A 57671-nucleotide genomic window follows, 5' to 3' on the forward strand; every position below is an offset into this window, starting at 1 on the left:
ATCTGGCCAACGGAAACCCAACAAATGTTGAGCCAATTTATTGCACCAAACAATATTACCTTCGCTACGAAATACGACGACAGCATCGGGCAGCGATTCTGCACCATTGCGAAAACGGCGGATAAGGTTGGTGAGCTCTTTACGCTTTTTACGCTGACGCTGCTGCAGTCGGTAAATACCGTTGAACAGAGACTCCCAGTTACCACTGCCGGACGGCGGTGTGAGGCGTTTTTCATCCCATAACCACGTAGATAAACGCATTTGATTATGTAAATGCCAAACAAGCTGCAAAACCGTGGCTGCCAAAAGCAACCACGGCATATAACCAAAGATCCACCCAACAATAACCCATGGGGTGTAAAAAAAAGCCAGCTCCCAGGCTAGCTTTTTCCAAGTTAACCGCTCTACCACCTAGAACTCCGTTTTAGTCTCTCAACGTTCGCTTAGGCTTTAGTTGAGAAACGATAGCCTGCACCACGCACAGTTTGAATCAACTTGTCGTGACCTGCCGCTTCTAACGCTTTGCGTAAGCGACGAATATGAACATCAACGGTACGATCTTCAACGTAAACGTTAGTGCCCCATACATTGTTTAACAGCTGCTCACGACTGTATACACGCTCTTGGTGTGTCATGAAAAAGTGCAGCATCTTAAATTCAGTCGGTCCCATATCTAGTGGACCATCATTTGCTGTCACACGGTGTGATACCGGATCCAATTTTAAGCCTTGTACATCAATCACATCTTCCAGTGCCGTTGGAGTCACACGACGGATTACCGCTTTGAGACGAGCGACCAACTCTTTCGGTGAAAATGGTTTAGTAATGTAATCGTCCGCACCCACTTCTAAGCCGCGCACTTTATCTTCTTCTTCACCACGAGCAGTCAACATCACCACAGGAATATTTCGCGTCAGTTCTTCGCGCTTCATATGTTTAATGAAGTTGATACCACTACCACCGGGTAACATCCAATCTAGCAACACTAGATCTGGGAAGGGTTCAGCAAGTTTCGTCACTGCAGAATCGTAGTCTTCAGCTTCTACCGCTTGGTAACCTTTTTGTTCAAGAACAAAGCACAGCATTTCACGAATTGGTGCTTCATCTTCAACAACCAGAATCCTTCTCGACATAATTGAATAACCTTTGAGTTAATTGAATTATTTAGGGTCAATCCCCTAGCGCAACGCTAAGCATTATCACTAGCAATTATGACACTTTTGTGACCTTTGAAAACAAATTTTCATATAACTTTCATTCCACTATTGTGTGTATGCAATAAGACAAGACGATCAAAAGTCTTTATTATTGGCAACCAAACTTCAGGTATAGAGAAAGAGTATGTGGTTTAAAAACTGTCTGGTTTATCGCTTCAACCGTGAAATTGAATTCAACGCTGACCAACTAGAAAAACAACTGGCTGAGTTTCGTTTTACGCCATGTGGTAGCCAAGATAAGCAAAAATTCGGCTGGGTGACAGCAATGGGTAAGCATGGTGACATGATGACTCACGTGTCTGAAAACCGCATTCTAGTTTGTGCTAAGAAAGAAGAAAAAATGCTACCAGCATCAGTGATTAAAGACTCATTGAATGCCAAAATCGAAACGATGGAAGCGCAAGAAGGCCGTCCTCTGAAAAAGAAAGAGAAAGACAACCTAAAAGATGACATCGTGATGGATCTCTTACCACGTGCATTTAGCCGCAGCAGCCACACTTACGTGCTAATTTTGCCAAAAGAAGGCTTCATTTTAGTCGATGCCAGCAGCTCGAAAAAAGCTGAAGATGTACTAGCGCTACTACGTAAAACCATGGGTAGCCTACCGGTTGTGCCAGCGATTCCTGAAAAGCCAATTGAAACCACATTGACTGAGTGGGTTAAAACCGGTGAAACGCCAGTAGGTATTCAGATGCTTGATGAAGCTGAGCTAAAGTCAGTACTTGAAGAAGGCGGCGTGATCCGTTGTAAGAAGCAAGAGCTGACAGCCGATGAAATTCGCAGTCACATCGAAGCAGACAAGATGGTGACGAAGCTGGCAATTTGGTGGCAAGAACGCATCGAATGTATTCTGGCAGAAGATGGCAGCATCAAACGCCTGAAGTTTTCTGATGAGCTTAAAGATCAAAACGATGACATCCCACGTGAAGACCAAGCTGCTCGCTTTGACGCAGACTTCTCTTTAATGTGTGGTGAATTCAGCGCATTCTTACCTAATATTTATGAATGCCTAGGTGGTTTACCGCACCCTAACGCTTAATCAATTCTAACGCCCTCACTTGAGGGCGTTGTTTTTTGTCTCTTTCCTATCATCACTCCTCACTCGAAATTCAGCTTTTCCTAGTCATAGCTCACGTTTTGACGTAAAATTTGCGCCCCTTTACTTCCACTAGGTGGGAGTAACCTGACTTGAGATCAGACTAGAGAAAAAACAATGACTACTGAGAAAGCATTCGTACCAGAGCTACTGTCACCTGCAGGTAGCCTTAAAAACATGCGTTACGCATTTGCCTACGGCGCAGACGCGGTATACGCTGGCCAACCTCGTTACAGCCTTCGCGTACGTAACAACGAGTTCAACCACGAAAACCTACAAATTGGTATCAACGAAGCTCACGCCCTAGGCAAAAAGCTTTACGTGGTATGTAACATCCAACCGCACAACTCTAAGCTAAAAACCTTCATCCGCGACCTTAAGCCGGTTGTAGAGATGGGCCCTGACGCACTAATCATGTCTGACCCAGGTCTAATCATGATGGTTCGTGAAGCCTTCCCTGATATGGCGATTCACCTGTCAGTTCAAGCGAACGCAGTAAACTGGGCAACGGTTAAGTTCTGGGCAGCAAACGGCGTTGAGCGTGTGATTGTATCTCGTGAGCTTTCTCTAGAAGAAATCGAAGAAATTCGTGAGCACTGCCCTGAAACTGAACTCGAAGTGTTCGTTCACGGCGCTCTATGTATGGCTTACTCTGGCCGCTGCCTACTTTCTGGCTACATCAACAAGCGAGACCCTAACCAAGGTACATGTACTAACGCATGTCGCTGGGAATACAAAGTTGAAGAAGGCAAAGAGAACGACACTGGCGACATCGTAGAGAAGTTTGACCCTGCAGAAGCGCAAGCGGTTGAAGTTCAGGATGAGCGCCCTGAAACAACTATCGGTCGTGGCAAACCAACAGATGAAGTAGTTCTGCTTTCTGAAGCGCACCGTCCAGAAGAGAAGATGGCGGCTTACGAAGATGAGCACGGCACTTACATCATGAACTCGAAAGACCTACGCGCTATCCAGCACGTTGAGCGTCTGACTAAGATGGGTGTTCACTCACTTAAGATTGAAGGTCGTACTAAGTCTTTCTACTACTGTGCTCGTACTGCTCAAGTTTACCGTAAAGCGATTGATGACGCTGTTGCAGGCAAACCATTTGATGAGAGCCTAATGGGTACACTAGAGAGCCTAGCGCACCGCGGTTACACAGAAGGCTTCCTACGTCGTCACACGCACGATGCTTACCAAAACTACGACTACGGCTACTCTGTATCTGACGCTCAGCAATTTGTTGGTGAATTCACTGGCAAACGCCGTGGTGACCTAGCGGAAGTTGAAGTGAAGAACAAATTCGTTGTGGGTGATAGCCTTGAGCTAATGACGCCAAAAGGCAACGTAATCTTCACGCTTGAAGCAATGGAAAACCGTAAGTCAGAAGTTATTGATGACGCAAAAGGAAACGGCCACTTCGTATTCATCCCAGTTCCACAAGATATGGACCTAGACTACGGCCTGTTAATGCGTAACCTAAATGACGGTCAGGATACCCGTAACCCTACAGGCAAATAAGCATGGCGTTACTGATTACCGATAAGTGCATCAACTGTGATATGTGTGACCCTGAATGTCCAAATGGGGCTATCACTATGGGTGACTCTATCTTCGAAATTGATCCAGCGCTTTGTACTGAGTGTAAAGGTCACTATGAAAAGCCAACGTGTCAGTCAGTATGTCCGATCACGAAGTGCATTATCACCGACCCAGACCATGTCGAGACTGAAGAAGAACTGCTAGAAAAGTTTGTCATCATTCAAGGCCTTGCTTAGTATCAGTCAATAAAAATGCCGCTCTCAATGAGCGGCATTTTTTATCAGAATCAAAAGCTTTTTAGCTGTTATCCAGTAATTGCTGGCACTGCACAGGCATCACTTTTACTTTTTTCTTTTTCGGTTTTACTGCAGCCACTTTCGGCGCGGCAGGCTTAGGTTGCGGCTTCCAACTCGCAAGTTCAGCTCCACATCCATCACCAATAGGCGGCGCGGCTTGTGGTTTACAATTTGTGCTCCCCTCTGGGCATTTCAAACGCACATGCATATGATAGTGATGCCCCCACCAAGGTCGAACCTTACGTAGCCACTCTCTATCTTGCTTTCCCTCGGTTGCACACAATTTCTCTTTAATCACTGGGTGCACAAAAATACGCGCAACTTGTTGATCATTAGCCGCCATCTTCACCAACTTAAAATGGCGAGCATCCCAGTTACGCTTTAGTAATTGATACTGTTTGAGGTCAACAACACTTAGCGGCGAAGGCTCAGCTAATTGCTGCTCTGACAATTCACTATCCGCAAGTTTTAACCAAATATCGATGTCTAAACCAGTTTGATGGCTAGAATGCCCTGAAGAGAATCGCCCACCTTGAGGCAAGGACATATCACCAATTAAAATACGAGTGTGAAGCTGTTTAGAAGAGAGTGAAGCAAGACGTTCAATAAAGCTTACCGCGTTTGGGTGCCCGTAATAACGCGCTCTTTGGCTACGCAGTACTTGATAGCCCTCCCCTTCTAATGGCAGAGACGCAGCACCCGTCAGGCAACCATTAGCATAACTACCAATGGCTTGAGGCATTTGATTGGACGGCTTTGTGACTTGTTCCCACGGGCTAGCAGAGACAGGCAAAACCATCACAGCAAGCGAGAAAACAACGCTAAAACCTAGCCATCCTTTGCAGTAGTTCATTCGTGTCTCCTCGTTTAGAAGCCTGTTTAGTAGTGCTCACCGTTATCATAGTAACCGGATGCACTTAAAGCGGTAAAAATCACCGCGACATCCACATCTTCACCAATGACACCACGCACCTGCTGAGTGATCACTTTAGCCACAGCATCTTGTTTCTCTTGGCCACGATCAAACCATAGCACTTCAACAAATGGGTAAGCCTGACTCACTTCACCCTCATGGAAAAAAGTCGTGTAGATATACTCAAACGTAAAGTCTTCTCGCGGACATTCCATGTACTGTTGAAGTTCATCAATCAATGGTTTAGACAGAGTTTGTACCGTTTGCGGTTCAACTGCACGAAAACGAAAATGTGGCATGCTTTGCTTCCTTTAATTATTTTATTTGCCCATCATACCAAGTTCCTAACACTTGTCTGTATCAGATTAAACATGGGTAGAAGAAGTGCAAATCAATGAGCAACCTCAGATTCAACGAACTCAATAGAAATCATCTCACCATCACTGATCAGTGTCGCTTTCCAACGCTCGCTAAACCACTCCATCACCCTTGGCGCGTGTTGTTGATAACGGTTGAGGAATAGCACTAATTGCTTATCAAGATCGTTTATCTCTGCCTGTGTTTCAGCTTCAGCCAACGCTTGTGCTACCTGAAAAGTATGTGTGTCTATCGTGACACACTCCAGTTGAAAGCCATCTCGGCGCAAGTTCAATTGAAACTCTGACAGAGCGTATTGCGAATAAGGTTCATACAACGTCAATGACATTCCATTAGAGTCATTGGTCAATTCGGCATAATAGCTCTGTTGATAATAGCTAAAGCCATCTCGACACCATTTAGGGTCATCATTTTCAGAGCAAGGATACCACTCTCCACCTTGTGCTTGAGCAAGTAATTGCGTGGAAGAAAGTTGAGAAAAAGAGTGAAGAGATGCGCTCGCAAAAAACGCATTGCTGAATAAAAAAACGCCTAAAAGTAAAATAAGCAGACGAAACATAATTTCCCTTTAAACAAAACAAAGCCGCTGACGAATCAGCGGCTTTCTATTTGACTTCAAATCAATGCACTATGGCATCTCATCGAACTCTGCACCTTCTTTCTCTACTTGAGGTGGCATTAGGTGTTCTTTAGTAATACCCAGTTTCAATGCTAGTGCTGATGCTACGTAGATTGAAGAGTAAGTACCCACCGTAATACCCAATAGAAGTGCGGTCGCGAAACCATGGATCATAGCACCCCCCTGTGTAAACAGTGCAATAACTACGAACAAGGTCGTACCAGATGTAATCAATGTACGGCTCAATGTTTGCGTAATTGAGCTGTTCATGATGTCTGCTGGTTCACCTTTACGCATCTTACGGAAGTTTTCACGAATCCGGTCAAATACAACAATGGTATCGTTGAGCGAGTAACCGACAACGGTTAGAAGTGCTGCAACAATCGTTAGATCCACTTCTATTTGCATCATAGAGAATACGCCGAGCGTGATGATAACGTCGTGGGCAAGTGCCATTACAGCACCAGCAGCAAGACGCCATTCAAATCGCACTGATACGTAAATCAAGATACAGATAAGAGACACAAGGATTGCAAGACCACCCGCTTCAGTTAACTCGTCACCTACGTTAGGGCCAACGAACTCAATACGGCGCATCTCAACGCTTTCGCCAGTACCGTCTTTGATTGCATTTAAGATCTGGTTACCCAAAGTCTCACCAGCAACGTCATCACGTGGACGTAAACGAACCATTACATCACGAGCACTACCGAAGTTCTGCACCGTTGCATCGCCAAAGCCTTCCGCTTCTAGCGCGCTACGGATGTCTTGTAGATTCGCTGGTTGCTCGAAACCCACTTCGATTAGCGTACCGCCTGTAAAATCTAGACCCCAGTTCAACCACTTGGTTGATAGAGTAAAGATTGAAGCACCAATCATCAGGATTGAGAAAACAAAGGCGAATTTTGACCAACGCATAAAGTCGATCATTTTGTCTGCTTTTAGAATCTGAAACATAATAATTCCTAGCCTTAGATCGACAATTTATTAATGCGTTTACCACCGTATGCGAGGTTCACGATACAACGTGTACCTACAATAGCAGTGAACATTGAAGTCAGAATACCGATAGACAGCGTTACCGCGAAGCCCTTAATCGCACCTGTACCGACAGCAAATAGAATAATTGCTGTGATAAGTGTGGTGATGTTCGCATCGGCGATAGTGCTGAATGCGTTTGCGTAACCTTGGTGAATCGCTTGCTGAGGACTGCGTCCATCACGTAGCTCTTCACGGATACGCTCGAAGATAAGCACGTTCGCATCGACTGCCATACCGACCGTCAAGACGATACCGGCAATACCAGGTAGCGTCATCGTCGCTCCTGGAATCATCGACATCACACCAATGATCAGTACGAGGTTCGCCATCAGTGCCATATTGGCAATCAGACCAAACTTACGGTAGTAAACAAGGGTAAATAGCATTACCGCAACCATACCCCAGATCATCGCTTGGATACCCATATCGATGTTCTGCTGCCCCATAGATGGACCAATAGTACGCTCTTCTACAATCGAGATAGGCGCAATAAGCGCACCCGCACGAAGTAGTAGCGCTAGGTTATGAGCTTCAGCCGCAGAATCGATACCCGTAATTCGGAAATTACGACCAAGAGCCGATTGAATCGTTGCTTGGTTGATCACTTCTTCATGCTTGTTCAAAATCACACGGCCTTCAGGAGTACGACGACCACTGTCTTTGTACTCAGCAAAAACCGTTGCCATCAACTTACCAATGTTCTGACGAGAGAATGCAGACATCTTGTTACCACCTTCACTATCTAGTGAGATGTTAACTTGAGGACGACCATATTCATCTACGCTTGAACTCGCATCAGTAATGCTTGAACCACCGAGAATAACGCGCTTCTTAAGAACAACAGGACGACCATCACGGTCTTGCTTGATTTCGCTACCTGGAGGCACTCTGCCCGCAGCCGCAGCTGCAAGATCAGCGCTCGCATCCACTTCACGGAATTCTAGCGTTGCTGTCGCACCTAAGATTTCTTTCGCACGAGCTGTGTCTTGAACACCTGGTAGCTCAACAACAATACGGCTTGCGCCTTGACGTTGAACAAGAGGCTCAGCAACACCCAGTTCGTTTACACGGTTACGCAGAATCGTGATGTTCTGTTCAACAGCGTAGTTACGAATTTCAGTCAGTCGTTGCTCAGTAAAGGAAGCGGTAAGCACGAAACGGCCATCAGAGTCCGAATCAACGAAGATCATGTCTGGGTGGTTTCTTTCAAGAATGCGCTGAGCATCAGCTAGCTGCTCTTCGTTACGCAGTAGAACTTCTACCGCATCCTTACCGGAAGGACGAATAGCACGATAACGGATTTTTTCTTCACGGAGTTCACTTCGGAAAGCTTCTTCCTGTTGGCCGACTAGTTTTTCCATCGCAGCGTCCATATCCACTTCCATCAAGAAGTGAACACCGCCACGAAGGTCAAGACCTAGCTTCATTGGCGCAGCGCCAATAGACTCTAGCCAATCGGGTGTTGCAGGAGCAAGGTTCAGAGCAACAATCTTGTCTTTGCCAAGCGATTCAGAAATAACATCACGTGCACTGATTTGAGTATCAGTATCATTGAAACGTACGAGAATAGACCCATTTTCTAGAGCAATGGATTTATGAGATAAGCCCTGTTTATCAAGAGCTTTAGTGACAGAATCCAGCGTTGACATATCTACAGAGGCGCCACGCGCCCCTGTAACTTGAATAGCCGGATCTTCACCGTAGATATTTGGAAGTGCGTACAAAGCTGCGATAGCGATGGTAAACACCACCATCAGATACTTCCATAATGGATAGCGGTTTAGCACAGCGAGGATCCTTTAGCTGTTTTATAGAGACTTCAGCGTACCTTTTGGTAGCACTGCAGTAATGAAGTCTTTCTTGATAACAACTTCATTATTCGTGTTTAGCTCGATAGAAATGTAGTCATTCTCTTCAGAGATTTTAGTGATTTTACCCACTAGACCACCACTCGTTAGAACTTCATCACCTTTGCCCATAGAAGCCATAAGGTTTTTGTGCTCTTTTACACGCTTAGCTTGTGGGCGGTAGATCATGAAGTAGAAGATCACCGCGAACATGCCTAGCATGATTAGCATTTCAAAACCGCCACCTGCTGGTGCGCCTTCTGCTGCTGCATGAGCTTGAGAAATAAACATTAAAACATCCTCTATTATTTTTTATTAATATCCAAGTTGGGCTTTCGCAATTTAGTTTCAAGTCTGAGAGTGACTAATAGAGATCACTCTCTCAAAAATAACGTGCGTTTGCCTACTTTATTAGCAAAAGCCTCTGGCAACATGCCAAAGGCTTCAATTCTTTATGCTTTGCTTAGTGGTGGCACTTCGCGGTCACGACGAGCGTAAAACTCTTGAACAAACTCATCGAAACGGTCTTCATCAATCGCCGTACGAATGCTTTCCATCAGACGCTGGTAGTAGCGTAAGTTGTGAATGGTATTCAGACGTGCGCCTAGAATTTCGTTACAACGCTCTAGGTGGTGAAGGTACGACTTCGAATAATTCTGACAAGTGTAACAGTCACAGTGTGGATCTAGTGGTGTTGTATCCGTTTTGTGTTTCGCATTACGGATCTTGATCACACCGCCAGTCACAAATAGGTGGCCATTACGTGCGTTACGCGTTGGCATCACACAGTCAAACATGTCGATACCACGACGAACACCTTCAACGAGATCTTCAGGTTTACCCACACCCATTAGGTAACGTGGCTTATCTTCAGGTAGCTGAGGACAAGTGTGCTCTAGGATGCGGTGCATGTCTTCTTTTGGCTCACCAACTGCTAGTCCACCAACAGCGTAGCCGTCAAAACCGATTTCCGTTAGGCCTTTAACCGACACATCACGCAAATCTTCGTACACACCACCTTGAACGATACCGAATAGGTTGTTCGGGTTTTCAAGTTTATCGAAGTGATCACGTGAACGCTGCGCCCAACGCAATGACATTTCCATCGATTTCTTCGCTTCATCGTGCGTCGCTGGGTATGGCGTACACTCATCAAAGATCATAACGATGTCTGAACCTAGGTCTTTTTGGATTTCCATCGACTTTTCAGCGTCCATGAAAATCTTGTCACCGTTTACTGGGTTACGGAAATGCACGCCCTGTTCAGTGATAGTACGCATCTTACCTAGGCTAAATACTTGGAAACCGCCTGAATCAGTAAGAATAGGACCGTGCCAGTTCATGAAATCGTGCAGGTCGCCGTGCATTTTCATGATTTCTTGGCCAGGACGCAGCCATAGGTGGAATGTATTACCAAGAAGAATTTCAGCACCTGTACCTTTTACTTCTTCAGGCGTCATACCTTTCACGGTACCGTAAGTACCTACAGGCATGAATGCTGGTGTTTGAACTGTGCCGCGTTCGAAGGTCAGTTGACCACGACGAGCAACACCGTCTTTCTTCTTAAGATCGAATTTTAACTTCACGAAGCCTCCGGTTGTCAGAGAAACAGTCTGACATTAAGTTCAGAGCTTTAAGCTCTATGAGGAGCGGTCGCCTTCCATGCGAGAGATAAGGTAGCCTTCTACCCTACTTCCTAGCTTACTGCTAGCACTCGTAAACCATAAATTGTAAAAAAGCTAACTAGCAAAAGGCTAGTCAGTTTTTTTCTTGATGAACATGGAATCACCATATGAGAAGAAACGGTACTTATTCTCGACAGCGTGTTTGTAAGCGTTCATCGTATTTTCATAACCTGCGAATGCACTCACCAACATGATCAGTGTCGATTCTGGCAGGTGGAAGTTAGTGATTAAGCAATCGACTAACTGGTATTCGTAACCAGGGAAAATAAAGATTTCCGTATCCCCAAAGAAAGGAACTAACTCTGTTCCCTTCTTAAGGGCATCTTGTGCTGCACTCTCTAGTGAACGAACAGACGTTGTACCGACTGCGATAATGCGACCACCACGCGCTTTAGTCGCGTTGATCGCATCGACCACCTCTTGAGGCACTTCAACATACTCAGCATGCATGTGGTGCTCATCGATATTGTCGACTTTCACTGGTTGGAAAGTGCCGGCACCAACGTGCAAAGTAACGTACGCAAACTCAGCGCCTTTCGCTTTGATCTTCTCAAGTAAAGGTTCATCAAAGTGCAGACCCGCTGTTGGCGCAGCAACGGCGCCCGGTTTCGCATTATAAACCGTTTGGTAGCGCTCTTTATCTGAGTCTTCATCAGGGCGGTCAATATAAGGAGGAAGCGGCATGTGGCCGATCTCTTCCAATACAGCTAAAACGTTTTTCTCAGCGTTAAACTTCAACTCAAACAGAGCATCATGACGCGCGACCATTTCAGCCGAATACTCGTCATTTTCACCGATAAAGATAGTAGAACCTGGTTTTGGCGATTTAGAGCAACGGACATGAGCCAAAATGCTCTTCTCATCCAATACGCGCTCGACCAACACTTCTAATTTGCCACCCGACTCTTTACGACCAAACATACGAGCAGGAATAACGCGAGTGTTATTAAACACAACCAAATCACCTGGTTGTACGTGCTCCAGTACATCGGTAAAAGTGCCATCTGCTAGCTCCCCACTGTTGCCATCTAGCTGCAATAAACGGCTAGCGGTACGCGCAGGCTGAGGATAACGAGCAATCAGCTCATCCGGTAAGTCAAAGTGGAAATCAGATACTTGCATGCTACTTGTCTTTTCTATGGTGAAAGTCGCCTTACTTAGTCGTAAGTCACGACGAGTTTTTCGCAGCCGACTAGTATATTGCGCGTGGTAGCAATAGCAAGAAAAGAGATGTGAATTATTGTAATCATTTGAGTAAAAGCGACGACCTATACGCGCTTTCAATTGGTTAAAATGACGACAGTTGATTTACCTCAAATAAATTGCGGTTATAGCCATAAAAACGCGTTTAGCTCTCAAACTCAGACAAAGAAAATCACTATATTTAAAGGGCAAAGAATAATAAATCAGGAGGCAGCCATGATTAAGGTCGAAGATATGATGACGCGTAGTCCGCATACGCTTCTTCGTTCTCACAACCTCGCCGATGCCAAAAGCATGATGGAAGCGCTCGACATCCGCCATGTACCCATCATAGATGCAGATAAAAAACTGCTCGGTGTCGTATCTCAGCGTGACGTTTTAGCCGCACAAGAATCCAGTTTACAAAAATTACCCGAAAGCGAATCTTACACTCTCAATACACCACTCTACGAAGTGATGAAAACCAGCATTATGTCCGTTTCACCACAAGCAGGTCTTAAAGAGAGTGCGATGTACATGCAAAAGCACAAAGTAGGTTGTTTACCAGTCGTTGCAAAAGGCGAACTGGTGGGCATCATCACTGACAGTGATTTTGTCTCGATAGCTATTACATTACTTGAGCTACAAGAGGAAGCTGAGCCGGAAGAAATGGATTAGCCACTCCCATACATATCAACGCTAAGGACTGGGTTCCTTAGCGTTATTTGGAGCTATTGCGAAGAATCTCAGGACTACGAGAGATGAACTGAGTCTTAGGCGCATGCCGGATAACCAGTGTCGGTTCCAATAACCTAGCTTGAGGTAAGAACGCCCCTATCTGTATCGATTCCATCATCATATCGAATCCTAGCAGGGCGATTTGACGCATTGGCTGTTTCACACTGGAAAAGCCTAAAGACTGAGCAATGAAAGTATCGTCAAACCCGACAATATCCACCTTTTCAACCCATTGACTATCTACCGACTTTAACCCATTAAATAAATGACTCGCTGAAATATCATCAGAGCAAAACACCGCTTCTAGAGGTGACGACGTGTGTACAATTTGCTGCTTAATATACTCCGCAAGCGACTCGGTGGTATAAGGTGCTAACACATGTTTTTTATCCAGAGTGACCCCGCGAGACTCTAGCTCAGCTTGGAATCCGATAAAGCGATCAGATTGATTGTCACTGGCACCAATAAAACCAATACGTCGATATCCTTGCGTAGCAAAATGACGCGCAACTTGCTCTCCACCATGTTGATGGTGAGTACCTATGCTCATCACGGTTGGTGCGGTTGCCGTCAACAAAACCACCGGAAATGGCAAGTCGTTCAATGGCTCTAAATGCTCTTGTTTTAAAGAGCGAGGTATCAGAAAAACACCATCGACTTTATGGTTAATACATTCAGAAAGGAACGTCTTCTCTAACTGTAGATTATTCCGACTATTAAACAGCAGTATGCTTCGCCCATGCTTATATGCCTCTTCCTCAAGAACATCCACCAGCTGAGTAAAGAATGGATTCGACATATTTCGAACAATGACAGCAAACAACTTGGTTGGCTTTTTACGCTTCGCAGGTGGTTTCTGATAGTTCAATGCCTCCATAGCACGAATCACAGACTGCTTCGCTTGCGCTGAAACACGTTCATTGCCATTCAGTACTCTTGATACCGTTGCAATTGAAACACCCGCGCGTTTAGCAACATCTCTTATAGTCATGCCCACTCATACCCTGTAAACACCCAATAACCCAATATATTAATAAAACCCATGTAACAAGACTTAGTGTTACATCACAAACGACTGCAGATCTAAGCTCCATTCACTCAGAACATGGCGAGAAATCGCCATCGCTATTTTATCAAATCGACACCCTACTTATGATTTCAATCAAGCAAGATGATTAGGTAAGCCAAAGTGCAAGAACAAAAATATAAAACAATCAATTTAGCAACGGCTAGTGAGAAAATTAAATTTAATGAAATAGAAAACTCATCAGAGTTAAGGCCATTATTTCATATTACACCGCCTCACGGGTTATTAAATGATCCAAATGGTTTTTGCTTTTTTAATAATCAATACCACTTATTTTATCAATGGTTTCCATTTGGTACCTACCATGGAATGAAACATTGGATGCATTTAACGTCTAGTGATCTTTTAAATTGGCACCAGCATGGTTCAAAAATAACACCAACAGAAAACTATGAGTCTCATGGTGCATATTCTGGCGGAGCATTGGTAGAAAATAATAATGCCTATTTATTCTATACTGGAAATATTAAAAATGAATCTGGTCGAGATGCAAATCAATGTTTGGCACTACTCGATGAGACAAATACCGTCACCAAATACAGTGCAAACCCCATCGTTAAATCGGTACCTCAAGGTTATACCGGTCACGTTCGCGATCCAAAAATAGTTAAGCACAATGACAACTATTACATGCTACTTGGTGCGCAGCGTGAAGCGGACCTCTCTGGCGTAATCATCATCTATCAATCGAAAGACATACTCAATTGGGAATTTAAAGGTGAACTAAACCTTCAATACGATGATGCATTTTTAACGGGTTACATGTTCGAATGCCCTGATTTGTTAAGAGTTGATGGCCATGATGTTTTGATTTTCTCACCGCAAGGAACTGAAGCAGACGGCAGTCGATTCCACAATCGATTTAACGTTATTTATTGTTTAGGCACCATCAACTTCGAGCAACTGACCTTTAAAATTGAACACTGGGATGAATTAGATCGCGGGTTTGACTTTTACGCCCCACAAACCATGGCGAATACACCCAATGAGCAAACACTAATTGCCTGGGCGGGTACAGATGAAGATTTACCAAGCCGCCAATTTGGCTGGGTGAACTGTTTAACATTGCCGAGAACACTATCAGTTATTAACAATCGTTTATATCAGCAACCAAAAATCATAGAGTCTGATTCTTTTAATAAAATTGGCTTCAAGAATAACAACAATAACTTTCCTATTAATTTAGAACAACTCTCCTTTTCACTAGAAATAGAAAATACAGATAAAAATATAAACATTTACTTATCCACAAAAAACAAACATTTAACTTTTTCAATTCTAGATAGGGAAATTTATTTAGATCGAAGCCAATACAATCACCACCCTGATGATTGGCAATATGGAAATATCCGCCACCACAAAACAGATTACGACATTGATAATATTAAACTTGTATGTGACCAAAGCATCCTTGAAATATACCTCAACCATGGGCGAGATGTATTTACTTGTTTGTTCTTCCCAGAAAATGAAGAGCACAAGTTAAATATATCACGAGAAGAAGATACCGAAATGGATATCAAACTTAACTACCTTACAATATAATAAAATGGTGAACAGAATGAATTATGACGCTACCGTAAACGAGATACTCGAGAGTATCGGGGGATTAGAGAACATACGTAACGCAGAGCACTGCGCTACTCGTCTACGCCTAATTCTCAAAGATAATGACAAAGTCAATTCAGACAGAGCTAAAGAGATCAAACAGATCAGTGGCTATTTTTACCAATCTGGCCAGCACCAATTTATCATCGGGACGGGCAAAGTCTCTCATGTTTATGAATCACTAAAACGCGCATTGGGTGGCGAGCTTGATAATTCAGATTTTAAACAAGATGCCTTTGCTGATATGACCGTAAGTCAAAAGGTAGTCCGCACTCTCGCCGATATCTTGATCCCGCTGATCCCTGCTTTGGTTACCACCGGTTTGCTGATGGGTTTACGCGGTATGATGCTGCACTCTGGCGTTGAGTTTTCTCCTGAAACTCTTGCCCTATTTAGCATGCTAACCGACACCGCTTTTGCCTTCTTACCTGTTTTGATCGCCTACTCTGCGGCAAAGAAATTCGGTGGTAATGCCATTATTGCTATCGTAGTTGGCTTGATGATGGTCGCACCGCAATTGCCGAATGCTTGGGTAGTAGCCAATGGTGGTTCAGATCCAATGATGGTCAACCTTCTGGGGATTAACTTCCCATTAGTAGGCTACCAAGGCACAGTACTCCCTGCTATTTTCGCTGGTTGGTTCGTCTCATATTTAGAGCGCAACCTGCGCCGCTTTATCCCAGCAAGCATGGACCTAGTCTTCACGCCATTTTTAACCATTACGATTGCCGTATTTGTCATCTTATTTGGCTTTGGTCCTATTCTACAAAGCATTGAACACGGCTGTACTTCTCTAGTACGTATGGCGCTCGACTTGCCACTTGGTATTGGTTATATCCTTTACGGCGCTGCACAACAGATGATCGTTATTACCGGCTTACATCATGCGCTTGGTGTTATTGAGATTGGCTTGTTAAACGAAACTGGCGTAAACCCACTGCAACCTCTAGGTACAGCATCAATGGCAGGACAATTTGGCGCAGCCATCGCCGTTGCGACGCTACTGAAAGACAAACTAAAAAAAGGTAACGCTTATAGCGCTTCAATGTCGACACTATTTGGCATCACAGAGCCGCTTCTGTTTGGTGTCAACTTGCAATACGGCAAAGTCTTTCTCTTTGGTATGGTCGGCGGCGCCGTCGGTGGCCTTGTCACTTACGTACTCGGCATCAGTGCAACCGGTATGGGCATTACCTTTATTCCAGGTATTCTCCTTTACTCACAATCACTCACAGCAGTCATTGGCTACCTAACTGTTATTGCTAGTGCTTTTACAACAGCGTTTATTCTCACTCGAATCTATAACCCAGTGAAAAACGCCTAATCGATTTCTGGGTGATTTGCTTCCCCCTAGGCAAACCACCCACTCCCCACCGGTTATGCTCCGGTGGTTTTTTATAAGGAAACAACGATGAATAAAGTGTGGCTAACCGGCGATGCTGTCGTCGATCTAATCCCTGAAACGGATTCAACTTATTTAAAATGTCCTGGTGGTGCACCCGCTAATGTCGCAGTTGGGATTGCCCGTTTATCTGGCCAATGTCGCTTCATTGGTCGAGTCGGTAACGATCCACTTGGGCGATTTATCTCTGAAGTACTGAGAGTTGAGGGCGTTGATACCTCTCAACTTAGACTTGATGACAATCAGCGTACATCCACTGTAATCGTCGATCTTGACCATGAAGGAGAGCGGACCTTTACCTTCATGGTAAAACCGAGTGCAGACCAATTCATGACAGAAGATGACATACCCACCTTCAATAAAGGCGAATGGCTCCACTGCTGTTCTATCGCATTGGCAAATGAGCCAAGTAGAAGCGCGACACTAAAAGCGCTTAAATCAATCAAGTCAGTAGGCGGATATGTAAGCTTTGACCCCAACCTAAGAGAAGAGGTTTGGCAAGATCCGGAACAGATTCGTACCGTTGTCATGCAAGCGATAAGGCTCGCCGACGTCATAAAGTTTTCTGAAGAAGAGCTGCTCTTTTTAACAGAATGCGACACGTTAGAATCTGGACTCTTGGCACTAGAGCCATTACGAATTCCACTCATTTTAGTCACTCTAGGAGCAAATGGCTCAATAATGATTGTCGAGGGACAACGCGAGCACATTCCTAGTCAAAAAGTTCAGGCCATTGATACAACTGGCGCGGGAGATGCGTTTGTATCAGGTTTACTCGCATATCTATCTCAATACGAAGAGTGGTTTCAGCGAGAAATTATTCGACATGCGGTTCGTTGGGGCAATGGATGTGGAGCCCTTGCAACAACCCAAAAAGGCGCAATGACAGCCCTACCCGATAAAAAGTCCTTATTGGAGTTTTTAAATTAACTCTCAACAAAAACGAAATTAGCCTAATGGTGTCAATGTGTTAGGCTAATTTCTGTTTCCTTAATTCAAAAATAACATCCTCTTTTATTTTGAGCCTATTAATATTCACTGCTTTCCTGCAAATCAAAAAATAGCGGTTATAATTTAGTTACAATTATATAAACAGACTCCGTCAGTTCGCCTTTACTCGCCGAAAAATTCTAAATCAGGACTTGGATATGAGCTTAAAAAAATTATTAACACTAGGGTTTGGCGTTATTTTGGCGCTTATTTTGGTCATTTCTGTTGTTGCTTCATTTCGCTTCTATCAATCAAGTGGTGGATTTAACACTTATCGAGGTCTAGCACTTACCAGTGTGTCAACGGGTCGTATTCAGGCCAATATTTTAGAAGCACGTTTAGCCGCATTGAAATACATAAAAACCAATAGTGAAGCCAATATTGCTACCCTAAACAAACGAATCACAACATCCATCAGTTTAATAGAACAAGTATTGGATTCTCATATCGATGATAGTCACAAATCTGATTTCATCACGATTGAAAATCAGTTACAGCAATATCAACAAGGTTTTAACCAGGTTATTCAGCTCGTCAACCAGAGACATCTCTTAGTTAAAGAGCAGTTGGATCCTGCGGGTTTACAAATGCGAAAATCCGTTACCAATATCATGAACCAATCAGCTGCCGAAGATGATCTAGATGTCGCCGTCAGCGCCGGTACTCTCCAGCAGCACCTGCTACTCGCTCGTTTATATGCATCAAAATTTCTCACCAGTAATGCAGCTAGCGATGCTCAACGCGCAGAACAAGAGTTTGATCTAGTGGCTCAACTCGCAGATAAAGTCGATAGCCAACTTATGTCTGCTCAGCAGAAGAAATACCTCAATACCTTTGACAAAGCGTTTACGCAATACCGCACAACTTTTGCTAGCGTGGTTCAAACCATTAACAAGAGAAACGGTATCATCTCAGGCACCCTTGACGTAATGGGGGCTTCCGCAGCAAAAACCATCGAAGAAATTAAACTCTCCACCAAAGCCAAGCAAGATACCGTGGGACCAGAGATGGTCGATCGCTTTAGTAGTGCTCAAGTTGTTCTAAGTCTTCTTTCTGCCGTGGTGATTGTTATTGCTCTCGTCATTGCAGTGATGATCTATCGTAGCGTCTTGAAAGTTGTGGGCGGTGAACCAAGCTTGATTCAAGAGATTGTGGCCGATGTCGCTTCCGGTAATCTGACTTCTCAAGTCTCAGAAACAGGTAAAGAAACAGGTATCTACGCCAATATCCTACAAATGCGTACCGAGCTGCGACGTATCATTGATGGATTTCATCAAATCTCAGACAATGTTTCCTCTTCATCGGTTCAACTAAATGGTGTAATGAGCAATACGGAGAGCAATGCACAGCAAGAGTTGAGTCAGGTTGAGCAAATTGCTACGGCCATCAACGAACTTTCCAGCACCGCCTCTGAAGTAAGCCAAAACGCCGCCAATGCTGAGAGTGCTGCTAGTGACGCAACCAATAATGTTGTAGAAGGCGGACGTATACTCGACTCCTCAGATGAAATCTCACGTAAAGTGGATAGCTCCATTGAAGAGACCTCCAAAATCGTTAATCAACTGCAAGAATACTCGGTTGAAATCGGCACTGTGGTTGAAGTGATCAATTCAATTTCAGAGCAAACGAATCTACTTGCTTTGAACGCCGCAATTGAGGCAGCCCGTGCAGGTGAGCAAGGTCGTGGATTTGCGGTGGTTGCTGATGAGGTTCGTTCTTTAGCGGCGAAGACGCAACAATCAACCGTCGATATTCAAGAGATCATTTCGCGCTTGCAAGCTCAAGCCAAAGATGCAAATCATTATATGCAGTCTAATTTGACGCTAGCGGAAGACTCTCGCAAGTACAGTGAGCAGTTACGTTCATCTTTCTCTTCAATCACCGAGTCTGTTTCATTGATTTCAGATATGAACACACAAGTAGCTACCGCTTCTGAAGAGCAATCTGGCGTAACCCATGACATCTCTGAAAACGTATCGCAAGCCTTTGACTTAGTGAATAAAAACGTTGCGGGCATTCAGGAGAGCAAGCTAGCGAGTGATGAGTTATCTAATTTGGCAACAAAACAAAAAGAACTTCTGAGCTTCTTTAAGCTTTAATCAACCTTTCTCATCAAATGCGTTACTAATAGAGTCACCGCTCACTGCGGTGGCTTTTTTATTGAATAAAGTGGATCAGTACCAAACAAAAAAGAGCGGCCTGCGCCGCTCAAAAACATGTCAAAGTTTATGCCTAAAACAGAATATCTACACCGAAAGGCGAGTGAGTTAATGCCTGACTCTTAACTCACTCACAGGGTGCGAATGGCTAAGGGATTAAAATTGGTCTTCTTCCGTTGACCCCGTCAACGCCGTCACTGAAGAGTTACCACCTTGAATCGTGTTGGTCATCTTATCAAAGTAACCTGTACCCACTTCTTGTTGGTGAGCAACGAAGGTGTAACCTTTTTCAGCCGCTTGGAACTCAGGGCGTTGTACTTTCTCAACATAGTGACGCATGCCTTCACCTTGTGCGTAATCGTGCGCAAGTTCGAACATGTTGAACCACATATTGTGAATACCTGCTAGCGTGATGAACTGGTACTTGTAACCCATGTCAGACAGTGCTTGCTGGAACTTAGCAATCGTCTCTGCATCTAGGTTTTTCTCCCAGTTAAATGACGGTGAACAGTTATATGCTAGCAGTTGACCTGGGTATTCCGCATGGATAGCTTCAGCAAACTTACGCGCTTCTTCTAAACATGGCGTTGCCGTTTCACACCAGATAAGGTCAGCGTATGGTGCATATGCTAGACCACGAGAGATAGCTTGGTCGATACCAGCGCGAACACGGTAGAAACCTTCTTGCGTACGCTCACCTTCGATAAAATCTGCATCATATGAATCACAATCTGATGTAATTAGGTCTGCCGCGTTTGCATCTGTACGTGCAATAACCAGTGTCGTCGTGCCTGAAACATCTGCTGCTAAACGAGCGGCTACTAGCTTTTGAACGGCTTCTTGAGTTGGAACCAGTACTTTACCGCCCATGTGGCCACACTTCTTCACTGACGCAAGTTGGTCTTCAAAGTGAACACCAGCCGCGCCAGCATCAATCATCGACTTCATCAATTCGTATGCATTCAATACACCGCCAAAGCCTGCTTCAGCATCTGCTACGATTGGTAGGAAGTAATCGATACCACCTTCAGACTCTGGCGACTTACCATTTGACCACTGAATTTGGTCAGCGCGGCGGAACGAGTTATTGATGCGTTTCACCACAGAAGGAACCGAATCGACTGGGTATAGTGATTGGTCAGGGTACATGGTTGAGGCAGTATTGTTATCTGCCGCTACCTGCCAACCTGAAAGGTAAATCGCTTCAATGCCCGCTTTAGCTTGTTGAACCGCTTGACCACCCGTTAGAGCACCCAAACAGTTTACGTAACCTTTTTTCGCATCACCGTTGACCAGTGACCATAGCTTGTCTGCACCACGCTGCGCGATAGTATTCGCTGGCACCATAGAGCCTCGTAGTTCTACTACTTCTTCTGCTGTGTAAGGACGCTTTACGTTCTTCCAGCGTGGGTTCGTTGCCCAATCTTTTTCCAGAGCTTCGATTTGTTGGCGGCGAGTTAAGTTAGTCATCGGTCTATCCCTCTTTTGATGAGCACTTCTATTCAATAATTTGAGTGCTATGTTTTTTTTTCATCTTTGGCAGTACATCCATCTCCGCCGCAGAAAATTCACGTTATTGTTTGTTTTTGTCGTCATTCTCTAAAGTGAGGATGACAGAGTTCTTTAATCCAAGTAGTCGTAACCTGGAATGGTTAAGAAATTGGTTAATTCATCACTGGTAGTCAGCTTCGCCATTAATTTAGCGGCTTCTTCAAATCGACCGTCGTTATAACGCTCCTGACCCACTTCCTGTTTTACGACCTCTATCTCTTCAGACAGATAGAGCTCAAACAGTTCGTTGGTAACGGTTTGACCGTTATCGAGCGCTTTACCGTGTTGAATCCATTGCCAGATAGAAGCGCGAGAAATCTCTGCCGTTGCGGCATCTTCCATCAAGCCGTAAATCGGTACACAACCATTGCCAGAGATCCACGCTTCTATGTATTGCAGCGCAACGCGAATGTTATGACGCATGCCTTGTTCAGTGATGGCTCCATCGCATGGTGCAAGTAAGTCTTCTGCTGTCACTGGCGCATCTTGACTTCGCGACACATTAAGCTGATTGCTACGCTCACCTAACGCTTGGTCAAACACTGCCAATGCCGTGTCTGCAAGGCCTGGGTGTGCAACCCAAGTACCATCATGACCGTTGCTTGATTCCAGTGACTTATCGTTATAAACCTTATCAAGCACTTGCTGGTTGGTTTGTGGGTCTTTCGCTGGGATAAAGGCGGCCATACCTCCCATAGCAAAAGCCCCACGCTTGTGACAAGTTCGGACAAGTAAACGCGAGTACGCATTTAGGAACGGCTTATCCATTGTCACCACCTGACGATCCGGCAGCACGCGATCGGGGTGTTTTTTCAACGTTTTAATGTAGCTAAAGATATAGTCCCAACGGCCACAATTGAGGCCAACGATGTGCTCTTTAAGTGAGAACAGAATCTCGTCCATTTCAAACACGGCTGGCAAGGTTTCAATCAGAACCGTCGCTTTAATCGTGCCCGTATCTAAGCCAAAGTAGTCTTCGGTAAAGTGGAATACTCTGCTCCACCACTGAGCTTCTGTATGGGACTGCAACTTAGGAATATAAAAATAGGGACCACTGCCTTTTTTCAATAACGCTCTGTAGTTGTTGTAGAAATACAAAGCAAAATCAAACAGGGCCCCTGGGATAATCTGACCGTTAAATGTCACGTGTTTTTCTTTTAGATGTAGGCCACGAACTCGGCAGATTAAAACCGCTGGATCATCTTCCAGCGCATAGTGCTTGCCATTCACCGGGTTGGTATATGAGATGGTTTCTTCAACGGCATCACGCAAGTTGATTTGACCATCCAGCACTTTATTCCAAGCGGGTGCCATTGAATCTTCAAAATCAGCCATGAACACTTTAACGTTCGCATTCAGAGCGTTAATCACCATTTTTCGGTCTGTTGGACCTGTGATTTCTACACGGCGATCTTGTAGATCTTGAGGTATCCCTTGGATCTTCCAGCTTCCTTCTCGGATATCTTGCGTATCCTCTAAAAAGTCCGGCAGCTCACCAGCATCTATAGACGCTTGCTTCTCTTCTCGAGCAGCAAGCAAACCATCAATGTCACTAGCAAACTGTTCACACAGAAGAGATAAAAAGGTTTGGGCTTTAACAGGGAAAATCGCTTGATGTTCTGGCGAAAGGGTACCAGTGACTTCAAGCTTACCTTCGTTAAGAAGGCTTTCTTGGGCTTCTGTTGTTGTTTTTTCTCTATCTGGTGTGTTGGCAAGCATATTCAATTCCTTTCAAGCATATTTTTATTCCGGATTACATTTGTAAGTATCAAACAACAATCAAACATCCAAATTAATTGCCATTAATTCCGGTTTTATCTGTGTCTTGGCTCTACTTTCGCCAACCTTGAATTGGTTTGCAATCTAGACATAAGTCTTATGAGGCCTGCATTTAAGCTATACCAATAAACGTTAGAGTAAAAGGCCTAAAGTAAACAAAACGTTAAATTCAAAGTTTTGTTCCGTGGCTCACAAGTTGTTGATTTTGATCACCATTACGTAATCACTTACGTAATTAAATTACAGTGAAATTAAGTATGTAAAACCGTTTCAAACGCACGTTTGATTTTAAAGAAGGGAGTTAAGCCCCTTTGGAAATAAGGCTTAAAAGAGATATGCAACTACAAGGTTAAACGGTGGGTATTTTTTTTACTGTAAAATTCACATTGTGAAATTTCACAATTTAATGAAAGCTTCATCAAAATTTCTTTGTAAAATTTTACAAGTTAAAGTTCACCAGCAGAATAAAATGCTAAAAAGCACACTAAAACTAGTGTGCTTTTTAAAGAGGTTCTATCAATCTAGGCTAATACTTATCGCTAAAGTAGCTCTGACACCACTTCTGCTAATTGATTAAAAGTGTTTACACGAGATGAACTTGGTCGCCAAACCAAGCCAATATGACGGTGCGCTTGTTGTCCAGGGGCATCGACAATGACCAAATTTTGGTTTTCAATCAAACCATGATCAATCGCCATCTGAGGAATAAATGTTGTTCCCATACCATTCGCTACCATTTGAACTAGCGTATGTAGGCTTGTTGCGGAAAACGGATTAATCTTCTCTTTTTCAGTTAACTGACAAGCTGATACGGCGTGCTCCGTCAAACAGTGCTCTTTCTCTAATAGAAAGACAAACTCATTAGGTAGGTCAGAATAATTGATCGGCGTTCGAATCGCATCCGCTTGATTTTGACTAATGATCATTCGAAATGGATCATTACCAACAATACGACTGTCCATACCATCAATATCTACGGGTAACGCTAGAATAAGGACATCAAGATCACCGTTGCGTAGTGCCGCTAACAAATTTGTGGTGGTGTCTTCTCTCAATAAGAGGTTAAGCAGGGGAAAACGCTGGTTTACTTCCTGAACTAAATCGCACAAAAGAAAAGGAGCAATAGTAGGAATACAACCGACTCTTAACTGCCCTTCCATCTCTTCGCCTTGGCAAAGTCGACCTAATTCAACTAAGTCTTGCCCTTTGGCTAATAATTCGCGCCCTTGCTGAACAACAAGCTCACCAGCTTGAGTAAAAACCAGCGGGCTTTTCTTATCCTTCTTTTCATATAGAGGGCAACCAATCAGCTCTTCCAGATTCTGGATACCTTTACTTAAGGTCGATTGGCTTACAAAGCACTTTTCAGCCGCTTCACTAAAATGACGCGTTTCGTGTAAGGTAATGAGGTAATGTAACTGTTTAAGACTAGGCCACTTATTCATAGAACTATTTATATCTACCAATCAGAAGTTGACCAAGTTAATGAAATCAGACTTATCGCTTTTTTCGATTAACTTAATCTATTTAATTCGCTTTTTTCCATACTACAATCTGTACTATAGTTTGTCCCGTACAAACAAGGACCAAACCAAAATAACTGTTTCAGGTTTGGAACTAACCATAATTTTTAGGAGCAAAAAAATGGTACTAGTAGGTCGTCAAGCCCCAGATTTTACTGCTGCAGCTGTTCTAGGTAACGGTGAGATCGTTGATAACTTCAACTTCGCAGAATTCACTAAAGGTAAGAAAGCGGTTGTTTTCTTCTACCCACTAGATTTCACGTTTGTTTGCCCATCTGAGCTAATCGCTTTCGACAACCGTCTAGCTGACTTCCAAGCTAAAGGTGTTGAAGTAATCGGTGTTTCTATCGATTCTCAGTTCTCTCACAACGCATGGCGTAACACTGCTATCGAAGATGGCGGTATCGGTCAAGTTAAGTACCCACTAGTTGCTGACGTTAAGCACGAAATCTGCAAAGCGTACGACGTTGAGCACCCAGAAGCAGGCGTTGCTTTCCGTGGTTCTTTCCTAATCGACGAAGATGGCCTAGTACGTCACCAAGTTGTTAACGACCTACCACTAGGCCGTAACATCGACGAAATGCTACGCATGGTTGACGCTCTTAACTTCCACCAGAAGCACGGCGAAGTATGTCCTGCACAGTGGGAAGAAGGTAAAGCAGGTATGGACGCATCTCCAAAAGGTGTTGCAGCGTTCCTATCTGAGCACGCAGAAGACCTAAGCAAGTAATTACCTTGCTTAACACGCACCTCAGCTCAAAGGGTGTGGATGGTTGGACGATATAAAGCTAAAAGCATAAGCGCGAAAAGCGCAACGCCAATCAGTTATAAGTAAAGTCTTAATAAAAAGCCCGAAGCACTGCTTCGGGCTTTTTTATACCCGGACAAATTAGACGCTATATACATAAAAAGACAACATATCGCTAAAGAGACAAAAAATATCGGCTTACGGACTTTCTCTAATTCTGCTCTTTAAAGTCGAACACGCTCTCTTTATGATGACTTTAACTTAATATTTGGAAGCGCAAGCAGCGCTTTCTATACGAACACAACATGGAGATTCAACATGGCTTACTTTTCTCTTGCCTTTGGTAGTGCAACGAAAAACCGCGACGGCAAAATCATTGAAGCGTTTTTTCCAAACCCAGTGCTTAACCCAGCAGACGCTCTAGTAGAAGCAGTAGCAAAAGTTGCTGGCTACGAGCAAGGTAACCAAGCTATCGAAATCTCTGCTGCGCAAAGTGCAGAATTAGCAGTAGCATTCGAAGCAAACGGCGATGCAGCAAACGCGTCATTTGCAGCTAAAGCAGCAGAATCTGCGCAGCCACTTGTTCTTGTTGTTCTTGCGACTGATGAGAAACCAGCATCGGTTGCTGAAGGCTTCCTTAAGCTACAACTGATCTCTAACCGCCTAGTTCAACCACATGGCACTGTACTAGACGGCATCTTCGGCCTATTACACAACATTGCTTGGACAAACGAAGGCCCTATCGATCTTCCTGAACTGGCTGATCGCCAAATTGAAGCTCGCCTTGCAGGTCGTGCGCTAAGCGTAGATTGCGTAGACAAATTCCCTAAAATGGTGGACTACGTGGTACCAACAGGTGTTCGTATCGCTGATACTTCACGCGTTCGCCTTGGTGCACACGTGGGTGAAGGCACTACGGTTATGCACGAAGGCTTCATCAACTTCAACGCGGGTACCACTGGCGTAAGCATGGTTGAAGGCCGTATCTCTGCTGGTGTAGTTGTGGGTAACGGCTCAGACATCGGCGGTGGCGCTTCTATCATGGGTACGCTATCAGGTGGTGGTACTGTTGTTGTTTCTATCGGTGAAAACTCACTACTAGGTGCTAACGCAGGTCTTGGTTTCCCACTAGGTGATCGCTGTACTGTTGAGTCTGGTCTGTATGTAACGGCTGGCTCTAAAGTGCGCATGATTGCTGAAGGCCAAGAAGTTGAAGTCGTTAAAGCACGCGACCTAGCTGGCGTTTCTGACCTTCTATTCCGTCGCAACTCAGTGACTGGTCAGATTGAATGTCTTGCGAACAAGACTGCAGTTGAGCTAAACAGCGAACTGCACAGCAACAACTAATCTCGATTAATTTGAGAATCAAGCCGAGCCATATGGTTCGGCTTTTTTGTATCAATACTTTTTACTCGCAATCGACCATCATTTACCGGCTTGCCTTGACTCGATTCAACATGGATCGCACGCTACCAAGCGCAATCAGTTTATGAAATGGAATAATAACAAGCAGATAGAGGTATCCTATCCAACTGTATGTATTGACCAAAGTCGAAAGCGTAAACTGGCCTGGTGCATGTTTAACGACGGAAAGTGACACCTGCATATGCTTGTCTTGGGTGGTACAAATGATCTCATCGTCAGTCATCATTTCAACCTTATGAAGCCCTACCCCCTGCCCGTGTTGTAAATCTTCAACACTCAGTTCAGTTTTACTTGCAGAAATAGCAAAGCCCAACGGCGCTACCAACCGATTCCTTAATGCCATGAGCTTTTGAACAATTAGTGGCAAGTGACCAAATACATCAATGTAAACTTGACTCGGTGAACGTTGTTGATCAGAGATTTCAAAACTTAAAGCATCACTAAATCCTCGTCTCCGTTGACGTCCTTTTAATCCACTTGTGTCCGGTATTCCGCCAGTCTGAATTCTACTCATAGCATCTCCTTGAACAGCTTTTTCAATTCACCCCTTACTTCAGCTCCACCTATAACAGCTAAAAACAGCAGAGCACCAGGTACTAAAACGATCATCAATATAGGCCTCAATACGTAGCTAAAGCAGAGCAAAGCTGGGACAAATATCAACCACCGACATAAAAACAGTACAACTTCACGAACCAAATATTCCATCACTAACCTTCCATCTCTAGTTTTTAAAATAATGAGCACGCTCAATTTTATAAATGAGCGCGCTCAATTTGTCAATAAACCAGTGGAAGAGTATTATTCAGATAGAAATATTTTTGATGAGAACGGCATGAGCAAAAGAGAACAAACTCGTGAGCGAATTTTAGTTGCAGCTTGGCAACTGTTTGAAACACAAGGCTACCAAGAAACGTCGACTCGCCAAATCGCCCGCCAAGCTGGCGTAGCTGATGGAACTGTATTTAGCCACTTTGAAACAAAGTTAACCATTCTGCGTGAAGGGATGCTAAATCAACTTGCTACGCTTTCTCTGCAATCAAAACAACAGGTGGGTTCATCGGCAGACGATGCCTTGAAATTGGGTATGCAGTTTGCCAACACCTATTACGGCTATTACTTTTCCAACATTAATTTAAGCCGTGCTCTACTTAAAGAAGTCATCTGGGATATGGACTATTATCAATCCTTTAATCAGGCTCTATTTGATACGTCGAACTTACCATCAAACATAGTTGAAAAGATGCCATTAATCTTAGACTGCTACTTTATGACTTTAATTACCCACCTAAGTCGTTCTGAACCAAGCCTTGAGCTGGCCTTACAAGAACTTGAACAGAAGTATAAATGCTTAATTTCATAAAATGGGTTCGAACGCGCATTCACTATAGAGAATTCATTACTTTCGATTAACAACTAATTTAACGTTTTATTGACATTTTTATGCTCGAACGCTCATTTTGAGCGTTTTTTTGTTTTCGGATTAAATTTTGTATGGAGAATGAAATCTGAGATGGAAAAACTCTCGCACCAAAAATGCCCTTATTGATTCAATTAACTAAAATAGAAATAAGCGACCACAAGGATTCTTACCATGACTGAGCAAAAGTACATCGTTGCCTTAGACCAAGGCACCACCAGCTCTCGCGCAGTGATCTTAGACCATGACGCGAACATCGTAAGTATATCGCAGCGTGAGTTTACTCAAATTTACCCTCAATCTGGCTGGGTTGAACATGACCCACTAGAGATTTGGGCAACACAAAGCTCAACCTTCATAGAAACCCTTGCTAAGTCAGGGATCAGCAGTGACCAACTAGCAGCTATCGGCATCACCAATCAGCGTGAAACAACCATTGTTTGGAACAAAGAAACGGGGAAACCTGTCTACAATGCAATTGTTTGGCAATGTCGTCGCACAGCAGAAATATGTGAAGAGTTAAAAGCGAGGGGGTTAGAAGAGTATGTTCGTGAAAACACAGGCTTGGTACTCGATCCTTACTTTTCAGGCACTAAGGTTAAATGGATCCTAGACAATGTAGACGGGGCTCGCGAGGATGCGGATGCGGGTAAATTGCTATTTGGTACTGTCGATACCTGGCTAGTCTGGAAGATGACACAAGGCCGTGTTCATGTAACGGACTACACCAATGCATCCCGCACCATGCTGTTTAATATCAACACTCTATCTTGGGATCAAAAACTGCTCGACGAAATGGGCATACCCGCTTCGATGATGCCTGAAGTGAAACGCTCATCAGAGGTTTATGGCCAAACCAATATTGGTGGTAAAGGCGGAACCCGTATTCCGATTGCAGGTATTGCAGGTGATCAACAAGCAGCGCTGTATGGTCAAATGTGTGTTGAAGCAGGTCAAGCTAAAAACACCTATGGCACCGGTTGCTTCCTACTCATGAACACTGGCCAAGAAAAAGTCACCTCTACGCACGGCTTGCTAACCACACTAGCCTGTGGACCAACTGGAGAACCAGCATACGCGCTTGAGGGGGCAGTCTTCATGGGCGGCGCTTCCATCCAGTGGTTGCGAGACGAAATGAAGCTTCTCGCTGATGCGAAAGACTCTGAGTATTTCGCCACTAAAGTCGAGTCATCCAATGGCGTTTATGTCGTTCCGGCCTTCACAGGTTTGGGGGCTCCATACTGGGACGCCTACGCGCGTGGAACGATTGTTGGCTTAACCCGCGGTGTCAGCTCAAATCATATCATTCGCGCCACCTTAGAAGGCATCGCTTATCAAACCCGCGATGTACTGGATGCAATGCAGGCGGACTCTGGGATCAAACTGGCTAATTTACGTGTCGATGGCGGAGCAGTAGCCAATAACTTCTTAATGCAGTTTCAGTCTGATGTACTTGATACCGAAGTACATCGACCTCAAGTCACTGAAGTGACCGCACTCGGCGCAGCCTATCTAGCAGGGCTTGCGGTAGGTTACTGGGATAGTGTTGATGAGTTAAAAAACAAAGCAGTCCTCGATCGCACTTTTGCTCCTCACCATGATGAAGACAAACGTCAGCGTCGTTATAAGGGCTGGAAGAGAGCGGTCAAATGTGCCCAAGTTTGGGCTGAGATGCACACTGAAGACGATTAAACCTCCACAGTTAAAATCATAAAGAGCGCGTCTATTCGCGCTCTTTTTGCGTTTCAACACAGATTCCTTCGACACTCTTCTTCTCACATCGAACAAATTCGCGCACAATAACCCGATATTATTTTCGAATTGGAAGCATTGCATTAGTTCAATGCCCTACCGCACGGGAGCACGAAGTGAAGCAAGTACCTCGACATCAGCAAATCGTTGAGTTGGTTCAAAAACAGGGTTACGTCAGTACGGACGAATTAGTCGAGCAGTTTAACGTTAGTCCGCAAACCATCCGGCGCGATCTAAACGAACTTGCAGATGCGAATAAGATACGTCGCTACCACGGCGGTGCAACCATCCCATTAAGTTCAGAAAACACCTCTTACAACACACGTAAGAGCATGAACTTTAATGAAAAAGACGTCATTGCAGAAGAGGTGGTTAAACACATTCCTGATGGCGCTACACTCTTTATTGATATCGGCACTACGCCAGAGGCCATTGCTAAAGCTCTGAATAAAAACCATAAACAGCTTCGCATCGTCACTAACAACATAAATGTCGCCACCATCTTACTGCCCAACCCAGAGTTCAAAGTGATTCTTGCTGGCGGCGAAGTACGTAACCGCGATGGCGGCATTGTTGGTGAAGCAACCCTAGACTTCATTAAACAGTTTCGTTTAGATTTCGGTATCTTAGGCATCAGTGGTATCGATTTTGATGGATCTCTGCTTGATTTTGATTACCACGAAGTACGTGTAAAACAGGCGATCATTGAAAACAGTCGTAGCGTTTTCTTGGCTGTTGACCATTCCAAATTTGGTCGAAATGCCATGGTTAAGCTAGGCAATATCTCTCAACTGCATATGCTATTTACCGATAAGCAGCCTCCTAAAGAGATTCTTTCTATTCTAAAAGAGCATTCCATTCCTCTTGAAGTCATCAATCAAGAGTAAATTAACCCCAACAACACATAGTTAACCTTTTAGAAACCTCTATTGTTTAATAGAGGTTTTTTTGTGTACAAATCACACAAAACGCTCATAAACGAAAATAATTAATGATCTTAAACGAAAGTACAGTTACGATTCATTTATGTTCAATAATGCTCGTTCGCTCAAAGAGGTCACATTTTATGAGTATCAAACACAATGCAACCACAGCCCCTTTAGATCTAATCATTATCGGTGGTGGCATTAATGGTGCAGGTATTGCGGCAGACGCAACAGGACGTGGCTTATCTGTAGGTTTATACGAAGCTAACGATTTTGCTTCTGCGACCTCTTCAGCCAGTTCAAAACTGATCCATGGCGGCTTACGATATCTAGAACATTATGAGTTTCGCTTAGTGTCTGAAGCCCTAGCGGAACGGGAAGTCTTACTCAGTAAAGCGCCACATATCGCACAACCAATGCGTTTTCGCCTGCCTCATAGGCCATTCCTACGCCCCGCATGGATGATTCGCTGCGGGCTATTTCTGTATGATCACCTAGGTAAGCGCACCACATTACCGGCTAGTCGATCCATTGATTTAGCCAAATCAGGTCTGCTTAAAGCTGAAATGAAAAAAGGATTTGAGTACTCAGATTGCTGGGTCGATGATGCTCGCTTAGTTCTACTTAATGTCATGGCTGCACAAGAAAATGGCGCAGAGATCCGTAACTATTGCCGTGTAGAAAAAGCTATTCGCGAAGGTGACCTATGGCGTGTAACTATATTTGACACCACGACAGGAGAACGTTTTGAGCGCCAAGCTAAAGCCCTAGTTAATGCTGCAGGCCCTTGGGTTAAGCAATTCTATGATGATGGTTTAGAGCAACCTTCTCCACGAAACATCCGTTTGATCAAAGGCTCGCATATTGTTGTGCCGCGTATCCATGAAGAGCCGCAAGCCTACATTCTCCAAAATAAAGATAATCGTATTGTCTTTATGATCCCTTACTTGGATAAGTTCTCGATCATTGGCACAACGGATGTCGAATACAAAGGTGACCCACGTGAGGTGGCAATATCAGAAGAAGAGACTGATTATTTGATCGATATTGTGAACCAACATTTTGTTCAGCAACTCAGCCGAGAGGATGTCGTATGGACTTACAGTGGCGTAAGACCTTTATGTGACGATGAATCCGACTCGCCACAAGCCATCACTCGTGACTATACCCTTGAGTTAGAAGCAGAGTTCGATCAAGCGCCCATCTTGTCTATCTTTGGCGGCAAGCTCACGACGTACCGAAAACTAGCGGAATCCGCGATGAGAAAGCTCGCTCCTTACTTTCCGACGATGGGGAAACCTTGGACAGCAAACCAAGCACTACCTGGTGGTAACTTTAGCTGCAGCCGTGAAGAACTTGCACAAACGATTCAAACACAGTTCCCTTGGATGGCACTTCCACTCATCGAACGATACGTAACTCAATTTGGTAGCTATACATGGAAGTTGTTAGAAGGTATCAATGAAGAAGCTGATCTTGGCATTCAGTTCAGTCAGGGAGCACATGGTGTGTATCAAGCTGAGATTGATTACCTTATTCAACATGAATTTGCTCAGACAAACGAAGACATTTTATGGCGCAGAACGAAACTAGGCTTGTATATGAATGAGGAAGAACAAGCCGAACTGGAGCGCTATATTCAGAATCAACATGCTCAAACCGTCGTGCCCTATTCTCAAGCCGGTTAACTTGCATTCCCCAAGGCAAATAGCGAATATCTTTGCCTTGGGGATTAAACACTCATTCAGCAACCAAGTTTATCGAGACAACAAAAAGGTTTTATTTCAGGCCGTTAACACTCTTCCTTATCATTTTCTTCATACGGCGTGAGCCTTCGATTCTCAACTCCAACTTTGGAACCCAATGAAGAAATTTCTCTTACTCAGCTTACTACTCAGTGGCTGTTCGCTAGCGCCAGAGCAAACTACGCCGCCATGCGATTGTAGTAGCAATGTCCCTAGCTACCCCCAGCCGCCCTCAACGACAGACAAACACAATATAAACCAATTGCTTGCCTATATTAGTAACAAAGCAAAAGAGCGTTGGGGTAAAGATGAATTCGTTGAGGCTGGCAAGCATCGTTATGTAAAGTATCTTGATGGCTATAATACCCGCGCGCATATCGATTTTGCGGCTGGCAAAATTTATGTATCGACCATTGCCCAGCATCAACCCATTGAAAAGCTGCAAAAAGCGATCACTCAAACTTTATTGATGCCCGCCGATCCTCAGCATGCTGAGCTGTTTAGTGATAAAGAAGCGATACTCCGAGGTAAGCCTTTTTTACTTGGGCAAGTGGTGGATCATGAAGGAAAACCCATTGAGTGGCAGTGGCGAGCGAATCGCTATTCAAACTATTTGATCGACACGCAATTGCAGAAAAAGTCGATTCAACGTGGACACGCCTACTACGTAGAAATCAACATGGTGAACGATCACCTTGAGCAACGTGAGTATCAATACGCCGGAATTATCCGTGATGCCGCTAAGCGTTACGACATTCCTGAAGACCTGATTTTCTCTATTATCAAAACTGAGAGCAGCTTTAACCCTTATGCGGTTTCACATGCTGGTGCATATGGATTGATGCAAGTGATCCCTAAGACCGCCGGTGCTGACGTGTTTAATCTTGTCAAAAACAAACCAGGCATTCCAACCAAAGAGTATCTCTTTGATCCTGCTAACAACATAGATACTGGTGCAGCTTACTTTTACATCTTAAAGAACCGTTATTTAAAAGAGGTCAAACACCCAACCTCAAAACACTTCAGCATGATTTCTGCTTATAACGGTGGTACTGGCGGTGTGCTTGCTACCTTTGACTCAGACCGTAAACGCGCGATGGTCAAACTCAATAGCTTAGCGCCAACTCAAGTCTATGATGCATTAACGACAAAACACCCCAAAGATGAAGCGCGCCGATACCTGCAAAAAGTGCTCTATTTCCAGAAAGGATTTAATGAGGGCAAGGTTTAAAAATAATAAAGGCTTGGCACTAACGCCAAGCCTTTTCGTTTAGGCTCTAATAGCTTAATAAGCAACTAGCCTGGGTGACCATCCGCTCTCGGCTTCATAAGCATGGCACCGAAATACCAAATGAAAAGACCAAATGCCACAATCCATAAACCCGCGCTGACATTGACCCACAGCATCATATTGGCGGGATCGAAAGCCACACCTAAACTCCGTACCAATGCCGCCAGTACAATAGCAGCGAATGCAATCGTCATATTGGGTCCTTGGTATATCGCTCGACCTGTATGACCCATGGTGACACGAGAAATCATTGCCAAAATAACCCCACCAATCGCACCTATTGCGAACAAGTGCAGCATGTTGTGACTGGCAAATGGATTGTCTAGTAGACCACGAAGCAGCAAGCTAACAGGAATACACAAATACGTAGCATGCAGTGACCAAACCAAAGGCTCACTCAATGTTCGCCATGGTTGCCACCTCATGACACGAACAAAATGCGCGGCACCAGAGACAATCATCAATGGCTGGCCTAACTCTGCAAAGGTCATTGGGAAAAAGCTGAGAATAAACAGCCCAGCCAATGGCAAGTTTGCTAACCAATCTAGCCAAACGATCGGCTGAGGTTTTTCAAAGTTAAATCGACGCGCGGTAAAGAACGGAATGACTCGGCTGCCCATGACCGACAGTAACAAAGTAAACCACCACAGCATAGCTTGCCACACCGCTGAAGCTGGAAATGGCGGCATGCCTTTTACCGCCGCATAGCTTGCAAAATTAGCAAAGATAGCGAGCACAAACAGCGGAACAAAGAACAGATTTCGCCAACCTTTTGCCTTAACGACTCGGGTCCCCACTTCGAAAGCGGCAAATGCGATAAACAGGGCTTCAATGCTCGATGTTATCCAGAGAGGCGTTGGTGTCCAAAGCAAGAATCTAGGTAGAAGCCAAAGACCCACTAACAGCGCTAATCGATGATGTTTAGTACCATTTATGCCCGTCCAGTTTTGCACAGCAGTAAGGACGAAGCCGACGACAATTGCCATCGCAAAACCAAACAGCATCTCATGGACATGCCACCATAGAGCAGGGACTTGTAAAGCGGCAGGTTGACCAGATTGAAACATCCATACCCAGAGCGCAATCGCGATCACAGCGTAGAGAGATCCTAATAAGAAGAATGGTCGAAAACCTAAACGTAACAGAGGCACAATTGCCTCCTCCACTTTTTTATCTGTAATATTGAGCACTCAGTGACTCCTAAGCCAATAATAATCTTTAAATATACTACTCATGTATCGCAAGAAGCGTTCCATCTTGTATAAGTCTTGATTAATAAGGGCTACGTCTATTTAACCTGCAATGAAACAGTCAAAATGACACACTTAAAACAAGTCTTTTTGACTTCATTATGTATTAATTGCTGACTTTATTTTTGCCCAGTTAATCGGTAGGTTAAAGGTTAGACATAAAACTCATTTATTGGAGACAGGAATGACCCATTACATTTTCGGTTACGGCAGTTTAATGAACTCTGCGTCACGTCAATTGACAGGGCAAACATCGCTGGCGATTCCTGCTACCGCACACGGGTTTAAACGTTACTGGGGAAAGGTTGATGACAGTTACATACTTTCTCCACTCGTAGTCGATAAGGGAGAAGGCCTTGTTAATGGCGTTTTATTGGAGGTCAATGACCAAGGACTGCAAGAGTTTGATCAGCGCGAACGCGGCTACCATCGAGTTAATATTGAATTAACTAAGTTAGATTGCCAGCACGCTCTGTCGGAGCAAGATCATATTTGGGTTTACATTAAAGATTGCCCAGAGCCGCCCTGCTCACTTAGCCCAATCATGCAGACTTATGTCGATACAGTGTTGGCCGGTTGTTTGGAAATCTCAGAGCAATTTGCCAAACAGTTTGTTGAGCACACCATTGGTTGGCACTTCCCATTAGAAAATGATCGCCACCAACCTAAGTATGGAAATCTAGCAGGAGTAAAACCAGAGCATCACAATCAAATCGATGCCCTGGTGGCCGAAGCGAGAGCCTGAACGTCAGCCAAATAAATCGCTAGGGGTTTCTGTTAGTCCTAGTTAAACAATACGAACCCCAGCAGGCATTGAGCGTTCTGGGGTCAGTAAAACACTTTCTGATTCATCATCCGTTTCTGCGCAAAGCAACATACACTCCGAGGTTTCGCCTCGCATCTTTGCTTTCGCCAAGTTACACAACACGACCACTTCTTTGCCCATGAGCTGCTCTTCAGTGTAATAAGGTACTAGGCTAGTGACCGTTTGTAGCGTTTTCTCGCCTACATCAATCTGAACGATATAAAGCTTGTCTGCATTTTCATGACGAGCCACTTCAATGATTTTTCCGGTACGGATTTCTAATTTAGCAAAGTCGGTATAAGCGATAGTTTCCATGATAAACCTTAGTATCTACTGAGTTGGTAAAATTTTACTAAAAGATAACGTTTACACTATCATTAAAGCCTTTTATTACAAGTGGTAAAGATCTCATTTTTATAATGCCACTTGCATACTATTTGCGTTATTTACAACAGCAGGGTTAAATACTGTCAGTACAGTTTTCGAGGTCTAATATGGCAACCATTAAAGATGTTGCGAGAGAAGCTGGCGTATCCATCGCCACCGTATCGCGCGTGATCAACAAATCTCCTAAGGCGAGCAAAGCTTCGGTGCACTCGGTCACTCAAGCGATGGAAAAACTTGGCTATCGCCCGAACGCAGCAGCCAAAGCCCTAGTTAGTCAAAACAGTAATACTGTTGGAGTACTGGTTGGGGATGTCTCGGATCCTTTCTTTGGTAGCATGGTAAAAGCCGTTGATACCGTTGCACACGAATATAGTAAACATATCCTTATCGGCAATGGTTATCACAACCCAGAAGATGAACGTAAAGCAATCGAGCTATTGATCAATAATCGCTGCGATGCATTAGTCATACATTCCAAAGGTTTATCTGACGAGGAGTTAATTGGCTACGCCAAAGAGGTGAAAGGTCTTGTCTTGATCAATCGCCATATTCCAGAGCTGTCAGAGCGTTGTATTTCATTGGATAACCGCAGAGGGGCATATCTAGCAACGGAATATTTGATTCGCCACGGCCATAAGCAGATCGCCTGTATCGCCTCAAACCATGATATTGAAGATGCTCAAGATCGTATCTCCGGTTACCTAGCTGCACTGCAAGAACACAGTATTGAGTTGCCTAAAAGCTATATTGAATATGGAGAGCCCAATAGTGATGGCGGTGAAGTCGCTATGACCAACCTGCTCACTAAATCACTGACGGTCACTGGTGTAGTCGCTTATAACGATTACATGGCGGCTGGGGCGCTCTCAGTACTCGATGAGAATGGAGTTAAAGTCCCAGAGCAGGTATCGATGCTCGGATTTGATGATGGCTTGATTGCACGCTATGTACACCCTCGCCTAACAACGGTTCGTTACCCTATTGAGATGATGGCAGAACGCGCGGCGCGATTAGCGCTTAATCTCGCAAACTCAGAGCCAGTGGAAGAGGAAGCCATTATTTTTACGCCAACTTTAGTGCGCCGAAACTCAGTAGACAAAATTTCCGCTTAAAGTGAGGCAATTAAAAAAGGCATGATTTCTCATGCCTTTTGTTTTATATCATCGTAATTTACGCAACACCGTGGCCTTTTGAAGCAACCCAAATTCGGTACCACTGCTCTTTGGTCATTGATAGCTCTAACGCTTTCACCGATGCGGCCACTCGCTCAATCTTGCTACTACCTATAATTGGCAATGGGTTCGATGGCAATTGCAGCACCCAAGCAAACACCACTTGATCAATAGAACTTGCTCCAATCTCTTCCCCCACTTCAGCCAATGTTTGACGTAAACGCGTTAGTTGCTCGCTCTCACCGCTAAACAATTCACCTTTCGCTAGGCAAGACCAAGCCATTGGACGGATACGCGCTTGCTGCAGTTGCTCCAAAGTCCCATCTTCCGTGACTTGAAGGTTCACAGGGTTTATCTCAACTTGGTTAGTAATCAAAGGCTCTTCAACGCGAGATTGCAACAGCGAAAACTGCGCAGGCGTAAAGTTCGATACACCAAAGTGCTTCACTTTACCCGCCGCTTTTAACTCGGAAAATGCCTGCGCCGCTTCATCTGCATCCATCAAAAGATCTGGGCGATGCAATAACAGCACATCAAGATGATCGGTTTTAAGGCGTTCAAGCGACTCATCTACAGATTTCAGAATAGTCGCTTTACTGCTGTCATAGTGGTTCACTTGATTACCATGACCACGGTAGATACCGCATTTAGAGACAACCTGAATTTGCTCGCGCAAGCTGCTATCTAGCGCTAATACATCACCAAATAGACGCTCACACGCAGATTCCGGACCATAAACAGGTGCGTGATCGACAGTTGTGATACCAAGTTCGATATGTTGCTTCAGAAATGCATGGTGCTGTTGAGTGGTCATACCCCACTCTGCCATGCGCCAATAACCTTGAATCATGGCTGAAAACACTGGGTGATCATTGTTCATTGTTTTATCCCTATATTTACTGGCGCATAAGGCTCAGCTGCAATTTAATTATCCTCACTATACGCCTCGACGTGTGGAAGATTAAACCAAGTATCGTGAAAAGATAATTCGCTATAGAGAACAATAATCAAATTTTAATATCTTATATTGAATTATAATGACGATTCACTCACCGAGTTTGAGAAGAAAAATATGCATAAAATGCACAAACGATTTGAGCGCTACGCACTGTTTAGTGAAGTCGCTAAGCAGTTAAGTTTTTCCAAAGCAGCCGATAACTTAGGGATCTCTCGCAGCTATCTTTCTTCTCAAATACATCAGTTGGAGCAAGAGCTAGAGGCCAGTCTTTTAATTCGCTCTACCCGTAGTGTTAGGCTGACTTCCGCAGGTCAAAAGATCCTCGATAAGATGCAGGGAATCAACGCGTCTATTCTGCAACTCGAAAAAGAACTTGAGCACACTAAAAGCGAAGTTAGCGGCGTGCTAAAAATCACAGCGCCAACTATTTTCAGCCATCGCTTTTTAATTACTATTTGCCAAGAGTTTCAGCGCCAGCATCCTAATATCGAGTTCGATCTCGACATCGGATATACCCGCGAGGACTTAACCAAAAGTCACTTTGATCTTGCCTTTCGAGCGACCACTACGCCGCCAGAAAACATGATTGCGAAAAAGCTGATGTCGTATCAGCATATTTGCTGCGCTTCCCCTGACTACCTTATTCGCTATGGTCATCCAACGCATCCAGAGCAGCTTAGTGCTCACAACTGTTTATCGGATCCACACCTGACTCAGTGGTCTTTTTTTGATGGCGACAGATCCATCCAAATCGAGACTGACGGTGACATGTTCATCAACGATAATTTGTTGCTGCTTGAAGCCGCACGAAAGGGGAAAGGCGTAATAAAAATGCCGTGTTATTTAGTGCAGCCCGCATTGGATAAAGGAGAGCTAGTACAAATATTAGAAAACTACTTTATTACCCAAAGCGCCATTTATATGATTTACCCACCACAGTTACGCCAAAGTACCAAATTGTCTGCATTTACTGAATTTGTGCAGCATTGGTTTGCCAATAGATAACCCTAGGCCAAGAACTTAATCGATGCTTTCTATTACTCTTAACAGCTTTGTTCATCGAGTCCCTGACAAATCAGTGGTACTGGCGCTCGCTGCCCAACATGGTTGTCAACTCAAGCGAATTCGACGCTCTCGGCATTGGTCACTCAGCGGAGAGGAAGAGCAATTGCGCTCCCTGATGGCTCACTTTGACGATGAAGCTCACCAATGGATCATAAAGGCCATCACATTGGTCTTACCCAAACCGACGGTTTCTCTTGCAGAGCTCCTTGAAAAGGATCCCTCGATGACGGTAAATGAATTAGTCGTAACAGCAGATTGCTCACTTGCAGAAGCCAGACAAGCCATTGATGAACATGAAGGGTTTTAGGAGATATTTATAGAAAAAGCCAGTCTTGATAACTGGCTTTTTTGGTTCTGTTATCTAGAAATTAAATCGATAACTTGTGCTGTAACGATACTCATCGCCTGGCTTAAGGAAACAGCTTGGCTGCGGCCATTCTGGGTGATTCGGCGAGTCAGGCAAAAACTGCGTTTCCAGTGCCACGCCTGCATAGTCAGAATACTCACCCTTTCGACTAGGAGTCCCTGCCAACCAGTTTCCAGTATAAAGCTGCATTGCCGGTTTATCGGTTAGCACTTCCATCATCACCTTCTTGTCTCGGCTGATTAACTGCGCAATGGGTTGTGATCTATCACGCTCAGAATTAAACAAGAAGCTATGGTCGTACCCTTTGGCTTGGTGCTGCTGTTGATCACCGAGAAAGTCTTGCATTAAAGACTTTTGAGTACGGAAGTCAAAACCATTGCCATCCACACTGGCTAACTCGCCCAATGGAATCCCCACAGAGTCACAGGGTAAGTAGTCGTCAGCATTAATCCATAACTGATGATGACGAACATCGACCTTTGACTCCGCACCATCTAAATTAAAGTAACCGTGATTGGTGAGATTGACCGGAGTGGCTTTGTCTGTCGACGCTGAATAGCTGATGTTTACTTCGCCGTTATCCGTTAAACGATATTCCACCTTTAGAGATAAATTCCCCGGAAAGCCCTGATCGCCATCTGATGAACGATGACTAAAAAGCACATGGCAGGCCGATTGCTCCTCAATCTGCCAACGGGCTTTGTTAAAACCGCTCTTACCTCCGTGCAAACAGTTACCCGCTTGGTTGGTATCCACGTGATAATGATGACCAGAAATTGAAAAATTACCTTTAGCGATACGGTTTGCATAGCGACCAACCGTTACCCCCATGTAACTCGCCTGTCGCTCAAAGTCTGCCATGGTCCCTACCCCTAGCAAAACCTCTCGCCGCTCACCGCACGCCAAAGGCAAACGACAACTGAGCCAAGTGGCTCCGATGTCCATTAACACAACGCTAACCCCCGTTGCGTTGGTTAATTCGATTAACTGCGCAGGTTTACCATCAAGTGCTGGCTGCGCAGTCATAGTACGAAAAAGTGAATGCATAAAATGACCTTATAAAACCTCAACTAAGCCTGCGCCTTCTTTTGCTTGGCACACATAGATGGATTCTTTAAGCCCTGTAGCAGCTTGGTATTTCTCTTCGACCGTTGCCTTCACTTCGTCAACCAATGCAGGTGGCATAAGCGCTACAATGCAGCCACCAAAGCCACCACCAGTCATACGAACACCACCTTGCTCGCCGATCACTGCTTTTACGATATCAACCAAGGTATCGATTTCTTTTACTGTAATTTCAAAATCATCACGCATTGACGCATGCGACTGCGCCATTAACTGCCCCATGCGCTTCATATCATGAGCACGCAAAGCCTGAGCAGCTTCAACCGTTCGATCGTTCTCTGTGATCACATGACGAGCACGTTTCGCGACCAACTCATCAAGTTCAGAGACTTTCTCATTGAATTGTTCGACACTCACATCGCGGAGGGCTTTCACACCAAAGATACGTGCCGCTTCTTCACATTGCTCGCGACGAGTGTTGTATTCACTATCCACCAAGCCACGCTTTTTATTCGAGTTGATGATCACAACCGCCATCTCTTCTGGCATTGAGACAGCTTCAGTTTCTAGACTGCGACAGTCCAAAAGCATCGCATGGTTTTCACGACCTTCCGCTGAGATCATTTGATCCATGATGCCGCAATTACAACCGACGAATTGGTTCTCTGCTTGCTGGCCATTTAATGCGATTTCCGCCTGGCTGATTTCAAGGTTATAGAGCACTTTAAAAGTTTGACCAATCACCACTTCTAATGCCGCCGATGAACTAAGACCAGCGCCTTGAGGAACATCACCACTCACTGAAATATCCGCGCCATTAAACTTATAACCGCGCTCAAGCAGGCATTTCACAACGCCACGAATGTAGTTCGCCCACATCTTATCTTGCTGGAAACTAATCTCTTCGGTGATATCGAACTCATCCACTGCATTGTCATAATCAACCGACACAACACGCACGATATTGTCATCGCGCTTTGCAGCAGCCACAACGGTTTGATAATTAATTGCACACGGTAGAACAAAACCATCATTGTAGTCAGTATGCTCACCAATTAGGTTTACGCGCCCAGGCGCTTGAATGATATGACTTGGTACATAGCCCAGTACTTGTTCGAAAGCGTTTTTTACGTTTTGGATTAGGTCAGACATAAGTAATTCTCAGCATAAAAATTTGATAGACTCCGTACAACGTTGATTGTTCGTGCTACGGATAGATTTCGTTATTGTTCTTCGTTCTCTTTGTAGTGAATATCACTTAGATCACGTAGACGCTGTGCGGCTTGCTCGGCGGTTAAATCACGTTGGCTTTCCGCTAGCATTTCGTATCCCACCATAAACTTGCGAATCGATGCGCTACGCAAAAGTGGCGGATAAAACAGAGCGTGAAGCTGCCAGTGATCAATATCTGTACCTTCTTCAAAGAATGGCGCGTAATGCCAACCCATTGAGTAAGGGAAAGAGCACTGGAACAGGTTGTCGTAACGACTCGTCAGTTTTTTGATTGCGATAGCCAGGTCGTCACGTTGCTCATCCGTTAACTCACTCATTCGGCGAATGTGCGTTTTTGGCAATAGCATGGTTTCGAATGGCCACGCCGCCCAATAAGGAACAAGTGCTACCCAATGATCAGTTTCCACCACGATACGTGAACCGTCTTTGAGCTCGGCTTGCACGTAATCCACCAGCAAGTTGCTGCCATGCTCTTGGTAGTAAGTTTTTAGGTTCTGCTCTTTACGCTCAATTTCATTCGGTAAAAAGCTGTTTGCCCAAATTTGACCGTGTGGATGAGGCTGAGAACAGCCCATGGTTTCACCCTTATTCTCAAACGCTTGAACCCAAATGTACTCTTTACCAAGCTCTTCGATTTGATCATTCCAGGTATCGATCACGCCACGGATTTTCTCGACTGGCAGTTCAGGCAAGGTTTTGCTGTGGTCAGGTGAGAAACAAATCACTCGACTCAAACCACGTACACCTTGCGTTTTAAATAGTGGGCTCTCCGACTCTGGTGCATCTGGCGAATCCACCATGAGTGCCGCAAAATCATTTTGGAAGACGTACGTGCCTTGGTAGTCAGGATTCACATCCCCAGAGATACGTTCGTTGGTTGGGCAAAGGAAGCACTTACCGTCGTAGCTTGGTAGCTCATCCGTTGCTGGCTTCTCATCTGCGCCACTCCAAGGGCGTTTTGCTCGGTGGGGTGACACCAAAATCCACTGACCCGTTAGAGGGTTATAACGACGATGTGGATGGTCCACTGGGTTAAACTCAATATTCGACATCTGTAAACTCTCGATAAATTTAAAATTAGTAACCGTTTGGATTTAGTGATTGCCACTTCCACGTGTCTGCCGTCATCTCGTCGACAGTTCGCGTTGCTTTCCAACCCAGATCATTTTCAGCTTTAGTGGTACTTGCCCAGCATTCAGCAATATCACCAGGACGACGAGGGCACACCTCATACGCGACTGGTTTACCGCAAGCCGCACCGAAGGCTTCAACCATTTCTAAAACACTTGAACCTTTCCCCGTACCTAGGTTGTAGATGTGCAAACCGGCCTTCGAACCAACGGACTTCAGTGCCGCAATATGGCCATCTGCTAAGTCCATTACATGGATGTAATCGCGCACGCCTGTACCGTCTGGTGTTGGGTAGTCATTACCGAAAACTGAAAGCTTTTCACGGCGGCCAACCGCAACTTGAGCAATAAACGGCATCAAGTTATTCGGAATACCTTGTGGATCTTCACCTAAAGTGCCCGATGGGTGTGCACCGACTGGATTGAAGTAACGCAACAAAGTAATGCTCCAGTCACGTTCAGCGTTGAACAGATCGCTCAAACACTCTTCCACCATGTATTTACTGCGACCATAAGGGTTGGTCGTTGCACCTGTTGGCGAATCTTCAGTAATTGGCACAACCTCAGGATCACCGTAAACCGTTGCCGATGAGCTAAAAACAATGCTCTTTACACCCGCTTTTCGCATGCTGCGTGCAAGAACTAACGAACCGTTGACGTTGTTATCGTAATATTCGAGAGGCTTAGCGACGGATTCTCCTACTGCTTTTAGACCAGCAAAGTGAATCACCGCTTGGATATCATGTTTGGCAAAGACGGAATCTAAAAAAGCTTCATCACGAATATCACCTAAGTAAAAAGTCGGCTTTTGGCCCGTTAACGCTTTGATACGGTGAAGAACTTCTTCTTTTGCATTGCATAAGTTATCGACAATGATTGGCTCAATACCCGCCTCGAGCATCTGCACACATGTATGGCTGCCGATGTAGCCTATACCGCCAGTAACAAGAACTTTCACCATTATCTCTCCACTTTTTGTGAACTTGAATTGCCCAAAAATCTAATCTGGCAAAAAGTTTAGCAACCAAATCAGCGTAACGTCCGTGATCAAATTCTCATTGTGTAAACGTTTCCACAAATTTACATTCATGAAATTCAAATCAAATATTCAAGATAAGGTTTAGTTAAAGGCAAAGGGTGACTATTTATCAATCAGTTAGCATAAATAAGTGAGCATACTTTCTGCCCTCTTATTCACCACTCATTAAAGACATTTATTTTTACTAAAAATTAGCACTTAGTTGGGGGGATTGTTTACAATGGTAGCCAATAGTTAGATTGCCCGATAAAAGGCAACGTAAAGGGATGTAAAAACATGGCAACACTAAAAGATATTGCAACGGAAGCTGGCGTATCTCTGGCGACCGTATCTCGCGTTCTCAACGATGATCCGACATTGAGCGTAAAAGAAGAAACCAAGCGCCGTATCTTCGAAATAGCAGAAAAACTGGAATACAAAACCAGTAGTTCGAAAAAAAGCCCACTGGCTAAAAAGCAAAACCATCACTTCATTGCCGTCTACAACTACAAGCAAGAAGCCGAAGTCAACGACCCTTACTACCTCTCAATTCGTCACGGTATAGAAACTCAGTGCGAAAAATTAGGCATAGAACTAACCAATTGTTATAACAGTGAAATATCTACAGTAAGCAATAAGGTCACCGGTGTTCTTTTGGTCGGCCGTAGTCAAACTGCAACGCTCGACAAGATTGAAAAAATGACGGACAACATCTGTTACGTCGACTTCAGTGAGGCCAACTCAGAGTTTGATTCAGTCGATATTGATCTGGCCCGAATCAGCAAAGAGATCACTGATTTCTTTATCGGGCAAGAGTATCAACGCATCGGTTTTATCGGTGGACAAGATGAACCTAACACCGCAGATATTCGTGAAGTTGCTTTTGCCGAATATGGCCAGTTGAAAGGTGTGGTATCACTCGATGATGTCTATCGCGGTGAGTTTACTAGCTCGTCTGGTTACAAATTAGCGAAAGAGATGCTAGCTAAGCCTGATTACCCGAAGGCCCTATTTATTGCCTCAGATTCTATTGCCATCGGCGTATTGCGTGCCATCCATGAACACGGTTTGAATATCCCTGACGATATTGCGCTGATCAGTGTTAATGACATTCCTACTGCAAAGTTTACCTTCCCTTCACTTTCAACAGTCAGAATTCATTCTGAAATGATGGGAATTCAAGGAGTTAACTTACTCGTCGAAAAAGTAAGAGACGGTCGTGCGCTGCCTTTGCAAGTCTATGTACCAAGTAAACTCAAGTTGCGGGACACGACAAAATGACGCCAGAGCAACTGCTACAAGAGCTGAAAGATAACGAGTGTTTAGACTTAGTAAAACTTTACTACGCAAACCAAGACCGCCAGTTTTACGGCTTAATAGAAGAGCTCTATCAACTGCGAAAAACTCACGGTTTATCAAACCGAATCTCGCCCTTGGTGACAGAAATTCAGTCACTTACCAAGGCGTTATCAAGTGATCACATCACGCAAGAAGAGTTTAGCCACATTCGTCAAACTCTGGATTTGAACCAGCGAGCACATAAAATGAGCCGTTTTATTTTGACCCAAGATAACCACTCTGCGTTTAACAAACCGGTTGATCTGGTTATGTTTGGTGACTCCATAACAGAATGGGGACCTTGGCACGATGCGCTACCGAGCATCTCTCTAGCCAATCGTGGACTCGCCGGAGACACCACGTCTGGTATGGTAAAAAGGCTAACAACAACCACGGTTTGTCACCCAAAACTGGTTTGTATCATGGCTGGTATCAACGATCTTGCCCAAGGCTATAGTGTCGATGAAATCTTTGAAAACTATCAACAAATGCTTAGCTACTGGGCTGAACATAATGTCGAAGTTTGGGTTCAATCAACTTTATATGTTGGTCAGCGAATGGCTTCTTTGAATCCTTTAGTCACAGAACTCAACCAGAAGCTGCGCCTACTTTGCCAACAGCATGAACAGTGCTTTATCGATGTAAACCAAGCTTTGTGCCCTGAGCATTATTTACCTCTAGACTGCAGTTGCGACGATTTACACCTTAATTCAAACGCTTACAGGCAGTGGTTGGCCATCCTCACTCCTATGCTAGAACAACGATTTAACTAAAAACACATTGCTCGCACAATTTATAAAGCACTGATTTTCAGTGCTTTATTTGTTTTTACCGCAAGGTAAAACGCCTCTTTCCTTTCGACTCATCCTTTCATCACTCTGGCTAAACATTATTCTTTTAATCCGATCACAGCTTTCAGATAAACCACTCATTAAATCGTGATCGAGTTAAAGTAAAACGTTTTCACAAATTTATTTTAGTAAAACTTTTACTAATATCTTTCCCATAAGCTCACTGAGCATTTTTCAACAGAACGTCGGCAGTCATCAGACGCATTAAGCCGAGGGAGAATCATCGTGAACAACTGGGAAAACTTCCTACAACTACATGAGAACCGTTTAGCACCATGTGCTTACTTCTTCTCATACGACTCAGTTAAAGCCGCACAAACGTTTCAACGCGAGCTCAGCAGCCATTTCATGCTGCTAAGCGGTCAGTGGAACTTTAACTTTTTCACTAACCCAATGTTGGTACCTGAAGAGTTTTACTCACAAAAAATGGACCAATGGGGCCAGATTACGGTTCCGAACATGTGGCAAATGGAAGGCCACGGTGACCTTCAGTACACAGATGAAGGCTTCCCTTTCCCAATCGATGTTCCTTTCGTACCAAGTGATAACCCAACGGGCGCTTATCAACGTACTTTCACTCTTGGTGAAAATTGGAATAACAAACAGACCATCATCAAATTTGACGGCGTTGAGACTTACTTTGAAGTGTACGTAAACGGCGAGTACGTTGGCTTTAGCAAAGGCAGCCGCCTAACTGCTGAATTCGATATTTCTCCGTTTGTTCAACAAGGCGACAACCTGCTTTCAGTTCGTGTCATGCAGTGGGCAGATTCCACTTACATTGAAGACCAAGATATGTGGTGGACCGCAGGTATCTTCCGCGATGTTTACCTAGTGGGTAAAGAGCAAGTTCACGTTCAAGACTTTACGGTTCGTACTGATTTCGCTGATGATTACGTTGCAGCAACACTTTCTTGCCAAGTTGAACTTGAAAACTTAACTAATCTGCAGGCATCTGGATACGCTCTAGAATATGCACTACTAGATAAAGGTCAGGTTGTTGCAAAAGGCTCATGTGACAACCTGACTATCGATGACAAAGCGCAAGCTCGCTTCGATATTGAAATGGCAAATCCAACACACTGGACGGCTGAAAATCCATACTTGTACCAGCTCGTTATCACTCTAAAAGATAACCTAGGTAAAACACTGGAAGTGATCCCTCAACGTGTCGGCTTCCGTGATATCAAAGTACGTGACGGCCTGTTCTACATCAACAACCAATATGTGATGCTACACGGCGTAAACCGCCACGATAACGACCACCTAAAAGGTCGCGCAGTGGGCATGGATCGAGTTGAAAAAGACATCGTGTTGATGAAGCAGCACAACATCAACTCGGTACGCACTGCACATTATCCGAACGATCCTCGCTTCTACGAACTGTGTGACATCTACGGTCTATTTGTTATGGCTGAGACCGATGTTGAAACTCACGGTTTCGCAAACATAGGTGACTTAAGCCGCATCACCAATGATGCAGCTTGGGAAGGCGTATTTGTTGATCGCGCCGAGCGCCATGTTCACGCTCAGAAAAACCATCCATCAATCATCATGTGGTCTCTAGGCAACGAGTCTGGCTACGGCTGCAATATCCGCTCTATGTACAATGCGACTAAAGCGATTGATGACACTCGCCTTGTTCACTACGAAGAAGATCGTGATGCTGAAGTCGTTGATGTTATCTCAACCATGTACTCACGTGCGCAGCTAATGAATCACTTCGGCGAATTCCCACATGAAAAACCACGCATCATCTGTGAATACGCTCACGCGATGGGTAACGGCCCTGGTGGTCTAACTGAATACCAAAACGTGTTCTACAAACACGACCATATTCAAGGCCATTACGTTTGGGAATGGTGTGACCACGGTATTCTCGCTCGTGATGAGAAAGGCGAATCTTTCTACAAGTACGGCGGTGACTACGGTGACTACCCGAACAACTACAACTTCTGTATGGATGGCCTGATCTACCCAGATCAAACGCCGGGCCCAGGTCTAAAAGAGTACAAGCAGGTGATTGCTCCTGTGAAGATCCGCTCAATAGACGACCAAGCAGGTAAGTTTATTGTTGAGAACAAGCTTTGGTTCACTGACCTAAACGACTACACCATTACTGCTGATGTTCGCGCTGAAGGCGAAACGCTACGTACAGTTCAATTCAAAGTTGAAGGCTTAGCGGCAAACTCTGAGCGTGAAATCGAGATTGCAATTCCTGAACTGGACGAGCGTGAAGCGTTCATCAACTTCACAGTCCGTAAAGACTCTCGCACACTTTACAGTGAAGCGAACCACGATATTGCGATTTACCAGTATCAGATAAAAGCAAACACGGCTGTAGAAGCTGAGTTTGTAAACAACAACGCAACCACACTAAGCATTGAAGAGAGCCGCCTTGCTTACCTAATTCAAGGTAACAACTTTGCGCTTAACTTCTCTAAAGTGAACGGTAAATTGACCTCTTGGGTTGTGAACGGCGAAGAACTGATTAAGTCAGAGCCTAAGCTTAACTTCTTCAAGCCAATGATCGACAACCACAAGCAAGAGCATGAAGGTCTATGGGAACCTGCGCACCTGCAAATCATGCAAGAGCATTTCCGCAGCCTAAATGTGGAAGAGATTAACGGCAAAGTTGAGATCACCACCACCAGCATTATCGCTCCACCAGTTTTCGATTTTGGTATGCGCTGTGAGTACCGCTATCAAGTGAATGCTGAAGGTCAACTGAATATTGAGCTAAGCGGCGAGCGTTACGGTGACTACCCTCATGTCATCCCAGTTATTGGCTTAGACCTTGGCATTAATGGCGACTTCGACCAAGTGAAATACTACGGCCGTGGCCCAGAAGAGAACTACCAAGACAGCAAACAAGCCAACATGATCGATGTTTACCAAAGCACAGTAGCTGATATGTTCGAGAACTACCCGTTCCCACAAAACAACGGCAACCGTCAACATGTTCGCTGGGCTGCTCTGACTAACCGTAACGGCACGGGGTTACTGGTGAAACCTCAACAAGAGATCAACTTTAGCGCTTGGTTCTACACCAACCAAAATCTGCATGAAGCACAGCACACGATTGAATTAGAGAAGAGTGGTTACATCACGCTAAACCTTGACCACCAAGTGATGGGGCTTGGCTCTAACTCTTGGGGTAGCGAAGTGCTCGATTCATACCGCGTTTACATGGATAAGTTCCGCTACGGCCTAACACTTATGCCACTGACAGCGGGAGATTGCACTGCGCAAACCTTAGCAGCGCACAACTTTGGTGATTCTTTCTTTACTACTTCAACTTCAGCAAACGAGGCATAACCTATGATCGTGTTAGAAAGCTTAGAGCAATTCAAAGTGGTTTACCGCGATGGTCGTAAATGGAACCGCTGCGTGGAAGCGATTGAAAACATCGCCAACATCAAAGATGGCGTCATGCACTCAATCGGTGACTCACTGGTGTACATGGTTGAAGACGGTATCGCCCGTAATACAAAAACGTTCGAAGGTAACCGCCGCTACTTTGATGTGCATTACTACCTAGAAGGACGTGAAACCGTTGAGTTCGTAGATAAATCTCAGTTAGAGCAAGTAGAACAGTACAGTAACGAAACTGACCGCGAATACTTAACGGGTCAAGGGGAAGTACGCGAATTATGCGAAGGCCAAGTCGCTGTTTTCGACAACAGCAAAGCTTATCGCTTCCATGGCGACAATCGAGTACGCAAAGTCGTACTGAAAGTCACCATTGAAGATGGCTACTTCCTCAATAAGTAACAAGACATTAGAAAAATAATAACTGGAGGGCTGCGACTAACCGTAAGCCCTCTATAAAACCCTACAAAACGTGACTCTTCGGAGATATAAAAATGTCTGACTCCAAACGTAATACCATAGGCAAGTTTGGCTTACTCTCTCTAACCTTTGCAGCGGTATTCAGCTTCAATAATGTCATCAACAACAACATAGAGATCGGTCTTGCTTCCGCTCCAATGTTCTTTTTGGCGACCATTTTTTACTTCATCCCCTTCTGCTTAATCATTGCTGAATTCGTATCCCTCAACAAAGACTCAGAAGCCGGTGTATATGCTTGGGTAAAAAGCTCACTAGGTGGACGCTGGGCATTCATCTCAGCTTACACTTACTGGTTCGTAAACTTATTCTTCTTTACCTCATTGCTGCCACGCGTTATTGCTTACGCTTCTTACGCATTCCTTGGCTATGAGTACATTCTGACGCCTTTCGCAACCACCGCCCTTAGTATGATTCTGTTTGCGTTTGCAACCTATGTATCAACCAATGGCGCAAAAATGTTGGGCCCAATTACCTCAGTGACTTCCTCTCTGATGTTACTACTGACAATCTCCTACATTCTGTTGTCAGGAGCTGCGTTAGTTGGCGGCGTTCAACCTGCAGACCCAATCACCGTTGATGCAATGATCCCTGATTTCAGCTGGGCGTTCCTCGGCATTACCACTTGGATCTTTATGGCAGCAGGCGGCGCGGAATCAGTCGCGGTATACGTAAATGACGTTAAAGGGGGTTCTAAATCTTTCGTTAAGGTCATCATCATTGCTGGTATCTTTATCGGTGCCCTTTACTCCGTCGCTTCAGTACTTATCAACGTATTCGTTTCAAGCGCAGACCTAAAATACACAGGTGGTTCAGTCCAAGTATTTGAAGGCTTAGCAAGCTTCTTCGGACTGCCTGAAATCCTGATGAACCGCTTTGTAGGTTTGGTTTCTTTCACCGCCATGTTCGGCTCTCTACTGATGTGGACAGCAACACCTGTGAAAATCTTCTTCTCTGAGATCCCTGAAGGCATCTTTGGTAAGAAGACAATTGAACTGAATGAAAATGGCGTGCCAGCTCGCGCAGCTTGGGTTCAATACGCGATTGTTTTCCCTCTAATGATCATCCCAACGCTAGGTTCGAACACAGCGCAAGATTTAATGAATACAGTGATCAACATGACAGCAGCCGCTTCCATGCTACCACCACTGTTCATCATGCTGGCTTACCTAAATCTTCGCCTAAAACTGGATCACCTAGAGCGCGATTTCAAAATGGGTTCACGCATGACGGGTATTACGGTGGTTTCAATCCTAATCGGTATTTTCACTGTCGGCTTCTTAGCTTCCATGTTCCCAACGGGCGCAGACATCATGACCATCGTCTTCTACAACGTCGGCGGTATTGTCATCTTCCTAGGCTTTGCTTGGTGGAAATACAGCAAATACGAAAACTCACTGAATAAAGAAGAGCGCATGAAGGAGGCTTCTCCAACGCTAATGATGAAGTAACTTTAAAAACTTAAAGCTTGGCAGAGAGTATTTCTCCTCTCTGCCTTTACGCATAACCCGAGTGCTACTGATAATTTTGTAGACGCTAAAATCGCAAGCTGCTATATCCAAGTAACCTTCCTCCAGCTCTAGGCTACTGGGATATAGCTACTTAAAAATAACAACACAACATCTAGTCCTAATAGACAATAAACGGAGGACACCATGTCTGAATCTATGCGCGGTAAGTTAGGCAAATTTGCCCTACTTTCCATGACCTTCGCTGCGGTTTTTAACGTTCGCAACATCGTAAACAACAACATCGAACTGGGTTTGAGCTCGGCTCCTATCTTTTTACTTGCCACTCTTGTCTACTTCATCCCATTCGTATTCATCATTGCTGAATTTGTTTCTGCCAACAAAAACTCTGAGTCAGGTATGTATGACTGGCTGAAAAAACCACTCGGCACGAAAGCAGCTTACCTAGGCTCGTTCCTCTACTGGTTTGTGAACTTGTTCTGGTTCGTCTCTCTGCTACCAAACGTGATTGCATACGCTTCATACGCGATGCTTGGCTACGAGTACGCATTCTCACCAATGGTGACGTCAGCGATTTCTATTATTCTCTTCGCGGCGGCAACACATATCTCGACCAAAGGCGCAACCTGGCTAGGTAAGATCTCTGAAATTGTGGCCTACGGCGTCTTTGCTCTATTCGCTATCTACGTGATTGGTGCAGTGATGGCGTTAGGTGGCAACCATGAACCTGTCCAGCCAATTACACTTGAAGCTATGTCACCAACCATCAACTGGGCGACGCTAGGCATTATGTGTTGGATCTTCCAAGCAGCAGGTGGTGCAGAAACCGCAGCCGCTTACCTAAACGATGTTAAAGGTGGCCATAAGTCATTCATTAAAGTGATCATCGGCGCTGGTATCGCGATCGGTACTATGTACGCTGTAGGCTCACTGCTAGTTAACGTATTTGTCGCGCGTGAAGATCTGACTTACGCAGGTGGTATGGTCGAAATCTTTACTGGTATGGCGCAGTACTTCAACATATCAGAAGCTCTGGTCGGCCGCTTCGTGGGTATCGTCCTGTTTGTTGCTATGTTCGGTTCTATGATGATGTGGACAGCAGCACCTGTAAAAATTCACTTCTCTGAAATTCCAAAAGGTGTATACGGCGAGAAAACAACAGAGCTTAACGAACACGGCGTGCCTGTACGTGCAGCTTGGTGGCAATTCGCTTTTGTATTCGTGATGCTGATTGTGAACGGCTTCGGCTCTGAATCGGTACAAGAGATGATGAACACAGCAATCAACCTAACGGCTGGTACAGCGATGTTGCCACCAATCTTCATCATGGTTGCTTACTTCGTCTTCCGTTTGAAGCACGATGATACACCACGTGATTTCCGCATGGGCACACGTAAACAAGGCATGGGTGTTGTCTCTGTCCTTATCACTATCTTCGTGGTCAGCATGACAGCATCAGCGTTCCCAACGGGTGTTAATCTAGTGAAAGCCTTCTTCATCAACGTATTTATGACCGCTGTCTTCTCAGGTCTGGCTTGGTGGTGGATCTCTCGCTTTGAGAAAAAGCAGACTCTCAAAACAACTCCAGAGACAAGCAATAAACCGGCAACTCAAGCTTAAAAACAATAGTTCTTAACTTTCCCTTTTGGGCACTCTCGTGGTGCCCTTTTTTGTTTCAATACCAATAAAAACGAACTAGTAAAAATTTACTGAAAATAGATCACAAAAATTTACTTAGTTGATTTACTCACCAATCATTGAGATTAATATCAGAAAGCTGTTCGGTATCCCCCTATTACCGCAACAGCTTTCAAATTAAAAGAGAATAACGATGAAACGAAATCCTTTGCTTGCGGCTATTGCAACTGCACTTCTTGCTACAGGTTGCGCCTCTGTCGACTCACAAAACCCTTTGCATGCGTTTGAGTTTAAAAACGTCATTGATCGCACAGGTTCACCAGAATACATGCGCGATTATGACTTTGATGACCACCAGCGTTTCAACCCATTTTTTGACAACGGTGCTTGGCACGGCCACCTATTGCCAGACAATCAAGAGGGCATGGGCGGCTTCCCGGGGACTGCACTGCTGACTGAAGAGTACATCAACTTCATGGCCAACAACTTTGACCGCCTCACCGTGTTCAAAGATGGCAAAAAAGTTAACTTCACAATGCAAGCGTACAGCTTACCGGGCGCCTTAGTACAAACCTTGACGTCTGACGATGTCACGGTTGAAATGACGCTGCGCTTTGCAACTAATCGCACCTCTCTACTCGAAACTAGGATCACATCCGATTCACCTTTAGAGTTAGTTTGGGACGGTGAACTATTGGAGAAATACCACGCCAAAGAGGGTGAAGCGCAGTCAGAGAAAACCATTGATGAAGCTTACCCTGAATACGACCGTCAGATCTTAGCAACACAAGATGGTCTAAAGGTGACATTTGGTAAGGTAAGAGCAACTTGGTCATTACTCACTTCTGGTGAATCTGAGTACCAAATCCATAAATCGATTGAGTCTCAAACTAAAGTCGACGGCCTAACCTTTACCTCAAAAGCAAATATTTCGGGTTCCACAACCATTTATACAACCTACTCTCACCTATTAACGGCTGAAGAGAGTCAAGCTGAACAGGCAAAGATTTCAGATGTATTGGCTCACCCTAAACAATATCTAGAAGCTTCAGAGCAGCGCTGGGAAAACTACCTAGAGCAAGGACTCACCAACCCCAATGCGACTGCGGAGCAAGAACGTGTCGCAGTCAAAGCTATGGAAACTTTGAACGGTAACTGGCGTGGTGTGGCTGGTGCGATGAAGTTTGATTCTGTTACGCCTTCGGTCACAGCGCGTTGGTTCTCAGGTAACCAAACTTGGCCATGGGATACATGGAAGCAAGCCTACGCGATGGCACACTTTAACCCAGATGTCGCCAAAGATAACATTCGCGCTATGTTCGCTTATCAGATTCAAGCCGATGATGCTGTGCGACCTTGGGATGAAGGTTACGTGCCAGATCTTCTTGCGTACAACCTAAGCCCAGAGCGCGGTGGTGACGGAGGTAACTGGAATGAGCGTAATACCAAACCTAGTCTCGCGGCTTGGGCGGTTATGGAAGTGTACAAAACCACTAGCGACAAAGCATGGTTAGAAGAGATGTATCCAAAATTGGTTGCCTACCACAACTGGTGGCTACGTAACCGCGATCACAATGGAAATGGCGTACCTGAGTACGGTGCTGCTCGCGACAAAGCACACAACACACCAAGTGGACAAATGCTGTTTACCGTTAAACGCGGCGATCAAGAGCAGACGTTCTCAGGCTTAGAGCAATACAATGAGATCATCAAAAATGGCCAATATGACCATATTGAGATCCCAGCTCAAACCGCTGCTTCTTGGGAATCCGGTCGTGATGATGCCGCCGTCTTTGGCTTTATCGATAACAATCAACTAGAAGAGTATGTGGCTAAAGGTGGTGACCGCGCTGACTGGGACGTAGCATTTGCTCAGAACCGTAGCCAAGATGGCACCTTGTTAGGTTACTCATTAATGCAGGAGTCGGTAGACCAAGCCAGCTACATGTTCAGTGACAACCAGTACCTAGCACAAATGGCCGATATTCTTGGCAAACAATCAGAAGCAAATGAGTTCCGTGATAAAGCCGATAAGCTCGCCAGCTACATCAACACCTGTATGTTTGATGAAAGCACAGGCTTCTTCTACGATATCCGTATCGAAGAGCAGCCACTTGCCAATGGATGTGCGGGTAAACCGATTGTTGAGCGTGGCAAAGGCCCTGAAGGTTGGTCACCACTATTTAATGGCGCAGCAACACAAGCAAACGCTGATGCCGTTGTGAAAGTGATGAAAGACAGCAAAGAGTTTAACTCGTATGTTCCCCTCGGAACGGCGGCTCTTTCTAGCCCAGCCTTTGGCCCGGATATTTACTGGCGTGGCCGAGTTTGGGTAGACCAGTTCTACTTTGGCCTAAAAGGGATGGAAAAATATGGCTACCGCGATGACGCTGTTGAGATGGCGACGGCTTTCTTCAACCATGCCGACGGTCTAGTGCAAGATGGTCCGATTCGTGAAAACTACAACCCACTAACTGGCGCTCAGCAAGGTGCACCAAACTTCTCTTGGAGCGCAGCTCATCTTTACATGCTGTACAACGATTTCTTTACTGAAAATAAATAGAGTCCGAAAAGATTCATGAAGGGGTACCAAGTGAGAGCTTAGTACCCTTTTTCTTATTTAGTGAGAATACCTTTATCCTTGCTATTGGTGTGGCGATATAATCACCGGTCCTTTCACTTTTTAGATATCCTCAATGTCGAACCCTGCTAACTCCATTGACAAGCGAATGAGCATTGTCGCGCTAACTTGGCCACTGTTTGTGGAGATCCTACTGCGCACAGCCCTGAACACCAGTGATGTGTTCATGCTTAGTGGATATTCAGACAAAGCAGTATCAGCGGTTGGGGTGATCTCTCAACTCTCATTCTTTTTGATCATTGTTTCTTCGATGGTGAGCAGTGGTACTGGCATTCTAATCGCTCAATACAACGGTTCTGAGCGACATCAGGAATCAGCTTGGGTTGGCGTTGCCAGTATCGCGTTATCAGCTTTGGTCGGTGTTTTCCTCAGCCTTCTCGCCGTCATTGGGGCTTATCATTTTTTGCCTTTATATGGGCTGGAAGCGCAAGTTGAACAATACGCCCAAGAGTACCTACTGATCAGCGGCGCAATGACATTTAACATCACACTCGGCATTGTGCTCACGACCATTTTACGCAGCCATGGTTATTCGCGCTCACCGATGTACGTTAACTTGATCAGTGGCGTGATTAATATTGTGGGTAACTATATCGCTCTCTATCAACCTTTTGGCCTACCGGTATACGGCGTTCAAGGTGTTGCGATTGCGACGGTCATTAGCCAAGTGATTGGTACACTCATTTTATGCTTGGTCGTCAAGCGTAGCGGTATTACGCTGCCTTTCGAACAGCTTAAGCAGATCCCAAAAGTGATCTTTACTCGCATCATTAAAATTGGGGTGATGAATGCGGGTGAAGTGCTCTCTTACAACATGGCACAAATCTGTATTACCTTCTTTATCGTTCAGATGGGTACGGCTTCACTCGCTGCTTTTACCTATGCACAGAACATTGCGCGTCTCTCTTTCGCCTTTGCTTTAGCACTCGGTCAAGGGAGTCAAATTCAAGCGGGCTACTATATTGGCCGAGGCTGGGTAGACGCCATCTTGAAACTAGTACAAAAATATTTTGTCATCGGTTTCTGCGTATCGACCATTTTGACAGTAGTGATCTATTTGCTACGCGACAGTATTATTCCACTCTTTACCACTGAGCCTGAGATTGCTGCACTTACCGCAACACTGATCGCAGGTTCGATCATTCTTGAAGCTGGTCGAGTGTTTAACTTGATCTTTATCTCTGCCCTTAAGGCTGCAGGTGACATCAAGTTCCCAGTAAAAATGGGCATTCTCAGCATGTGGGGTTGGGGCGTCGCAATGAGTTATCTATTCGGTGTGCATTGGGGATATGGTGTCATCGGTGCATGGATGGCGATTGCATTTGATGAATGGTTCCGCGGCTTAATTATGGCAAGGCGTTGGCGCTCAAAGGTATGGACGAAGTACACCTTACAATAACAACTTAGGCGATGAGTAATCTTCTCTAATCAGAAGTAAAAGTCGATGGGTGTTCTACACTTAACAAAAAGTAAGGATG

The 57671-nt window shown here is 44.7% G+C and carries 49 protein-coding genes (1 of these 49 cut by a window edge); 27 read left to right on the plus strand and 22 right to left on the minus strand.

Going from position 1 to position 57671, the window contains the following annotated elements; translation table 11 throughout:
* Together phoR and phoB are read right to left on the minus strand one after the other, a co-directional pair.
* A protein-coding gene (gene phoR, locus GVO60_RS11335; RefSeq protein WP_159654050.1) for a phosphate regulon sensor histidine kinase PhoR crosses the window boundary here: on the minus strand, positions 1-411 show its start. It extends 888 nt beyond the left edge of the window; the window shows 411 of its 1299 coding nt (coding positions 1-411); it begins with the start codon at positions 409-411; the stop codon falls past the left edge of the window.
* A gap of 32 nt (positions 412-443) precedes the next feature.
* Positions 444-1133: a phosphate regulon transcriptional regulator PhoB gene (gene phoB, locus GVO60_RS11340; RefSeq protein ID WP_159654053.1), complete on the minus strand. Its 690-nt coding sequence runs from the start codon at positions 1131-1133 to the stop codon at positions 444-446.
* A 208-nt stretch (positions 1134-1341) separates the two neighbouring features.
* Between phoB and rdgC the strand changes: the two genes are divergently transcribed.
* From rdgC to GVO60_RS11355, 3 genes are all read left to right on the plus strand, one after another.
* Positions 1342-2256 carry a recombination-associated protein RdgC gene (rdgC, locus tag GVO60_RS11345; protein WP_159654055.1) on the plus strand — a complete coding sequence of 305 codons (915 nt, stop codon included), beginning with the start codon at positions 1342-1344 and terminating at the stop codon, positions 2254-2256.
* Between the two features lie 174 nt (positions 2257-2430).
* On the plus strand, positions 2431-3831 hold the full coding sequence (trhP, locus tag GVO60_RS11350; RefSeq protein ID WP_159654058.1) for a prephenate-dependent tRNA uridine(34) hydroxylase TrhP: 1401 nt from the start codon (positions 2431-2433) through the stop codon (positions 3829-3831).
* A 2-nt stretch (positions 3832-3833) separates the two neighbouring features.
* Positions 3834-4088 (plus strand): YfhL family 4Fe-4S dicluster ferredoxin, encoded by a 255-nt coding sequence (locus GVO60_RS11355; RefSeq protein ID WP_159654061.1) that lies wholly within the window; start codon positions 3834-3836, stop codon positions 4086-4088.
* Positions 4089-4149: 61 nt separating this feature from the next.
* Here the strand turns inward: GVO60_RS11355 and mepA are convergent, their stop codons facing one another.
* The 8 genes from mepA to queA all read right to left on the minus strand — a co-directional run bounded on the left by mepA (position 4150) and on the right by queA (position 11753).
* Complete coding sequence (gene mepA / locus GVO60_RS11360; RefSeq protein ID WP_225874925.1) at positions 4150-4947, minus strand: penicillin-insensitive murein endopeptidase; 798 nt, start codon at positions 4945-4947, stop codon at positions 4150-4152.
* Positions 4948-5027: 80 nt separating this feature from the next.
* A complete protein-coding gene (locus GVO60_RS11365) occupies positions 5028-5360 on the minus strand; it encodes a DUF1904 domain-containing protein (RefSeq protein ID WP_159654066.1) in 333 nt (110 codons plus the stop codon).
* A gap of 92 nt (positions 5361-5452) precedes the next feature.
* Positions 5453-5998: a hypothetical protein gene (locus tag GVO60_RS11370; protein WP_159654068.1), complete on the minus strand. Its 546-nt coding sequence runs from the start codon at positions 5996-5998 to the stop codon at positions 5453-5455.
* 69 nt (positions 5999-6067) lie between these two features.
* A complete protein-coding gene (secF, locus tag GVO60_RS11375) occupies positions 6068-7015 on the minus strand; it encodes a protein translocase subunit SecF (protein WP_159654070.1) in 948 nt (315 codons plus the stop codon).
* Positions 7016-7029: 14 nt separating this feature from the next.
* The gene (gene secD, locus GVO60_RS11380) at positions 7030-8886 is read right to left on the minus strand and encodes a protein translocase subunit SecD (protein WP_159654072.1); all 1857 of its coding nucleotides are present in this window, start codon (positions 8884-8886) and stop codon (positions 7030-7032) included.
* Between the two features lie 21 nt (positions 8887-8907).
* Positions 8908-9237, minus strand: coding sequence for a preprotein translocase subunit YajC (yajC, locus tag GVO60_RS11385; protein WP_159654074.1), 330 nt, complete (start codon positions 9235-9237; stop codon positions 8908-8910).
* A 161-nt stretch (positions 9238-9398) separates the two neighbouring features.
* Positions 9399-10532 carry a tRNA guanosine(34) transglycosylase Tgt gene (gene tgt / locus GVO60_RS11390; protein WP_159654076.1) on the minus strand — a complete coding sequence of 378 codons (1134 nt, stop codon included), beginning with the start codon at positions 10530-10532 and terminating at the stop codon, positions 9399-9401.
* A gap of 168 nt (positions 10533-10700) precedes the next feature.
* Positions 10701-11753 carry a tRNA preQ1(34) S-adenosylmethionine ribosyltransferase-isomerase QueA gene (gene queA, locus GVO60_RS11395; RefSeq protein ID WP_159654078.1) on the minus strand — a complete coding sequence of 351 codons (1053 nt, stop codon included), beginning with the start codon at positions 11751-11753 and terminating at the stop codon, positions 10701-10703.
* A gap of 297 nt (positions 11754-12050) precedes the next feature.
* Here queA and GVO60_RS11400 point away from each other — a divergent pair, with 297 nt between their 5' ends.
* Positions 12051-12491, plus strand: coding sequence for a CBS domain-containing protein (locus GVO60_RS11400; RefSeq protein ID WP_159654080.1), 441 nt, complete (start codon positions 12051-12053; stop codon positions 12489-12491).
* 43 nt (positions 12492-12534) lie between these two features.
* Here GVO60_RS11400 and GVO60_RS11405 read toward each other — a convergent pair whose 3' ends face one another.
* Positions 12535-13542, minus strand: a complete 1008-nt coding sequence (locus GVO60_RS11405) for a LacI family DNA-binding transcriptional regulator (RefSeq protein WP_159654082.1) — start codon at positions 13540-13542, stop codon at positions 12535-12537.
* A 198-nt stretch (positions 13543-13740) separates the two neighbouring features.
* On the opposite strand from GVO60_RS11405, the gene GVO60_RS11410 reads away from it, so the two are divergent.
* The 4 genes from GVO60_RS11410 (at position 13741) to GVO60_RS11425 (ending at position 19737) form a co-directional block, all read left to right on the plus strand.
* Entirely contained in the window at positions 13741-15183 is a 1443-nt protein-coding gene (locus GVO60_RS11410; protein WP_159654084.1) for a glycoside hydrolase family 32 protein, read from the plus strand.
* Positions 15184-15199: 16 nt separating this feature from the next.
* Positions 15200-16570: a PTS transporter subunit EIIC gene (locus GVO60_RS11415; protein WP_159654086.1), complete on the plus strand. Its 1371-nt coding sequence runs from the start codon at positions 15200-15202 to the stop codon at positions 16568-16570.
* Positions 16571-16657: 87 nt separating this feature from the next.
* Complete coding sequence (gene cscK / locus GVO60_RS11420) at positions 16658-17578, plus strand: fructokinase (RefSeq protein ID WP_159654088.1); 921 nt, start codon at positions 16658-16660, stop codon at positions 17576-17578.
* Positions 17579-17796: 218 nt separating this feature from the next.
* Complete coding sequence (locus GVO60_RS11425; protein WP_159654090.1) at positions 17797-19737, plus strand: HAMP domain-containing methyl-accepting chemotaxis protein; 1941 nt, start codon at positions 17797-17799, stop codon at positions 19735-19737.
* Positions 19738-19953: 216 nt separating this feature from the next.
* On the opposite strand, the gene aceA is transcribed toward GVO60_RS11425, so the two are convergent.
* From aceA to GVO60_RS11440, 3 genes are all read right to left on the minus strand, one after another.
* The gene (gene aceA, locus GVO60_RS11430) at positions 19954-21267 is read right to left on the minus strand and encodes an isocitrate lyase (RefSeq protein ID WP_159654092.1); all 1314 of its coding nucleotides are present in this window, start codon (positions 21265-21267) and stop codon (positions 19954-19956) included.
* 153 nt (positions 21268-21420) lie between these two features.
* Positions 21421-23067 (minus strand): malate synthase A, encoded by a 1647-nt coding sequence (gene aceB / locus GVO60_RS11435; RefSeq protein WP_162596541.1) that lies wholly within the window; start codon positions 23065-23067, stop codon positions 21421-21423.
* A 599-nt stretch (positions 23068-23666) separates the two neighbouring features.
* Positions 23667-24572: a hydrogen peroxide-inducible genes activator gene (locus GVO60_RS11440; protein WP_159654096.1), complete on the minus strand. Its 906-nt coding sequence runs from the start codon at positions 24570-24572 to the stop codon at positions 23667-23669.
* A gap of 199 nt (positions 24573-24771) precedes the next feature.
* Here GVO60_RS11440 and GVO60_RS11445 point away from each other — a divergent pair, with 199 nt between their 5' ends.
* Together GVO60_RS11445 and dapD are read left to right on the plus strand one after the other, a co-directional pair.
* Positions 24772-25380 (plus strand): peroxiredoxin C, encoded by a 609-nt coding sequence (locus GVO60_RS11445; RefSeq protein ID WP_004413049.1) that lies wholly within the window; start codon positions 24772-24774, stop codon positions 25378-25380.
* Positions 25381-25716: 336 nt separating this feature from the next.
* The gene (gene dapD, locus GVO60_RS11450; RefSeq protein ID WP_159654098.1) at positions 25717-26745 is read left to right on the plus strand and encodes a 2,3,4,5-tetrahydropyridine-2,6-dicarboxylate N-succinyltransferase; all 1029 of its coding nucleotides are present in this window, start codon (positions 25717-25719) and stop codon (positions 26743-26745) included.
* A gap of 82 nt (positions 26746-26827) precedes the next feature.
* Here the strand turns inward: dapD and GVO60_RS11455 are convergent, their stop codons facing one another.
* Complete coding sequence (locus GVO60_RS11455) at positions 26828-27337, minus strand: DUF2867 domain-containing protein (protein ID WP_159654100.1); 510 nt, start codon at positions 27335-27337, stop codon at positions 26828-26830.
* Positions 27338-27658: 321 nt separating this feature from the next.
* On the opposite strand from GVO60_RS11455, the gene GVO60_RS11460 reads away from it, so the two are divergent.
* From GVO60_RS11460 to mltC, 5 genes are all read left to right on the plus strand, one after another.
* Positions 27659-28186, plus strand: a complete 528-nt coding sequence (locus tag GVO60_RS11460; RefSeq protein ID WP_159654102.1) for a TetR/AcrR family transcriptional regulator — start codon at positions 27659-27661, stop codon at positions 28184-28186.
* 231 nt (positions 28187-28417) lie between these two features.
* A complete protein-coding gene (glpK, locus tag GVO60_RS11465; protein ID WP_159654104.1) occupies positions 28418-29935 on the plus strand; it encodes a glycerol kinase GlpK in 1518 nt (505 codons plus the stop codon).
* A gap of 176 nt (positions 29936-30111) precedes the next feature.
* Positions 30112-30882 (plus strand): DeoR/GlpR family transcriptional regulator, encoded by a 771-nt coding sequence (locus tag GVO60_RS11470; RefSeq protein WP_159654106.1) that lies wholly within the window; start codon positions 30112-30114, stop codon positions 30880-30882.
* Between the two features lie 179 nt (positions 30883-31061).
* Positions 31062-32609, plus strand: a complete 1548-nt coding sequence (glpD, locus tag GVO60_RS11475) for a glycerol-3-phosphate dehydrogenase (RefSeq protein ID WP_159654108.1) — start codon at positions 31062-31064, stop codon at positions 32607-32609.
* Positions 32610-32784: 175 nt separating this feature from the next.
* Positions 32785-33897 (plus strand): membrane-bound lytic murein transglycosylase MltC, encoded by a 1113-nt coding sequence (gene mltC, locus GVO60_RS11480; RefSeq protein ID WP_159654110.1) that lies wholly within the window; start codon positions 32785-32787, stop codon positions 33895-33897.
* Positions 33898-33962: 65 nt separating this feature from the next.
* Here the strand turns inward: mltC and GVO60_RS11485 are convergent, their stop codons facing one another.
* Positions 33963-35147, minus strand: a complete 1185-nt coding sequence (locus GVO60_RS11485) for an NnrS family protein (protein ID WP_159654113.1) — start codon at positions 35145-35147, stop codon at positions 33963-33965.
* A gap of 244 nt (positions 35148-35391) precedes the next feature.
* Here GVO60_RS11485 and GVO60_RS11490 point away from each other — a divergent pair, with 244 nt between their 5' ends.
* Positions 35392-35952 carry a gamma-glutamylcyclotransferase family protein gene (locus tag GVO60_RS11490; RefSeq protein ID WP_159654115.1) on the plus strand — a complete coding sequence of 187 codons (561 nt, stop codon included), beginning with the start codon at positions 35392-35394 and terminating at the stop codon, positions 35950-35952.
* Between the two features lie 42 nt (positions 35953-35994).
* On the opposite strand, the gene GVO60_RS11495 is transcribed toward GVO60_RS11490, so the two are convergent.
* A complete protein-coding gene (locus tag GVO60_RS11495; RefSeq protein WP_004413039.1) occupies positions 35995-36327 on the minus strand; it encodes a tRNA-binding protein in 333 nt (110 codons plus the stop codon).
* A 179-nt stretch (positions 36328-36506) separates the two neighbouring features.
* Between GVO60_RS11495 and GVO60_RS11500 the strand changes: the two genes are divergently transcribed.
* A complete protein-coding gene (locus GVO60_RS11500) occupies positions 36507-37511 on the plus strand; it encodes a substrate-binding domain-containing protein (RefSeq protein ID WP_159654117.1) in 1005 nt (334 codons plus the stop codon).
* A gap of 58 nt (positions 37512-37569) precedes the next feature.
* Here GVO60_RS11500 and GVO60_RS11505 read toward each other — a convergent pair whose 3' ends face one another.
* Positions 37570-38451, minus strand: coding sequence for an aldo/keto reductase (locus GVO60_RS11505; protein WP_159654119.1), 882 nt, complete (start codon positions 38449-38451; stop codon positions 37570-37572).
* Between the two features lie 192 nt (positions 38452-38643).
* On the opposite strand from GVO60_RS11505, the gene GVO60_RS11510 reads away from it, so the two are divergent.
* Both GVO60_RS11510 and GVO60_RS11515 read left to right on the plus strand, forming a co-directional pair.
* The gene (locus GVO60_RS11510) at positions 38644-39534 is read left to right on the plus strand and encodes a LysR family transcriptional regulator (RefSeq protein WP_159654121.1); all 891 of its coding nucleotides are present in this window, start codon (positions 38644-38646) and stop codon (positions 39532-39534) included.
* Positions 39535-39556: 22 nt separating this feature from the next.
* Complete coding sequence (locus tag GVO60_RS11515; protein WP_159654123.1) at positions 39557-39901, plus strand: ribosome recycling factor family protein; 345 nt, start codon at positions 39557-39559, stop codon at positions 39899-39901.
* Positions 39902-39955: 54 nt separating this feature from the next.
* Here the strand turns inward: GVO60_RS11515 and galM are convergent, their stop codons facing one another.
* From galM to galE, 4 genes are all read right to left on the minus strand, one after another.
* The gene (gene galM / locus GVO60_RS11520) at positions 39956-41008 is read right to left on the minus strand and encodes a galactose-1-epimerase (protein ID WP_159654125.1); all 1053 of its coding nucleotides are present in this window, start codon (positions 41006-41008) and stop codon (positions 39956-39958) included.
* A gap of 9 nt (positions 41009-41017) precedes the next feature.
* On the minus strand, positions 41018-42178 hold the full coding sequence (galK, locus tag GVO60_RS11525) for a galactokinase (RefSeq protein ID WP_159654127.1): 1161 nt from the start codon (positions 42176-42178) through the stop codon (positions 41018-41020).
* A 71-nt stretch (positions 42179-42249) separates the two neighbouring features.
* Positions 42250-43311 carry a UDP-glucose--hexose-1-phosphate uridylyltransferase gene (locus GVO60_RS11530; RefSeq protein ID WP_159654129.1) on the minus strand — a complete coding sequence of 354 codons (1062 nt, stop codon included), beginning with the start codon at positions 43309-43311 and terminating at the stop codon, positions 42250-42252.
* A gap of 25 nt (positions 43312-43336) precedes the next feature.
* On the minus strand, positions 43337-44347 hold the full coding sequence (gene galE, locus GVO60_RS11535) for a UDP-glucose 4-epimerase GalE (RefSeq protein WP_159654225.1): 1011 nt from the start codon (positions 44345-44347) through the stop codon (positions 43337-43339).
* 357 nt (positions 44348-44704) lie between these two features.
* Here galE and ebgR point away from each other — a divergent pair, with 357 nt between their 5' ends.
* From ebgR to GVO60_RS11575, 8 genes are all read left to right on the plus strand, one after another.
* Positions 44705-45688 carry a transcriptional regulator EbgR gene (ebgR, locus tag GVO60_RS11540; RefSeq protein ID WP_159654131.1) on the plus strand — a complete coding sequence of 328 codons (984 nt, stop codon included), beginning with the start codon at positions 44705-44707 and terminating at the stop codon, positions 45686-45688.
* The gene (locus GVO60_RS11545) at positions 45685-46518 is read left to right on the plus strand and encodes an SGNH/GDSL hydrolase family protein (protein ID WP_159654133.1); all 834 of its coding nucleotides are present in this window, start codon (positions 45685-45687) and stop codon (positions 46516-46518) included. The genes ebgR and GVO60_RS11545 overlap by 4 nt, the downstream gene beginning before the upstream one ends.
* Before the next feature lie 303 nt (positions 46519-46821).
* Positions 46822-49914: a beta-galactosidase subunit alpha gene (gene ebgA / locus GVO60_RS11550; RefSeq protein WP_159654135.1), complete on the plus strand. Its 3093-nt coding sequence runs from the start codon at positions 46822-46824 to the stop codon at positions 49912-49914.
* Positions 49915-49917: 3 nt separating this feature from the next.
* Positions 49918-50370, plus strand: a complete 453-nt coding sequence (locus GVO60_RS11555) for a beta-galactosidase subunit beta (RefSeq protein ID WP_159654137.1) — start codon at positions 49918-49920, stop codon at positions 50368-50370.
* Positions 50371-50462: 92 nt separating this feature from the next.
* Positions 50463-51896, plus strand: a complete 1434-nt coding sequence (locus tag GVO60_RS11560) for an amino acid permease (RefSeq protein WP_159654139.1) — start codon at positions 50463-50465, stop codon at positions 51894-51896.
* A 204-nt stretch (positions 51897-52100) separates the two neighbouring features.
* Positions 52101-53534: an amino acid permease gene (locus GVO60_RS11565; protein WP_159654141.1), complete on the plus strand. Its 1434-nt coding sequence runs from the start codon at positions 52101-52103 to the stop codon at positions 53532-53534.
* A 211-nt stretch (positions 53535-53745) separates the two neighbouring features.
* Positions 53746-56115, plus strand: a complete 2370-nt coding sequence (gene ygjK / locus GVO60_RS11570) for an alpha-glucosidase (protein WP_174855885.1) — start codon at positions 53746-53748, stop codon at positions 56113-56115.
* A gap of 133 nt (positions 56116-56248) precedes the next feature.
* The gene (locus GVO60_RS11575) at positions 56249-57592 is read left to right on the plus strand and encodes an MATE family efflux transporter (RefSeq protein ID WP_159654143.1); all 1344 of its coding nucleotides are present in this window, start codon (positions 56249-56251) and stop codon (positions 57590-57592) included.
* Positions 57593-57671 lie beyond the last annotated feature (79 nt).

It is taken from the genome of Vibrio atypicus, assembly GCF_009811315.1.
Classification (GTDB): Bacteria; Pseudomonadota; Gammaproteobacteria; order Enterobacterales; family Vibrionaceae; genus Vibrio; species Vibrio atypicus.

Bases quoted from the DNA above. Each gene is read 5' to 3' on its own strand.
- yajC (WP_159654074.1), bottom strand. From the start codon at position 9,237: ATGTTTATTTCTCAAGCTCATGCAGCAGCAGAAGGCGCACCAGCAGGT.
- GVO60_RS11545 (WP_159654133.1), top strand. From the start codon at position 45,685: ATGACGCCAGAGCAACTGCTACAAGAGCTGAAAGATAACGAGTGTTTA.
- GVO60_RS11460 (WP_159654102.1), top strand. From the start codon at position 27,659: ATGAGCAAAAGAGAACAAACTCGTGAGCGAATTTTAGTTGCAGCTTGG.
- GVO60_RS11530 (WP_159654129.1), bottom strand. From the start codon at position 43,311: ATGTCGAATATTGAGTTTAACCCAGTGGACCATCCACATCGTCGTTAT.
- GVO60_RS11370 (WP_159654068.1), bottom strand. From the start codon at position 5,998: ATGTTTCGTCTGCTTATTTTACTTTTAGGCGTTTTTTTATTCAGCAAT.
- trhP (WP_159654058.1), top strand. From the start codon at position 2,431: ATGACTACTGAGAAAGCATTCGTACCAGAGCTACTGTCACCTGCAGGT.
- GVO60_RS11415 (WP_159654086.1), top strand. From the start codon at position 15,200: ATGAATTATGACGCTACCGTAAACGAGATACTCGAGAGTATCGGGGGA.
- GVO60_RS11505 (WP_159654119.1), bottom strand. From the start codon at position 38,451: ATGAACAATGATCACCCAGTGTTTTCAGCCATGATTCAAGGTTATTGG.
- GVO60_RS11560 (WP_159654139.1), top strand. From the start codon at position 50,463: ATGTCTGACTCCAAACGTAATACCATAGGCAAGTTTGGCTTACTCTCT.
- phoB (WP_159654053.1), bottom strand. From the start codon at position 1,133: ATGTCGAGAAGGATTCTGGTTGTTGAAGATGAAGCACCAATTCGTGAA.
- rdgC (WP_159654055.1), top strand. From the start codon at position 1,342: ATGTGGTTTAAAAACTGTCTGGTTTATCGCTTCAACCGTGAAATTGAA.
- GVO60_RS11510 (WP_159654121.1), top strand. From the start codon at position 38,644: ATGCATAAAATGCACAAACGATTTGAGCGCTACGCACTGTTTAGTGAA.
- ygjK (WP_174855885.1), top strand. From the start codon at position 53,746: ATGAAACGAAATCCTTTGCTTGCGGCTATTGCAACTGCACTTCTTGCT.
- queA (WP_159654078.1), bottom strand. From the start codon at position 11,753: ATGCAAGTATCTGATTTCCACTTTGACTTACCGGATGAGCTGATTGCT.
- aceB (WP_162596541.1), bottom strand. From the start codon at position 23,067: ATGCTTGCCAACACACCAGATAGAGAAAAAACAACAACAGAAGCCCAA.
- GVO60_RS11555 (WP_159654137.1), top strand. From the start codon at position 49,918: ATGATCGTGTTAGAAAGCTTAGAGCAATTCAAAGTGGTTTACCGCGAT.
- GVO60_RS11355 (WP_159654061.1), top strand. From the start codon at position 3,834: ATGGCGTTACTGATTACCGATAAGTGCATCAACTGTGATATGTGTGAC.
- ebgR (WP_159654131.1), top strand. From the start codon at position 44,705: ATGGCAACACTAAAAGATATTGCAACGGAAGCTGGCGTATCTCTGGCG.
- dapD (WP_159654098.1), top strand. From the start codon at position 25,717: ATGGCTTACTTTTCTCTTGCCTTTGGTAGTGCAACGAAAAACCGCGAC.
- galK (WP_159654127.1), bottom strand. From the start codon at position 42,178: ATGTCTGACCTAATCCAAAACGTAAAAAACGCTTTCGAACAAGTACTG.
- GVO60_RS11445 (WP_004413049.1), top strand. From the start codon at position 24,772: ATGGTACTAGTAGGTCGTCAAGCCCCAGATTTTACTGCTGCAGCTGTT.
- secF (WP_159654070.1), bottom strand. From the start codon at position 7,015: ATGTTTCAGATTCTAAAAGCAGACAAAATGATCGACTTTATGCGTTGG.
- GVO60_RS11565 (WP_159654141.1), top strand. From the start codon at position 52,101: ATGTCTGAATCTATGCGCGGTAAGTTAGGCAAATTTGCCCTACTTTCC.
- GVO60_RS11495 (WP_004413039.1), bottom strand. From the start codon at position 36,327: ATGGAAACTATCGCTTATACCGACTTTGCTAAATTAGAAATCCGTACC.
- glpK (WP_159654104.1), top strand. From the start codon at position 28,418: ATGACTGAGCAAAAGTACATCGTTGCCTTAGACCAAGGCACCACCAGC.
- GVO60_RS11455 (WP_159654100.1), bottom strand. From the start codon at position 27,337: ATGAGTAGAATTCAGACTGGCGGAATACCGGACACAAGTGGATTAAAA.
- GVO60_RS11405 (WP_159654082.1), bottom strand. From the start codon at position 13,542: ATGACTATAAGAGATGTTGCTAAACGCGCGGGTGTTTCAATTGCAACG.
- glpD (WP_159654108.1), top strand. From the start codon at position 31,062: ATGAGTATCAAACACAATGCAACCACAGCCCCTTTAGATCTAATCATT.
- GVO60_RS11365 (WP_159654066.1), bottom strand. From the start codon at position 5,360: ATGCCACATTTTCGTTTTCGTGCAGTTGAACCGCAAACGGTACAAACT.
- cscK (WP_159654088.1), top strand. From the start codon at position 16,658: ATGAATAAAGTGTGGCTAACCGGCGATGCTGTCGTCGATCTAATCCCT.
- GVO60_RS11500 (WP_159654117.1), top strand. From the start codon at position 36,507: ATGGCAACCATTAAAGATGTTGCGAGAGAAGCTGGCGTATCCATCGCC.
- GVO60_RS11425 (WP_159654090.1), top strand. From the start codon at position 17,797: ATGAGCTTAAAAAAATTATTAACACTAGGGTTTGGCGTTATTTTGGCG.
- GVO60_RS11400 (WP_159654080.1), top strand. From the start codon at position 12,051: ATGATTAAGGTCGAAGATATGATGACGCGTAGTCCGCATACGCTTCTT.
- mltC (WP_159654110.1), top strand. From the start codon at position 32,785: ATGAAGAAATTTCTCTTACTCAGCTTACTACTCAGTGGCTGTTCGCTA.
- GVO60_RS11575 (WP_159654143.1), top strand. From the start codon at position 56,249: ATGTCGAACCCTGCTAACTCCATTGACAAGCGAATGAGCATTGTCGCG.
- aceA (WP_159654092.1), bottom strand. From the start codon at position 21,267: ATGACTAACTTAACTCGCCGCCAACAAATCGAAGCTCTGGAAAAAGAT.
- GVO60_RS11440 (WP_159654096.1), bottom strand. From the start codon at position 24,572: ATGAATAAGTGGCCTAGTCTTAAACAGTTACATTACCTCATTACCTTA.
- GVO60_RS11490 (WP_159654115.1), top strand. From the start codon at position 35,392: ATGACCCATTACATTTTCGGTTACGGCAGTTTAATGAACTCTGCGTCA.
- mepA (WP_225874925.1), bottom strand. From the start codon at position 4,947: ATGGTTTTGCCTGTCTCTGCTAGCCCGTGGGAACAAGTCACAAAGCCG.
- GVO60_RS11515 (WP_159654123.1), top strand. From the start codon at position 39,557: ATGCTTTCTATTACTCTTAACAGCTTTGTTCATCGAGTCCCTGACAAA.
- galM (WP_159654125.1), bottom strand. From the start codon at position 41,008: ATGCATTCACTTTTTCGTACTATGACTGCGCAGCCAGCACTTGATGGT.